46 protein-coding genes (1 of these 46 running past the window's edge) are annotated in these 57,671 nt (G+C 69.0%); 17 read left to right on the top strand and 29 right to left on the bottom strand.

Going from position 1 to position 57,671, the window contains the following annotated elements; all coding sequences use genetic code 11:
• The 3 genes in view from rnc to recO are tightly spaced (at most 4 nt apart) and all read left to right on the top strand, a layout consistent with a single transcriptional unit that may run on beyond the window.
• Positions 1-361: the 3' portion of a ribonuclease III gene (rnc, locus tag Q0654_RS08320; RefSeq protein ID WP_298852634.1), read on the top strand. The gene continues 317 nt to the left of window position 1, outside the view; 361 of the gene's 678 nt are visible here — the last part of the coding sequence; its start codon lies beyond the left edge, outside the window; its stop codon occupies positions 359-361.
• Positions 358-1,272 (top strand): GTPase Era, encoded by a 915-nt coding sequence (gene era / locus Q0654_RS08315; protein WP_298852632.1) that lies wholly within the window; start codon positions 358-360, stop codon positions 1,270-1,272. Before rnc ends, era begins: the two co-directional genes overlap by 4 nt.
• A gap of 4 nt (positions 1,273-1,276) precedes the next feature.
• Complete coding sequence (recO, locus tag Q0654_RS08310; protein WP_298852630.1) at positions 1,277-2,008, top strand: DNA repair protein RecO; 732 nt, start codon at positions 1,277-1,279, stop codon at positions 2,006-2,008.
• 136 nt (positions 2,009-2,144) lie between these two features.
• Here the strand turns inward: recO and Q0654_RS08305 are convergent, their stop codons facing one another.
• Positions 2,145-2,867 carry a response regulator gene (locus Q0654_RS08305; protein WP_298852627.1) on the bottom strand — a complete coding sequence of 241 codons (723 nt, stop codon included), beginning with the start codon at positions 2,865-2,867 and terminating at the stop codon, positions 2,145-2,147.
• A gap of 44 nt (positions 2,868-2,911) precedes the next feature.
• On the opposite strand from Q0654_RS08305, the gene Q0654_RS08300 reads away from it, so the two are divergent.
• Complete coding sequence (locus Q0654_RS08300; RefSeq protein WP_298852625.1) at positions 2,912-4,966, top strand: hypothetical protein; 2,055 nt, start codon at positions 2,912-2,914, stop codon at positions 4,964-4,966.
• 41 nt (positions 4,967-5,007) lie between these two features.
• Complete coding sequence (locus Q0654_RS08295; protein WP_298852624.1) at positions 5,008-5,760, top strand: SDR family NAD(P)-dependent oxidoreductase; 753 nt, start codon at positions 5,008-5,010, stop codon at positions 5,758-5,760.
• Between the two features lie 6 nt (positions 5,761-5,766).
• Here Q0654_RS08295 and Q0654_RS08290 read toward each other — a convergent pair whose 3' ends face one another.
• Positions 5,767-6,450 (bottom strand): superoxide dismutase, encoded by a 684-nt coding sequence (locus Q0654_RS08290; RefSeq protein WP_298852623.1) that lies wholly within the window; start codon positions 6,448-6,450, stop codon positions 5,767-5,769.
• A gap of 248 nt (positions 6,451-6,698) precedes the next feature.
• On the opposite strand from Q0654_RS08290, the gene Q0654_RS08285 reads away from it, so the two are divergent.
• Entirely contained in the window at positions 6,699-9,197 is a 2,499-nt protein-coding gene (locus tag Q0654_RS08285; protein WP_298852621.1) for a TonB-dependent receptor, read from the top strand.
• 118 nt (positions 9,198-9,315) lie between these two features.
• Here the strand turns inward: Q0654_RS08285 and Q0654_RS08280 are convergent, their stop codons facing one another.
• Entirely contained in the window at positions 9,316-10,527 is a 1,212-nt protein-coding gene (locus tag Q0654_RS08280) for a serine hydrolase domain-containing protein (protein WP_298852619.1), read from the bottom strand.
• A 120-nt stretch (positions 10,528-10,647) separates the two neighbouring features.
• Positions 10,648-12,324 carry an AMP-binding protein gene (locus tag Q0654_RS08275; protein ID WP_298852616.1) on the bottom strand — a complete coding sequence of 559 codons (1,677 nt, stop codon included), beginning with the start codon at positions 12,322-12,324 and terminating at the stop codon, positions 10,648-10,650.
• Positions 12,325-12,514: 190 nt separating this feature from the next.
• Between Q0654_RS08275 and Q0654_RS08270 the strand changes: the two genes are divergently transcribed.
• A complete protein-coding gene (locus Q0654_RS08270) occupies positions 12,515-12,970 on the top strand; it encodes a nuclear transport factor 2 family protein (protein WP_298852613.1) in 456 nt (151 codons plus the stop codon).
• 66 nt (positions 12,971-13,036) lie between these two features.
• Here Q0654_RS08270 and Q0654_RS08265 read toward each other — a convergent pair whose 3' ends face one another.
• Positions 13,037-14,902 carry a monovalent cation:proton antiporter-2 (CPA2) family protein gene (locus Q0654_RS08265; protein ID WP_298852610.1) on the bottom strand — a complete coding sequence of 622 codons (1,866 nt, stop codon included), beginning with the start codon at positions 14,900-14,902 and terminating at the stop codon, positions 13,037-13,039.
• Positions 14,903-15,170: 268 nt separating this feature from the next.
• Between Q0654_RS08265 and serS the strand changes: the two genes are divergently transcribed.
• Complete coding sequence (serS, locus tag Q0654_RS08260) at positions 15,171-16,496, top strand: serine--tRNA ligase (protein ID WP_298852608.1); 1,326 nt, start codon at positions 15,171-15,173, stop codon at positions 16,494-16,496.
• Between the two features lie 258 nt (positions 16,497-16,754).
• Here serS and Q0654_RS08255 read toward each other — a convergent pair whose 3' ends face one another.
• Positions 16,755-17,807, bottom strand: coding sequence for an ornithine cyclodeaminase (locus tag Q0654_RS08255; protein WP_298852606.1), 1,053 nt, complete (start codon positions 17,805-17,807; stop codon positions 16,755-16,757).
• 127 nt (positions 17,808-17,934) lie between these two features.
• On the opposite strand from Q0654_RS08255, the gene Q0654_RS08250 reads away from it, so the two are divergent.
• Positions 17,935-18,354 carry an Lrp/AsnC family transcriptional regulator gene (locus tag Q0654_RS08250; protein WP_298852603.1) on the top strand — a complete coding sequence of 140 codons (420 nt, stop codon included), beginning with the start codon at positions 17,935-17,937 and terminating at the stop codon, positions 18,352-18,354.
• A gap of 317 nt (positions 18,355-18,671) precedes the next feature.
• The gene (locus Q0654_RS08245) at positions 18,672-19,718 is read left to right on the top strand and encodes a methyltransferase domain-containing protein (protein WP_298852601.1); all 1,047 of its coding nucleotides are present in this window, start codon (positions 18,672-18,674) and stop codon (positions 19,716-19,718) included.
• Positions 19,719-19,770: 52 nt separating this feature from the next.
• Here the strand turns inward: Q0654_RS08245 and Q0654_RS08240 are convergent, their stop codons facing one another.
• On the bottom strand, positions 19,771-20,670 hold the full coding sequence (locus Q0654_RS08240) for a DMT family transporter (RefSeq protein ID WP_298852599.1): 900 nt from the start codon (positions 20,668-20,670) through the stop codon (positions 19,771-19,773).
• 193 nt (positions 20,671-20,863) lie between these two features.
• Here Q0654_RS08240 and Q0654_RS08235 point away from each other — a divergent pair, with 193 nt between their 5' ends.
• Positions 20,864-21,754, top strand: coding sequence for a LysR substrate-binding domain-containing protein (locus Q0654_RS08235; RefSeq protein ID WP_298852597.1), 891 nt, complete (start codon positions 20,864-20,866; stop codon positions 21,752-21,754).
• Between the two features lie 333 nt (positions 21,755-22,087).
• On the opposite strand, the gene Q0654_RS08230 is transcribed toward Q0654_RS08235, so the two are convergent.
• The 14 genes from Q0654_RS08230 to Q0654_RS08165 all read right to left on the bottom strand — a co-directional run bounded on the left by Q0654_RS08230 (position 22,088) and on the right by Q0654_RS08165 (position 40,661).
• Entirely contained in the window at positions 22,088-25,213 is a 3,126-nt protein-coding gene (locus Q0654_RS08230; RefSeq protein WP_298852594.1) for an efflux RND transporter permease subunit, read from the bottom strand.
• Positions 25,210-26,265, bottom strand: a complete 1,056-nt coding sequence (locus tag Q0654_RS08225) for an efflux RND transporter periplasmic adaptor subunit (protein ID WP_298852591.1) — start codon at positions 26,263-26,265, stop codon at positions 25,210-25,212. The genes Q0654_RS08230 and Q0654_RS08225 overlap by 4 nt, the downstream gene beginning before the upstream one ends.
• Positions 26,266-26,504: 239 nt before the next feature.
• Positions 26,505-27,908: a DUF3526 domain-containing protein gene (locus tag Q0654_RS08220; protein WP_298852589.1), complete on the bottom strand. Its 1,404-nt coding sequence runs from the start codon at positions 27,906-27,908 to the stop codon at positions 26,505-26,507.
• On the bottom strand, positions 27,905-29,365 hold the full coding sequence (locus Q0654_RS08215; protein WP_298852585.1) for a DUF3526 domain-containing protein: 1,461 nt from the start codon (positions 29,363-29,365) through the stop codon (positions 27,905-27,907). The genes Q0654_RS08220 and Q0654_RS08215 overlap by 4 nt, the downstream gene beginning before the upstream one ends.
• Entirely contained in the window at positions 29,362-30,096 is a 735-nt protein-coding gene (locus Q0654_RS08210) for an ABC transporter ATP-binding protein (protein WP_298852583.1), read from the bottom strand. The genes Q0654_RS08215 and Q0654_RS08210 overlap by 4 nt, the downstream gene beginning before the upstream one ends.
• 1 nt (position 30,097) lies before the next feature.
• Positions 30,098-32,251 carry a TonB-dependent siderophore receptor gene (locus tag Q0654_RS08205; protein WP_298852582.1) on the bottom strand — a complete coding sequence of 718 codons (2,154 nt, stop codon included), beginning with the start codon at positions 32,249-32,251 and terminating at the stop codon, positions 30,098-30,100.
• 84 nt (positions 32,252-32,335) lie between these two features.
• Entirely contained in the window at positions 32,336-33,772 is a 1,437-nt protein-coding gene (locus Q0654_RS08200; protein WP_298852580.1) for an aldehyde dehydrogenase family protein, read from the bottom strand.
• 294 nt (positions 33,773-34,066) lie between these two features.
• Positions 34,067-35,155, bottom strand: coding sequence for a hypothetical protein (locus Q0654_RS08195; RefSeq protein WP_298852578.1), 1,089 nt, complete (start codon positions 35,153-35,155; stop codon positions 34,067-34,069).
• Between the two features lie 326 nt (positions 35,156-35,481).
• A complete protein-coding gene (locus Q0654_RS08190) occupies positions 35,482-36,099 on the bottom strand; it encodes an ABC-type transport auxiliary lipoprotein family protein (RefSeq protein ID WP_298852576.1) in 618 nt (205 codons plus the stop codon).
• A complete protein-coding gene (locus Q0654_RS08185) occupies positions 36,096-37,061 on the bottom strand; it encodes an MlaD family protein (RefSeq protein WP_298852571.1) in 966 nt (321 codons plus the stop codon). Before Q0654_RS08185 ends, Q0654_RS08190 begins: the two co-directional genes overlap by 4 nt.
• Positions 37,062-37,066: 5 nt before the next feature.
• Positions 37,067-37,852, bottom strand: a complete 786-nt coding sequence (locus Q0654_RS08180) for an ABC transporter ATP-binding protein (RefSeq protein ID WP_298852569.1) — start codon at positions 37,850-37,852, stop codon at positions 37,067-37,069.
• A complete protein-coding gene (locus Q0654_RS08175) occupies positions 37,849-38,976 on the bottom strand; it encodes an ABC transporter permease (protein ID WP_298852562.1) in 1,128 nt (375 codons plus the stop codon). Before Q0654_RS08175 ends, Q0654_RS08180 begins: the two co-directional genes overlap by 4 nt.
• A 366-nt stretch (positions 38,977-39,342) precedes the next feature.
• Entirely contained in the window at positions 39,343-39,999 is a 657-nt protein-coding gene (gene pcp, locus Q0654_RS08170) for a pyroglutamyl-peptidase I (RefSeq protein ID WP_298852560.1), read from the bottom strand.
• Entirely contained in the window at positions 39,999-40,661 is a 663-nt protein-coding gene (locus Q0654_RS08165; RefSeq protein WP_298852558.1) for a hemolysin III family protein, read from the bottom strand. The genes pcp and Q0654_RS08165 overlap by 1 nt, the downstream gene beginning before the upstream one ends.
• Positions 40,662-40,775: 114 nt before the next feature.
• Between Q0654_RS08165 and Q0654_RS08160 the strand changes: the two genes are divergently transcribed.
• Positions 40,776-41,627: an alpha/beta fold hydrolase gene (locus Q0654_RS08160; protein ID WP_298852556.1), complete on the top strand. Its 852-nt coding sequence runs from the start codon at positions 40,776-40,778 to the stop codon at positions 41,625-41,627.
• Positions 41,628-41,796: 169 nt separating this feature from the next.
• Here Q0654_RS08160 and sbcB read toward each other — a convergent pair whose 3' ends face one another.
• Together sbcB and Q0654_RS08150 are read right to left on the bottom strand one after the other, a co-directional pair.
• Positions 41,797-43,233 (bottom strand): exodeoxyribonuclease I, encoded by a 1,437-nt coding sequence (gene sbcB / locus Q0654_RS08155; protein ID WP_298852554.1) that lies wholly within the window; start codon positions 43,231-43,233, stop codon positions 41,797-41,799.
• A gap of 133 nt (positions 43,234-43,366) precedes the next feature.
• Positions 43,367-43,864: a DUF456 domain-containing protein gene (locus Q0654_RS08150; protein WP_298852552.1), complete on the bottom strand. Its 498-nt coding sequence runs from the start codon at positions 43,862-43,864 to the stop codon at positions 43,367-43,369.
• Between the two features lie 141 nt (positions 43,865-44,005).
• On the opposite strand from Q0654_RS08150, the gene Q0654_RS08145 reads away from it, so the two are divergent.
• The 4 genes from Q0654_RS08145 (at position 44,006) to Q0654_RS08130 (ending at position 47,946) form a co-directional block, all read left to right on the top strand.
• A complete protein-coding gene (locus tag Q0654_RS08145) occupies positions 44,006-44,521 on the top strand; it encodes an RDD family protein (protein ID WP_298852550.1) in 516 nt (171 codons plus the stop codon).
• A gap of 236 nt (positions 44,522-44,757) precedes the next feature.
• Entirely contained in the window at positions 44,758-46,188 is a 1,431-nt protein-coding gene (locus Q0654_RS08140) for a circularly permuted type 2 ATP-grasp protein (protein WP_298852548.1), read from the top strand.
• On the top strand, positions 46,188-47,156 hold the full coding sequence (locus Q0654_RS08135; RefSeq protein WP_298852546.1) for an alpha-E domain-containing protein: 969 nt from the start codon (positions 46,188-46,190) through the stop codon (positions 47,154-47,156). Before Q0654_RS08140 ends, Q0654_RS08135 begins: the two co-directional genes overlap by 1 nt.
• 52 nt (positions 47,157-47,208) lie before the next feature.
• Positions 47,209-47,946 carry a proteasome-type protease gene (locus Q0654_RS08130; RefSeq protein ID WP_298852543.1) on the top strand — a complete coding sequence of 246 codons (738 nt, stop codon included), beginning with the start codon at positions 47,209-47,211 and terminating at the stop codon, positions 47,944-47,946.
• A gap of 42 nt (positions 47,947-47,988) precedes the next feature.
• Here the strand turns inward: Q0654_RS08130 and lnt are convergent, their stop codons facing one another.
• The 6 genes from lnt to Q0654_RS08100 form a co-directional block, all read right to left on the bottom strand.
• Entirely contained in the window at positions 47,989-50,544 is a 2,556-nt protein-coding gene (gene lnt / locus Q0654_RS08125) for an apolipoprotein N-acyltransferase (protein WP_298852540.1), read from the bottom strand.
• 442 nt (positions 50,545-50,986) lie between these two features.
• Positions 50,987-51,457 carry a hypothetical protein gene (locus Q0654_RS08120; protein WP_298852538.1) on the bottom strand — a complete coding sequence of 157 codons (471 nt, stop codon included), beginning with the start codon at positions 51,455-51,457 and terminating at the stop codon, positions 50,987-50,989.
• 292 nt (positions 51,458-51,749) lie between these two features.
• Positions 51,750-52,841, bottom strand: a complete 1,092-nt coding sequence (locus tag Q0654_RS08115; protein WP_298852536.1) for a hypothetical protein — start codon at positions 52,839-52,841, stop codon at positions 51,750-51,752.
• Positions 52,842-53,436: 595 nt separating this feature from the next.
• Entirely contained in the window at positions 53,437-54,141 is a 705-nt protein-coding gene (locus Q0654_RS08110; protein WP_298852535.1) for a response regulator transcription factor, read from the bottom strand.
• Positions 54,138-55,709: a HAMP domain-containing sensor histidine kinase gene (locus Q0654_RS08105; RefSeq protein ID WP_298852533.1), complete on the bottom strand. Its 1,572-nt coding sequence runs from the start codon at positions 55,707-55,709 to the stop codon at positions 54,138-54,140. Before Q0654_RS08105 ends, Q0654_RS08110 begins: the two co-directional genes overlap by 4 nt.
• Positions 55,710-55,895: 186 nt before the next feature.
• Entirely contained in the window at positions 55,896-56,447 is a 552-nt protein-coding gene (locus tag Q0654_RS08100) for a hypothetical protein (RefSeq protein ID WP_298852531.1), read from the bottom strand.
• Between the two features lie 311 nt (positions 56,448-56,758).
• Between Q0654_RS08100 and Q0654_RS08095 the strand changes: the two genes are divergently transcribed.
• Positions 56,759-57,235: a GNAT family N-acetyltransferase gene (locus Q0654_RS08095; protein ID WP_298852529.1), complete on the top strand. Its 477-nt coding sequence runs from the start codon at positions 56,759-56,761 to the stop codon at positions 57,233-57,235.
• Positions 57,236-57,671: the final 436 nt, after the last annotated feature.

Raw genomic sequence — 57,671 nt, 5'->3', positions numbered from 1 at the left:
TGCCGTTGAGGCGATCATCGGTGCCATTCATCTCGATGCCGGCTTCGAGGTGTGCCGGGCGCGCGTGTTGGCTCTGTTCGAGCCGCTGATCGCCGCCCTGCCGCCTGGTCTCAAGGCCGAGAAGGACCCCAAGACCCGCCTGCAGGAATGGCTGCAGGCGCGTCAGCTGGGCCTGCCCGAGTACCGCCTGCTCGAAGCCCGCGGCGATGACCACGACAAGCAGTTCGAGGTCGTCTGCCGCGTCGACAGCCACGCCATCGAAGCCCGCGCCATCGCCGGTGCGCGCCGCGAAGCCGAACAGCAGGCCGCCGCCGAGGTGCTGGCCGCCCTGCTTGCCGCATCCACCAAGGAATCCGCATGAACACCCCTGACAGCCCCGCCGCCGGCGGCTTCCGCGTCGGCCACGTGGCCGTGGTCGGCCGGCCGAACGTCGGCAAGTCCACCCTGATCAACGCGCTCGTGGGCTTCCGCGTCAGCATCGTCTCGCGCCGGCCGCAGACCACCCGCCACCGCATCCTCGGCATCAGCACGGTCGAGGGCGGGCAGATCGTCTACGTCGATACGCCCGGCCTGCACGGAAAGGAGTCGCGCGCGATCAACCGCTACATGAACCGTGCCGCCCGCGGTGCCTTGGCCGATGTGCAGGTCGGCGTGCTGGTCATCGAAGCCGGCGCCTGGCGCGAGGACGACGAGCGCGCCTACAGGGCGCTGGTCGAGGCCGGCGTGCCGCGCGTGCTGGTGATCAACAAGGTCGACAGGCTGAAGGACAAGGGCGCCCTGCTGCCCTTCATCCAGCAGGTCATGAAGGACCACGATTTCCTTGAAGTGGTGCCGCTGTCGGCGCAGAAGCGCAAGGGCCTGGAGGTGCTGCAGAAGGTTCTGCTGAAACACCTGCCCGAGGGCGAGCCGCTGTTCGAGGAAGACCAGGTCACCGACCGCAGCGAACGCTTCCTCTGCGCCGAACTGATCCGCGAGCAGCTGATGCGCAAGCTGGGTGACGAGCTGCCCTATGCCACCAGCGTCGAGATCGAGAACTGGGAAGAGGACGGGCGCATGGCGCGGATCGCGGCGGTGATCTGGGTCGAGCGCGAGGGCCAGAAGGCCATCGTGATCGGCGCCGGCGGCGAGCAGCTGCGGCAGATCGGCATGGACGCGCGCATCGCCATGGAGCGACTGCTCGACCGAAAAGTCTTCCTGCAGCTGTGGTGCAAGGTCCGCGAGGGCTGGAGCGACGACGAGCAGGTGCTGCAGCGCTTCGGCTACACCGAGTAATCGCGTGTCGCGCAGCGGCAGCCCCGGCCCGCGCGTCGAAGGCGAGCCCGCCTACGTGCTGCATGCGCGGCCGTTCCGCGAGACCAGCCAGCTGCTGGAAGTGTTCAGTGCCGGCCATGGCCGCATGGGCCTGTTGGCGCGCGGCGCCAAGGGCGGCAAGGGCGGCGGTCGCGCGGCCCTGCTGCAGCCGTTCACGCCCCTGATCGTCGCCTGGCAGGGCCGCGGCGAGCTGCCGCAGCTGCTTGAGGTCGAGCCGGCGGGGCTTGCGCCGCGCCTGCAGGGCGACGCGCTGATGGCCGGGTTCTACGCCAACGAATTGCTGGTGCAACTCCTGAACCGAGGAGAGGCCCAATCCGCTCTGTTCGCGCGCTACGCGCTGCTGCTCTCGCAGCTGGCGGTGGGTGATCTGGCCTGGCCATTGCGCTGCTTCGAGCGCGATCTGCTCACGGCGATCGGCTTCGAGCTGTCGCTGGATGCCGACCACGCCGGCCAGCCGATCGAGCCTGCAGCGCGCTACCGCTGGCTGGGCGAGGCTGGCGCGCTGCGTCTCGGCATTGCCGAGCAGGCCGGCATCGAAGGCGCCGCGCTGCTGGCGCTACGCAGCGAGCAGGCGCCGGCCGAAGCCTTGCTGCCGCCGCTGCGCCGGCTGTTGCGCGAGGAGTTGAAGCGGCATCTGCACGGGCGCAGCCTGCGCAGCTGGGGCCTGCTGGCGGAGTTCGAGCAGCTGCGCGGCTGAGCGCCTGGCGGGCGGTGTGCCGGGTCGCGGGCGCCGAGCAGTGCACGCCGAGCATTTCATCCCTAAACGAAACCAGCCCCAGCGAAGCCGGGCAGACGCGATCACGCTTGCCTGCTCGATTCGAATTGCTGCGCGATCAGTCGACTACCGATTCCAGCGGGCGCGCATCCTGCAGCAGCCTATCGATCTCGGCATCCAGCTCAGCCAGCGCCCGCGGCAGCGCGTATGCCGCTGCCTCCGCCTGCAGGGCCGCGCGCGCGCCGTCGATATGCGCCGCCAGCGCTGCCGCGCCGGTGAGTCGGGCCGAGCCCAGCATGCGATGCAGAAGCGCATCCAGCGGGCCTGGATCGACCTTGGCCTCGTTGCCGGCCAGCGCCAGCGCCGCGCGCTGCGCGGGCAGCTCGGCCAGCATCAGGCTGCGCAGGGACTGGGCGATCGAGAGGCGGCCATTGGCGCAGGCCAGCGCTCGGGCTTCATCCCAGTGCGGCGGCGAGAGTGCGAGGCGGCGCAGGGCGTCGAGCAGGGTGCCCGGCTGCACCGGCTTGCGCAGGCAGGCATCGAAGCCCTGCACTACCAGCGAGTGCTCCGTGGCTTCATCGAGATCGGCACTGAGCGCCAGCGCGCGGCCCGCTGCGCCGCGCGAGCGCAAGGCGTGGAGGAGGGCGCCACCTTCACCGTCCGGCAGGCGCTGATCGAGCAGGAGACCGTCGAAGTGCGCCAGATCGCCATGCGCGAGCGCCTGCGTGCAGTCGAGCGCGTGTTCGACCGCCAAGCCCCAGCTGCGCAGGGTGTGCAGCAGCCATTCGGCGCCGATCGGGTCGTCTTCCACCAGCAGCAGTCGGGATACAGGTGCAGACATGCGGGCGCCGCCTCCATGGGAATGCTTCCGTTATCCTGCCGAGCATGCGTGTCCTGACAAGCCTGCTCAAGCCCGCCTTGCGTGTGGCGCTGCCTTCTGCCCTGCTGGCCCTGGGTCTGCTGCCGATCAGCGGCGGTGCCGCCGCGCGCGAGCTGGTCGCGCGTGCCGAGCATGCCCAACAGGGGGAGCTCGGCGTACATGGCATCGAGCTGCGCCTGCGCGAGCCGGCGCAGCCCGGCGCTGGCCTGGGTCTGCACCTGAGCCTGCAGCGTCTGGAGCATCCGGGCTTCGGCTATAGCCTTGCGGATCTCGAGTGGCGCTGCGAACTGCGGCCTCGCGATGTCGGCGTGTGGCGCTGCGCCGGGCCGCTGCGCAGTCGCGGTCAAGCCGCCGGCGAGCTCACCCTCGACCTCGATCGCGGTGCCGCGGAGCTGTCCCTGCAGCGCGGTCGCATGCGTCTGCAGGCTTCGATGCCGGCGGAGGAGGGCGCGATCGGGCTGCAGGCCGAGCGCCTGCCCGCGGAGTGGCTGCAGCCGATGCTGGCCGGCCTGTGGTCGCAGGCCCGCCTGACCGGCGGCCTGCTGGCCGCGGATCTGGAGCTCGACCTCGCACTCGATGCTCCGCGGCTTGAGGGCAGCGTACGCGCCGAGGGCCTCGGGATCGATACCGTGGACGGCCAGGTCGCCGCGGCCGATCTCGAGCTGCGCGGCCGCGTCGGGCTGGACCTGGGCGAACGCACACGCCTGGGCCTGGAGCTGGCCTTCAGCGGCGGTGAGCTGCTGGGCGGTCCGGTCTATGTGGCGCTGCCGGCGCGGCCGGTGCAGCTGCAGCTGGCCGCGGTCGGTGCGGCTTCGCGCTGGAGCGTGGAGCGTCTGGCCTGGAACGACCCCGAGGCGCTGCAGCTGGAGGGCAGCGCCGAGCTGGATTTCTCGGCACCCAGCGTGATCACCCGGGCACAGCTGCAGGCGTCGAGCGCGCGCGCGGGACTGCTGGTATCGCGCTATCTGGAGAGCCTGCTTGCGACCCTGGGCTTGCCTGGCCTCGGCGCTGAAGGCGGCTTCAAGCTGAGCGCGGAGCTGGCGGACGGCGGCCTGGGCAGGCTCAGCCTCACGCCCGAGCAGCTGGCCCTGGTGGATGCGCAGCAGCGTTTCGAGCTGCGCGGGCTGAGCGGTGGCCTCGGGTTCTCTCGCAGCAGTGCTGCGATCTCGAACCGCCTGTCCTTCGATGGCTTGCGCCTGTACGGCATCGAGTTCCAGCCCGCGATGCTGGAGTGGGCCAGCTCGGATGGCGAAGTCCGTCTGCAGCGACCGGCACGACTCGGCCTGCTGGGTGGCGCCCTGCAGATCGAGCGCTTCCGCTGGAGCGTCGCCAGCGGCGCCGAGGGCGAGGATCGCTTCGCTGCCGCGGCGTCCCTGCAGGGGCTCGATCTCGGCCAGCTGTCCACGGCGCTGGCGTGGCCACCCTTTGTGGGCGAGCTGTCCGGCGAGATCCCGGGCATGCGCTTCGAAGGCGGCGTACTCGCGCTGGACGGCACGCTGCGCATGCGCGTGTTCGACGGCGCCGTCGATGTGGGTGGGCTGTCGATCGAGCGACCGTTCGGGGTGGCGCCGACCCTCTCGGCCGATGTCGAGCTGCGCAGCCTTGATCTTCAGCCCCTGACTGCTGCCTTCGGCTTCGGCGAGATCACCGGTCGCATGAACGGCTACATCCGCGCGCTGCGACTGGTCGACTGGTCACCGGTGGCATTCGACGCCCGCTTCGAGACCGACGAGCAGGCGAAGGGCGCTCGCAGGATCAGCCAGCGCGCGGTGCGTGATCTCTCCTCGGTGGGCGGCATGGGGCCGGCGGCGGCGCTGCAGCAGGGCGTGCTGCGCGCGTTCGAGAACTTCAGCTACGCCCGCATCGGGATCGGCTGCCGCCTGCGCAACCACGTCTGCACCATGGACGGCGTCAGCCGGACCGCGCGTGGCTATACCCTGGTGGAAGGCTCCGGGCTGCCGCGGATCAGCGTCAACGGCATCCAGCGCGAGGTCGACTGGCCGGTGCTGGTGGAGCGCTTGCGCGCAGTCACCGAAGGCCAGCGGCCACAGATCGATTGATCCATCGTCAGCCCTCCCCAAGACCCAACCGAGGACGAATCATGGCCACGCTCTGCATCCTGACTGGCGCCAGCCGTGGGCTCGGCAACGCACTCGCGCGCGGCCTGCTGGCGCGCGGCGTCGAGCTGCTGTGTCTGTCGCGCGGTCGCGATGAAGGCCTCCAGCAGGCCGCAGCCAGCGCCGGCATCGCGCTGCAGCAGTGGCAGGTCGATCTGGTCGTGGCTGCACCGGTGGCGGCGCGGCTGTCGGATCATCTGGGCGCACGCGGCCCCTCCGGGCTGCGGCAGCTGCTGCTGATCAACAACGCGGCGATGCTGGAGCGCCCCGGCGCGTTCGAGACCCAGGCTGCAGAGGACGTCCAGGCTGCGCTGCGGGTCGGCCTGGAAGCACCGCTGCTGCTCAGTGCAGCGGTGCTGCAGGTCAGCCGCGACTGGCCGGTGGAGCGTCGCATCCTGAACATATCCTCCGGGCTTGGCCGACGTCCGCTGGCGGGCGTCAGCACCTACTGTGCGATCAAGGCGGGCCTGGATCACTTCAGCCGCAGCCTGGCCGAGGAGCAGGTGGGCGCGTCCAATCCTGCGCGGGTTTGCGCACTCGCCCCCGGCATCATCGATACCGGCATGCAGGTGCAGCTGCGTGGTGCCGACAGCGCGCGCTTCGCCGCGCAGCAGGTGTTTGCGGGCTTCCACGGCAGCGGCGCGCTGGACTCACCGGAGCGGGCCGCCGCCAAGGTGCTGGACTGCCTGTTCGCCGCCGACTTCGGCGATCCGCCGGTTGCCGACGTGCGCGACTGACCCGGCTCAGCCGGATTCGGCGAAGCGCCGGTTGACCTCGTTCCAGTTCACCACCGGCCACCAGCCGCGCGCATAGTCGGCGCGGACGTTCTGGTACTTCAGGTAGTAGGCGTGTTCCCACACGTCGATCGCCAGCAGCGGCTCGCCGTTGGGGCTGACCACGTCCATCAGCGGGTTGTCCTGGTTGGGCGTCGTGCTGATGACGAGTTCTCCGGTCTCAGTGCGAATCAGCCATGCCCAGCCCGAGCCGAACACCGACAGCGCCGCAGTCTCGAAGGCGCGCTTGAAGGCGTCCAGCGAGCCGAACTGGGTGTTGATTGCGGCGAGCAGTTCGGGGCTGGGCTCGCCGCCTGTGCCCACCGGCGCGAGCAGGCTCCAGAACAGGCTGTGGTTGTAGTGGCCGCCACCGTTGTTGCGCACCGCGGCTGAGTACTGCGAGATGCCGCGCTGGATCTGTTCAAGGGTCATGCCCTCGAGTCGCGCGTCCTGCTGCACCGCTGCGTTGAGGTTGTTGACGTAAGCCTGGTGATGGCGGCCGTGATGGATTTCCATCGTCCTGGCATCGATATGCGGCTCCAGCGCGTCGACCGTGTAGGGCAGCGCGGGCAGGCTGAAGGACTCCGCCGCGGCGGAGAGCGGCGAGCCAGCAATCAACAGGGCGAGCAGGCAGGAGGGCAGGCTTCGCGACATCGTGGGGTGCTCCAGTGATGTGGGGCTGGCGAGACTAGAGCAGGCGATGTGCGCGGGGGGTATCGGCCGGGCGCGCCTGCTGCGACTGTGCAGGTGGCGTGATGGCCGTGCAGCGCAGTCGATGTCCGTGCATTGACGCGTACGCGGCAACCGGTCTAGCGTTGCGAAAGCGTTAAGCCAGTGCCCTCGGTTGGCGTTCGTGCCAGGCAGGGCCCCCGTAGCACTCACGCCGCAGGAGACAGATGCCCATGCCCGCACTGAAGCGCACGCCACTCGCCCTCACCATCGCCCTCGTCCTGGCTGCTCCCGCGCCTGTGCTCGCGCAGACGGAAGCCACGCAGGACGAAGCCCGCGAACTCGACCGCGTGGTCGTCACGGGCACCCGCGTGGCGGGCCGTTCGGCCACCGATACGGCCGCGCCGCTCGACGTCGTCGGCGTACAGGCCCTGGAGCGTACCGGCTCACCTGAACTGAACCAGGCGCTGTCCGTGGCCCTGCCGTCCTTCAACTTCCCGCGGCCGGGCCTCACCGATGGCACCGACACCGTGCGCCCGGCAACCCTGCGCGGTCTCTCGCCCGACCAGTCGCTGGTGCTGGTCAACTCCAAGCGCCGTCATTCTTCGGCCCTGGTCAATGTCAATGGCTCGGTGGGCCGAGGTGCCGCCGCCGTCGACCTGAACACGATCCCGACGGCGGCCGTGCAGAGCATCGAGGTGCTGCGCGACGGTGCCTCCGCGCAGTACGGCTCGGACGCCATCGCCGGCGTGCTCAACGTGCTGCTGCGCGCCGCCAGCGAAGGCGGCAATGCCAGCGTGTCCTACGGCGTGCGCGAGACCAGCTACACCACGCCGGTCACTCCAGGCCCGGCCGGCGCGAACTGGCCCACGCCGTCGACCATCACCCGCGACCGTACCGACGGCGACACCGTCACCGTGTCGGGTTGGAAGGGCTTTGGCCTCGGCGAGGATGGCTACGTCACCCTTTCGGCCGAGTACAAGGACCAGCAGCGCACCGAGCGCGGCGGCTACGACTTCCGCCAGCAGTACCCGCTGATCAACGGCCAGTTCGATCCGCGCGAAGCCGGCATCGATCGCTTCAACGCCTGGTACGGCGAGCCCGACCTGGAGCAGCTGACCCTGTTCGGCAACGCCGGCGTCAATCTCTCCAGCGGCGGCAAGCTCTATGCATGGGCCAGCTACCAGGGGAGAGAGGCCGACTCGGCCGGCTTCTTCCGCCGTGCGCTCGACGATCGCAACGTCATCCAGATCTATCCCGACGGCTTCCTGCCGATCATTTCGCCCAGCGTTGACGACTACAGCTTCGCGCTTGGCTACGAATGGACCACCGGCGAATGGGACATGGACGCCTCGGTTGGCTGGGGCCGCAACGAGATGGCCTTCACCATCAACAACACACTCAACCGTTCGCTTGGCCCGTCGAGCAAGACATCCTTCGACGCTGGTGGCTTCGACTATGACCAGCTGGTCTTGAACCTGTCGGGCGTGCGTTCGGTGGATGTCGCCGCGTTCTCGTCGCCGCTCAACGTCGCGGTGGGCGCCGAGGCCCGCCGCGAGAGCTATTCGATCTTCGCCGGCGAGCCGGACTCCTACCGCAACGGCGGCATCCTGCTGCCCAACGGCACGCCCACCGCATCGGGCGCGCAGGTCTTCCCCGGTTTCCGCCCGTCGAACGAAGTGGACGAAGACCGCCAGGCCGTTGGTCTGTATGTCGATCTCGAAGCCAACCTCACCGACAAGCTGCTCGGCTCGGCAGCGGTGCGCATGGAGAACTACTCCGACTTCGGCTTCAACAGCACCGGCAAGCTGGCCCTGCGCTACGACTTCACCGAGGCCTTCGCCCTGCGTGGTTCGGCACAGACCGGCTTCCGCGCGCCCAGCGTGCAGCAGCAGTACTTCACCGCGACTTCGACCAACTTCATCAACGGCATCCCCTTCGACATCACTACCTTCCCGGTCAACTCGCCCGAGGCGATCGCGCTCGGCGCGCGTGAGCTCGATCCGGAAGAATCGGTCAACTTCTCGCTGGGTGCGGTGTTCAACATCGGCAGCGTCTCGCTGACCGTCGACGCCTACCGCATCGACATCGACGACCGCATCGTGCTGAGCGAGAACCTCACCGCCGCCAACGTCCGCCAGTACCTGGAGTCGCGCGGCTTCATCGGCATCGGCGGCGGCCGCTTCTTCATCAACGGCGTCGACACGGAAACCAAGGGCGTCGACGTGGTGCTGAACTGGCCGCTGGAGACCGATGGCGCCGGCAGCTTCGACTTCACCCTGCTCGGCAACTACAACGAGACGACGGTGACCCGAGTGCCGGTGACCGCCGAGCTTGCCGCCCTCAACCCGGCGCCGGTGCTGTTCGGCCGCGTCAACGTGCTGACCTTCGAGCGCGGCACGCCCAAGGACAAGTACGCCGCCATCGTCGACTGGAGCATGGACCGCTTCGGCGCCACCTTCCGGGCGACCCGCTACGGCGAGGTGCTGACCCCCGGCACGACGGCAGCCACCGACTTCGTGCTGAGTCCGAAGGTGCTGCTTGACCTCGAAGCCCGCGTCAGCCTGGGCGAACAGTGGCGGATCGCCGTGGGTGCAGAGAACCTCACCGACGAGTATCCCGACGCCTTTACCGTCAACCTGAATACCACCGGCAACACCCCGTACTCGAACTACTCGCCCTTCGGCCGCAGCGGCCGCCTGCTGTATGCGCGCCTGAGCTACGACTTCTGACGCTGGCTGGTGGACCTGATGAAAGCACGCAGGCCGCGCGTGGGCGGCCTGCGTGCTTTCAGATGTGGCCGTTGACGAGACGGTCACCTTCTGCGGCCGCGCTGGCGCCAGAGCGGGCTCAGGGCAACAGGATCGGTGGCCCCGAGCCTTCGAAGGTGTCAGAGAACACCGCATCAAAGCGCTCGAACTCAACGCAGCCCGGCGCCTCTGCCGCGGCGCGCAGTTCAACCAGCAGGGCCTCGTACTCCGGCAGCAGGCGGGTATTGATGCCGGGCAGGCCGCGCAGCATGAACACGCCGAACAGGCCGGCCTCGAAGTCGACCCAGGGCATGAAGCCGAAGGCGCCCAGGCTGTGGATCAGCGGCGGACGTCCGGCCGGGCGCTGCGGGGCGAACCAGCTGCCGAGGCCATAGCGCACGGGAGGCTCGGCGGTGGGCGGCGGGTCGATGACCGGCAGCGCGCCAATGCGGTCGCGCCAGAGTTCGAAGACGCTGTCGCGGGACAGCAGGCGTCGGCCCGAGCCCGCGAGGCCTTCGTTCAGCAGCAGATGCAGCACGGCCCCGTAGTCGCGCAGGTCCGAGCGCGCGCCGCCGGCGATCATGTAGTTGGTGGTCGGCCCGAAGGCCTGCCAGTCGATGCTGTCGATGCCCAGCGGCGCGCCCAGCGCCTGCTGCCAGCCCAGCTGCCAGTCCTGGGCCGTTGCCACTTCAGCGACGCGTCCGCCGATATGCATCGAGACACCGCCATAGGCGAACTGGCCGCCCACCGTGTACCCGGTCGGGAAGTCACGGCAGCAGGCGATCTGCTGCACGGCTTCGGCAAGGCTGATGCTGCGGTCGGTGATTTCCGGCGCGGCCGAATCATTGCCGTAGCCCGAGGTGTGCGAGAACAGCTGATCCAGCGTCATGCCGGCCTTCTCACCGGTGAACTCCGGCAGCTGTGCGCCGACCGGCGCATCCAGATCGAGAACGCCGCGGTCTGCCAGCTGCAGGATGCGGACGGCGCTCAGCAGCTTGCTGGCGGACGCGATGGCGACGGTCGTTTCCGGGCCATAGCTGCCGCCGTAGTGCTCAAGCAGCAGCCCCTGCCGCGTGCCCAGCAGCATCGCGCCGCCGGGCAGCGACTCGCGCAGGCGCAGCGCCTCGAAGCGCTGGATGCTGGCGTCGAAGACGCAGGTGGAGTCGGCGTGCGTTGTCGCAGCAAGGCCGGACGCTGCGAACCCCAGCAGCAACAGGCAGGCGAACAGGCGCAGCGGCGTGGGTACGCGAGCCTGCGAGGCAGTGCTCTCGCTGCCGTATGGGGCGAATGCGGTAGGGGCGTCGAGCGACATGGGCGGCTCCGGGCTGGGTGAGTCCGTGCTCACACGCACCAACCCGGACAATCCGTCGCGACCGATGCCCGGCGGAGTCATCGCGCCAGGGCCCGTCCGCGCCCCGCCGCGATGTCCAATTCACGCGCTGGCGCTGTCCCTCAGCTCGCGGCGCAGGATCTTGCCGACATTGGTCTTCGGCAGCTCGGTGCGGAATTCCACGAAGCGCGGCTGCTTGTAGCCGGTGAGTTCGTGCCTGCAGTGGTTCTTGATGTCCTCGGCGCTGAGGTTCGGATCCTTCTTGACGATCACGACCTTGACCGCCTCACCCGACTTCTCGTCCGGCACGCCGACGGCAGCGACCTCCAGTACGCCCGGATGGGTGGCGATCACGTCCTCGATCTCGTTCGGGTACACGTTGAAGCCAGAGACCAGGATCATGTCCTTCTTGCGATCGACGATGTAGCAATAGCCCTGCGCGTCCATCTTGGCCATGTCGCCGGTCTTCAGCCAGCCGTCGGCGGTGAGCACCTTGGCGGTCTCTTCCGGGCGCTGCCAGTAGCCGGCCATGACCTGCGGTCCGCGGATGCACAGCTCGCCAACGTCGCCGATCGGCAGGATCTTGCCTTCCTCGTCCTGCACGCAGGCCTCGGTGCTGGGCACCGGCAGGCCGATCGCACCGTTGAAGTCCTTCAGGTCCATCGGATTGATGCAGGCGGCGGGCGAGGTTTCGGTGAGACCGTAGGCTTCGACCAGGGTGACGCCGGTGACCTTCTTCCAGCGCTCGGCCACGGCGCGCTGCACGGCCATGCCGCCGCCCAGGGTCAGATGCAGGCGGGAGAAATCCAGCTTGTCGAAGCCAGGGGTGTTGAGCAGGCCGTTGAACAGGGTGTTGACACCGGTGATCGCGGTGAAGCGGATGCCCGACAGCGTCTTGACGAAGCCGGGCATGTCGCGCGGGTTGGTGATCAGATGGTTCAAGCCGCCGAACTTGATGAAGACCAGACAGTTCGCCGTCAGAGCGAAGATGTGGTACAGCGGGAGCGCGGTGATGATCTCTTCTTCACCGAGCTTGACGTTGGTGCCCAGCCAGGCCGAGGACTGCTGCATGTTCGCCACCAGGTTGCGGTGGGTCAGCATGGCGCCCTTGGACACGCCCGTGGTGCCGCCGGTGTACTGCAGGAAGGCGATGTCGGAGGGCGCGATGTCGATCGTCGGCAGCTTCTTGCCGGCGCCCGCGTTGACGGCGTCGACGAAGCTGACGGCGCCCGGCAGGCTGTAGTCAGGCACCGCCTTGCGCAGGTACTTGAGCACGAAGTTGACGATCAGCCGCTTGGGGAAGCCCAGCATGTCGCCCACGGCCGTGGTGAAGACGTGCTTGACCGGCGTGTCCTTGATGACTTCCTGGACGACGTTGGCGAAGTTCTCGACCACCACGATGGCGACCGCGCCGGAGTCGTTGAGCTGGTGCTTCAGCTCGCGCGCGGTGTACAGCGGATTGGTGTTGACCACCGTGAGCCCCGCGCGCAGCACGCCGAAGATGGCGACCGGGTACTGCAGCAGGTTGGGCATCATGATGGCGACCCGGTCGCCCTTCTTGAGCTTCAGGTCCAGCAGCAGGTGGCAGGCGAACTGGTAGCTCAGGCGATCCAGCTCGTCATAGCTGATCACCTTGCCCATGTTCTCGAAGGCCGGCTTGCTGCGGTACTTGTCGCAGCTGTCCTCCAGCACCGAGACGATGTTGCGGTACTGCTCCAGGTCGATCTCGGCGGGGACGCCCTTCGGATACTGGGCCAGCCACGGGCGCGATGCGCTCATTCGGTTCTTCCTCCCTGTCGCACCTGTGCCGGTGCGGTTCGTATGCGCCGCTGGAGCCCGTATGCTGCCGACCGTGCCCCGCGGTATGTTTCACCCGATTGGAGCATAGGCCCCTTGGGCAGGCAAGGCGGTTCAATGGCTGCAGGCCTGTCCGGAAAATGCCCTCGCCACAGCAGGTGTGCAAAGCGTGATGACAAAGCTCCCCCAGCCCAGCCGAAGCCTGCCGTCCGCCATGCTCCAGGCCGCCGGCCTGCTGCTGTTGATGGCGCTCGCCGGATGTGTCCGTGCGCCCGCCGAGCAGCGACTGCTGGAGGCGATGGAGGCACTGCAGTCGGCCATTGAAGCCCGCGAGGTCGGCTCTGCCGTCGACTACCTCGCCGAGGATTTCACCGCCACCGGTGGCCTGGATCGCGAAGGGGCGCGCAACCTGATGCGGGTGATGGTGCTGCGCCACCAGCGCCTCGGCCTCAGCCTGGGGCCGATCGAGGTGGCCATGTTCGACCAGCGCGCCACCCTGCGCTTCACCGCGGTGGCGACGGGCGGGCAGGGCAGCCTGCTGCCGGAGTCCGCGCGGGTCTGGCAGGTCGAGACCGCCTGGCGCGAAGAGGACGGCGACTGGCGGATGATCTCGGCGCAGTGGCAGTGAGGTCCCCAGCTCGGGCGCGATGTAGGGCTTGATCCGGCACAGGCCAAGGCAAGGTGGACGGAAGCCTCAGTGCGCTTCGCCGGGCGTGTTGGCCGCCTGCGGCAGCGCTTCCGGATTCAGCACCGTGCCCTCGCGCTGCGGCTTCAGCAGCGGCGTCGGCAGCATGCGTTCGCCGGCGGGCGCGGCCCCCGGCACATTGCCGAACAGCAGCCCGCGCCCGGCCTGGGCCGAGCCTGAGGCCACTTCCAGGGCGAAGCGTTCGGCGTCGCGAGCGCGCACCTCGGCGCTGATTTCGCGGGCCTCGTCCGCTGCGATCCCGAGCGACAGCAGGGCCTGCTCGCCGAAGCGCAGGGCGGATTCAAAGGTTTCGCGCACCTGCACGTCCACGCCCGCAGCGACCAGCTTGCGCGCATGTTCGCGGTCATACGCACGCACCAGCAGCTTGGCCTGGGGGAAGGCGTCACGCGCCAGCTCGACCACGCGGTCGGCGGCCTCGCGGCTGTCGGTGCAGACGGCGATGGCGCGTGCGGTGCCGGCGCCCGAGGCATGCAGCACATCGAGCCGGCAGGCATCGCCGTAGTAGACCTTGAAGCCGAACTTCTCGGCGCTGGTGATCATGTCGATGTCGCGGTCGATGATGCTCACTTCCACCCCGCGTGCCAGCAGCGCCTGGCTGACCACCTGCCCGAAGCGGCCGAAGCCGATGATCAGCACGCTGCCGCTGAGGCCGTTCGCCGCTTCCACCGCCTCGGTGTTCATGGCGACCGCCGGCGTGAGCCGCTTCAGCACGATCATCGCCAGCGGCGTCAGCGCCATCGAAAGCACCACGATCGCCGTCAGGTTGGCATTGACGCCGGCGTCGATCAGGCCGGCGTTGGCGGCTGCTGCGTACAGCACGAAGGCGAACTCGCCGCCCTGGGCCATCAGCACGGCCCGGTCCACGGCTTCGCCGTGGGGGCTGCGGGTGAGTCGGGCGACGCCGTAGATGCACAGCGCCTTGGTCAGCATCAGGGCGGGCACCGCAGCGGCGATCAGCGCCCAGTTGGCGGCGACCACCGCGAGATCGAGCGACATGCCCACGGCCAGGAAGAACAGGCCCAGCAGCAGGCCGCGGAAGGGCTCGATGTCGGCTTCCAGCTGATGCCGGAAGGTCGACTCCGACAGCAGCACCCCGGCCATGAAGGCGCCCATCGCCATCGACAGGCCGCCGGCCTGCAGCAGCAGGGCTGAGCCCAGCACCACCAGCAGCGCCGCCGCCGTCATCACCTCGCGCGCGCCGGCCCGGGCGAGCAGGCGGAACAGCGGATTCAGCAGCCACAGGCCGGCGACGAGCAGGCCGGCCAGCGCCGCCGAGCCGAGCAGCACGCTCTGCCAGACCGGTGCGGCATCGGCCCCGGGCGCGGCCACCGGCGCGAGAAACGCCACCAGGGCCAGCAGGGGCACGATCAGCAGATCCTCGAACAGCAGCACCGAGACCATCTTCTGCCCGGGCGGCAGGGCGATGTCGCCGCGCTCGGCCAGCAGCTGCATCACGATGGCGGTCGAGGTCAACACGAAGCCGGCGGCGGCGATGAAGGCAATCGTCAGACTGAAACCCAAGGCCATGCCGACGCCGGTGAGCGCACATGCCGCCAGCCCGACCTGCAGCGCGCCCAGCCCGAAGATCTGGCGGCGCAGATGCCAGAGGTGCGAGGGCCGCATCTCCAGTCCGATGATGAAGAGAAACATCACGACGCCGAGCTCGGCGGTGTGCAGGATCGCTTCGGGCTGGGTGAAGAGCTTGAAGCCGTAGGGGCCGACCACCAGCCCGGCGGCGAGATAGCCCAGCACCGAGCCGAGACCGAGGCGGCGGAACAGCGGCACCGCCACCACGGCGGCGCCCAGCAGGGCGACCACGCCGGTCAGCGAAATGGACGAAGCGTCAGCGGCCATGGAAAGGTCTCGTAGCAGACTGGGAAGGATGCGCGCAGGGCGGCGCCCGCAGCTTAGCGGCCCGAGCGCAGTCTGGCTTCGCCGATTTGCCAGAACATCGACATCCGAGCGCGACGAGGTCCGCTCCGCTGCTCGCAGGCAAGGTTCGGCGCGACCGCGGACCGCGCGCCCGCCCGATCACCTGATCGACGGCTGCTGCATTGCGGCAGCGCGCCCGGCACGCGGATAATCGCGGGTCTTCCATCGTGCCTGACCCGCGGGAACTCCCATGCTCGACCCCCAGCTGCTGCGCGCCCACCTGCTCGACACTGCCGAGCGCCTGAAGAGCACCCGCGGCTTCGAGCTCGACGTCGAGCGCCTGCAGGCCCTGGAGGCCGAGCGCAAGCAGATCCAGACGCGCACGCAGGAGCTGCAGAGCCTGCGCAATTCGAAGTCGAAGGAGATCGGCGCGCTGATGGGGCAGATCGCGCGTCTCGGCGCCAGCGATGCCGCGCAGGCCGAGTCGGGCAAGGCCAAGGTCGAAGTGCTCAAGGCTGAGGTCGCGTCTTTCGCCGAAGAACTGACGGGCAGTGAACAGCGCCTGGAGCAGATCCGCCTGTCGATCGACATGATCAGCCTGGGCGTGCCCAACCTGCCGGGCGAGGACGTGCCGCTGGGCGGCGGCGAGGCCGACAACGTCGAGCAGCACCGCTGGGGCACGCCGCGCGCCTTCGACTTCGCGGTCAAGGACCATGTCGAGCTGGGCGCCCACAAGGGCTGGCTGGACGGCGACATCGCCGCCAAGCTCTCGGGCGCGCGCTTCACCGTGCTGCGAGGCGAGCTGGCCCGCCTGCACCGCGCGCTGGCCCAGTACATGCTCGACCTGCATACCGGACAGCACGGCTATCTGGAATGCAACGTGCCGCTGCTGGTCAATGCCGACACCCTGCAGGGCACCGGCCAGCTGCCGAAGTTCGAGGAAGACCTGTTCAAGACCGCGGTGGGCGAACACCCGCGCTACCTGATCCCGACCTCGGAAGTGCCGCTGACCAACCTGGTCCGCGACAGCATCGTCGAGGACGCCGAGCTGCCGATGAAGCTCACCGCCCACTCGATGTGCTTTCGCGCCGAGGCCGGCAGTTACGGCCGCGACGTGCGCGGCATGATCCGCCAGCACCAGTTCGAGAAGGTCGAGCTGGTCGCCATCGCCCGCCCGCATGAAAGCGAGGAGGTCCACCAGGCGATGGTGCGCCATGCCGAGATCGTGCTGGAGACGTTGGAGCTGCCCTATCGCAAGGTGCTGCTGTGCACCGGCGACATGGGTTTCGGCGCACGCAAGACCTACGACCTCGAGGTCTGGCTGCCAGCGCAGAACGCCTATCGCGAGATCAGCTCGATCAGCAACTGCGGCGACTTCCAGGCCCGCCGCATGCAGGCCCGCTGGCGCAACCCCGAGACCGGCAAGCCCGAGCCCGTTCACACCCTGAATGGCTCCGGCGTCGCGGTCGGACGTGCGCTGATCGCAGTGATGGAGAACTACCAGAACGCCGACGGCTCGATCACCGTGCCGGAGGTGCTGCGGCGCTACATGGGTGGTGTTGAGCGGATCGCCTGAGCGAAGCCTGTTGGGCGGCGCAGCGCTTGGCCCAGCCTGCATCAAACGCAACGTCTCATAGGGTGGGCCCCGGCCCACCATGCGCTCCACGCTCGCCCCGGTCACCGCCTGCGGCGACGCGTCGGGGCGCGGATCGCGCCAAGGCACAGGCTTGGATCTGGGCGAAAGCACACCCTACGGTGGGCCAGGGCCTACCCTATGCGACGCTCGCGATAGATACTCCTCGCGAATGGCGTCCAAAGGCCGCGCTCGCCGGCTTCACGCCGCGCGACGCGCACCCGAGGCTGCCGCGGCCTCGCCCATCAAGTGCCCATACAGATCCTTGGGATCCGCAAGCCCCGGAATCAGGCCGATGGTCTCGCCAAGGCCCAGCTCGGCGGCGCGATCGCGCAGCAGGCGCAGGGCGCTGTAGTCCTCCAGCGCGAAGCCGACCGAATCGAACACGGTGATCTCGGAGTCGCTGCGGCGGCCTTGCGCATCGGCGCACAGCACGCGCCACAGTTCGGTGACGCCGAAGTCCGCCGGCATCTGCTGCAGGTCGCCTTCGATGCGGGTCTGCGGCTCGAACTCGACGAAGACAGAAGCGCGTCGCAGTACGTCGGCGGCCAGTTCGGTCTTGCCGGGGCAGTCGCCACCCACGCCGTTGATGTGCATGCCGGGCTCCAGCATGTCGCCGCTCAGGATGATCGCGTTGGTCTTGTCGGCGGTGACCGTGGTGACGATATCGGCGCCGCGCACCGCTTCGCGCGTATCGGCACAGACCACCACGCGCAGGCCGCTGACCGGCTTGAGATGGGCCATCAGCTTGGCGGTGGCAGCGGGGTCGACGTCGAACAGGCGAATCTCTTCGATCCCCAGCAAGTAGTGGAAGGCCAGCGCCTGGAACTCGCTCTGCGCGCCGTTGCCGATCAGGGCCATCACCTTTGAGCCCTTGCGCGCCAAGTGCTTCGCGGCCATCACCGAGGTCGCCGCGGTGCGCATCGCGGTGGTCAGGGTCAGCTCCGACAGCAGGGTCGGGCGGCCGGTGTCGACGTCGGCCAGCACGCCGAAGGCCATCACCGTGGGCAGGCCTTCGCGCGTGTTCTTCGGATGCCCGTTGACGTACTTGAAGCTGTACTCGCGAGCGTCGCAGACCGGCATCAGCTCGATCACGCCGACCTCCGAATGCGAGGCGAGACGCGCGCACTTCTCGAAGTCGTTCCAGCGGCGGAAGTCGGCCTCCAGGTACTCGACCATCTGCGCCAGCAGCTGCGGCAGGCCGAGGCGGGCGACCAGGCGGGACACGTCGAGGGTGGTGAGCAGGGTGGTCATGGCGGGCTCCAGCGGGGTTCAGTGGATAGGCATTGTCCGGAGACAGGCGATAGCGCGAAACGGCAAGATTGTCAGCATTTCGACAATTGGATGGCAAAGTGACAGGGGTTGGTGGCAATCTGCGCGAATGGACGACCTCGACCAGCAGCTCATCGCGCGCCTGCGCGCCAATGCCCGCGCCCCCGTCGCGGAACTCGCGACGGCACTGAAGGTGTCGCGCGGCACCGTCACCAACCGCATGGCGAGGCTGGAGCGCGAGGGCGTGATCAGCGGCTACACCCTGCGCCTGCGCCCGGATGCCGCCCGCGAGGAAGTACGGGCCTGGACCTCGATCGCGGTCGAAGGCAACCAGCTCAAGGTGGTGCACGCCCTGCTCGGTGAGCCCGGCGTCGCTGCCCTGCACGACACCAATGGGCGATGGGACCTGCTGGCCGAACTGCGCGTGCGCGATCTCACAGAACTCTCTGCCGCGCTGGAGCGCATCCGCGCGATGCCGGGTGTGAGCGCGACCGAGACCAGTCTGCATCTGAAGAGCTGGAGGGCTTGAGAGCTTCGCAGCGTGGCGTCGCCGTGCAGGTGTTCTCGAAGCAAGATGGGTTCGTCATCCCCGCGAAGAGCCTGTCCTCGCGAAGGCGGGGACGGGGATCCAGAACTCTTGCGACTGGGGTGGGCTCTCTGGGCCCCCGCATGCGCGGGGGCGACGGCAACAGGTGTGGGGGCGAGCGTTCTGCTTCTTGAGAGCCGGGATTGGGGATTCGGGATTCGGGATTCGGGATTCGTAGCAGCCTCGGCAATCGCACGACACGATTCGAACTCCTTACGTCGTAGAGTTCGCCCCGTTCTTCCTCCGACTGCAGAAGCCCCATGACCGACACTTCCGTGCATGCCGATGTGCGCCGCTACTACGGCGAGGTGCTGCAGAGCAGCCGCGATCTGAAGACCGGCGCCTGCTGCCCGGCCGAGGCCATGCCGGCCTGGCTGCGGCCGCTGCTGGCCGATCTGCATCCCGAGATCCATGAGCGCTTCTACGGCTGCGGGTCGCCGCTGCCGCCGGCGCTGGAGGGCTGCACGGTGCTCGACCTCGGCTGCGGCACCGGCCGCGATGCCTACCTGCTGTCGCGACTGGTGGGCGAGGGCGGTCAGGTGATTGGGGTCGACATGACGCCGGAGCAGCTCGAGGTCGCGCGCCGGCACCAGGCCTGGCAGGCCGCGCGCTACGGCCATGCGCGCAGCAATGTGCGCTTTGTTGAAGGCTACATCGAGGACCTCGCCGCCTGTGGCATCACCGACGCCAGCGTCGACGTGGTGGTCTCGAACTGCGTGCTGAATCTCGCACCCGACAAGGCGCGCGTGTTCGCCGAGATCTTCCGCGTGCTGAAGCCCGGCGGCGAGCTCTACTTCAGCGATGTCTTCGCCGACCGTCGCATTCCCACTGCGCTGCGCAGCGATCCGGTGCTGCTGGGCGAGTGTCTCGGCGGCGCGCTCTACGTCGAGGACTTCCGCCGCGTGATGGCCGCGGTGGGCTGCGCGGACGCGCGCGTGGTGAGCCGCGCGCCGATTCCCCTGCTCGACCCGGCCATTGAAGCCAAGCTCGGGATGGTCCGCTTCGAATCGATCACCATGCGCGCCTTCAAGCTCGACCTGGAAGACCGCTGCGAAGACTACGGCCAGCTCGCCACCTACCGCGGCAGCCTGACGCAGGCGCCGCATGCGTTCGATCTGGACGAACACCACCGTTTCGAGAGCGGCCGGCCGCTGCGGGTGTGCGGCAACACGTTCGACATGCTGGCCTTGACGCGCTACGCGAACCATTTCGAGCTGATCGGCGACCAGCGCACGCACTTCGGCCTGTTCGACTGTGCGCCCGCAGCGACCGCCGCGGCGGCCGCTCAAGGCGGAAGCTGCTGCTGAACCGCTGCGCCCGGAGCCGCCGCTCGTCGAGCACAGGCGGAACGGTGTGGCCTCAGCGCGCCGCGCGCTGGCTGACCGCGACGCTGCCGAGGATCAGCGCGCCGGCCAGCAGCATCGGTAGGGTCACCGGCTCGTCCAGCAGCCACCAGGCCCAGCTCACCGCGAACAGCGGGATCAGGTAGGTCACCGTCGAAGCGCGGCTGGCACCCACCCGCGCAATCAGCCGGTAGTACATGACCATGGCGATGCCGGTGCACAGCACGCCCAGGCCCAGCGCCGAGCCCCAGGCCAGCAGCGGTGGATTGACCGCTGGCCAGTAGGCGATGGCGAAGGGCAGCACCAGCAGCGAGGAGCAGAGCAGGTTGGCCGCGGCCACGGCACCCGCTGGCAGATGTGAGAGGTGCCTGCGCACCAGATTGATGCCGATGCCGTAGAGGAAAGCCGCCAGCGTGCCGGCTGCCGCGGCAAGCCCCACGCTGGCACCGGCGCTGCGGCCGCTGGCCAGCACGACCACGCCGACGAAGCCGATCGCCAGCGCCATCGCCCGCCGCTGGCCGATCTTCTCGCCGAAGAACAGAAAGCCCACCAGGGCGGTGAAGGGCACGGTCATCGCATTGGTGATCGCGCCGATGCCTGCTGGCGCGCGCTCGGCGGCCCAAGCGAACAGGGTGAAGGGCACGGCTGAGTTGATCGCCGCCACCAGCACCAGCAGCGGCCACAGCCGCCACGGGAACTGCGCGCGGGCCAGCCACAGGAAGGGCAGCAGGATCAGCGCGCCGAAGGCCAGCCGCAGCTCGACCAGGGGCAGGGCGCCGAAATGCGGGGCAGCGACGCGCATGAACAGGAAGGAGGCCCCCCAGATCGCGCCGAGCACGGCGAGTTCGACCGGCGTGAGCCAGCGCGCGGCGAGGCCGGGCTGCGGAAGGGGAAGCGCGGAAGCGGGTGCGGACATGGGGCGAACTCGTAGGGGAGGGAGAGCCGCGAATCTGCTGCGAGGCGCAAGTCTGGACATCCGCTGACACCGGCGCTGGCCGTTTCCGGACCGCGCAGATCAAAGTCCCGCAGCGCAGCGAATTGTCCGCGCAGGCGCCGCCTTCACAAGCGACTTATGCTTGCGCGAGCCACAAACCTCATTTGAGTCGAGCATGGCCCTGCACAGCGACTGGCTCTCCGCCCTGGCCGCCTTCGAGGCCGCCGCGCGCCATCAGAACTTCGCCCACGCCGGCGAGGAGCTGCATCTCACCGCCAGCGCGGTCAGCCACCACGTGCGCCGGCTGGAGGCGCGGCTCGGTCTGCCGCTGTTCCGTCGCCACGCGCGCGGCGTGCAGCTCACCGCCGAAGGTCGCCTGCTGGCGGATGCGGCGTCCGGCGCCATTGCCGACATCGACGCGGTGATGCGCGGCCTGCGCGGCAGCCGCGAGCGCGAGCCGCCGGTGCGCATCACCACCCTGCATTCCTTCGCCTCGAGCTGGCTGATCCCGCGGCTGCCGGACTTCGCGCGCGCGCATCCGCAGATCCGCCTGAATGTCGATACCGGCAGCGCGCTGACGCGCTTCGACGACAGCGGGCCGGATCTGGGCATTCGTTATGGGCCAGGACGATGGCCGGGCTTGAGTGCCGCGCCTCTGCTGGAGGACCGATTGTTCGCTGTCGCCGCGCCCAAGCTGGCGCGCGGCATCCGCACGTCCGAGCAGGTGCTGCAGCTGCCGCTGATCGCCGACCTCGCGGTGCAGGGCTGGCGCGACTGGTGCCGCATGGCCGGGCTGCGGGTGGGCGTGCCCGACGAGCGCTATGTGTTCAGCGACAGCACCGACATGCTGGCCGCGGCCGAGCAGGGTCTCGGTGCTGCGCTGGCACGCTCCTCGATCGTGCAGCCCTGGCTGGACGCGGGCACCCTGGACCGGCTGCCGGGCCCCGAACTGCCGGGGCGCTACAGCTACCACGTGGTCTGGCCCGAGCACCGGCGCCTGAAGCCGGCTGCGCGCAGCGTGGTGGACTGGCTGCTGGCGCAGGTGGGGCAGGCGGGATCCGCGTGAAAGCCCCACGGGACTACGGCGGCTCAGCTCTCACGGTGGGCCAGAGCTCACCCTACGCGCGACGGCAGTCGCAGCAAGGGCGATCGAAGGCATGGTCCTCAGCCCGCTGCAAATCAAGCAGCGCGACAGGATCGCCCTTGAATAGGGTGGGCCCTGGCCCACCGCAGCCTGCAGATCGCGACATCGCACACCTGCGCCGACCTGTTGCAAATTTGACCGCGTAGCGCGAGCCAAGCGTGCGCTGCGCGAGAGCCCGGGCAGAAGGGCCCGTGCCAATGAGCGCGCGCCTTCCTGCCCGGGCGATCCACATGTCTGGCGCGTTCCTCCGGCCTTTCAGGCCGGCGCGGCTCCGCGGTGCAGCCGACCCGGTGGCCTGCCCTTCATGAACTGCCGATACAGCACTGGCACCACGAACAGGGTCAGCACGCTGGAGAAGGCCAGGCCCCAGACGATGGCCGAGGCCACCGGGCCCCACAGCAGGCTTTCGCCGGCGAAGCCCATGGCCAGCGAGAACAGGCCGGCGATGGTGGTGCCGGTGGTCATGGCGATGGCGATCACGCGGCGGCGCGCCGCATAGATGGCGGCGTGAAGGGTGCGCATGCCGGCGGCGCGGCGCTGGTTGGCGGCGTCGATCAGCACGATCGCACCGTTCACCGAGATGCCGATCAGGGCGATCGCACCGTACATCGTGTACAGCGAGACCGGGTTGCCGGAGACGACCACGCCGAGCGTCACGCCCACCAGCGCCAGCGGCACGGTGACCAGGATCAGGAAGGGCTGCCAGTAGCTGCGGAACTGCGCGGCCAGGATCAGATAGATCAGGCCGATGCCCAGCAGGCTCAGCGGCCCCATGGCCGCCAGCGATTCGTTGATGTCGTCGAGCTGGCCGGAGAAGTCGAGATCGGCGTTCGGATAGGCCGCACGCACGGTTTCCCACTGCTCGCGCAGGGTCTGCGCCGCCGCCACCGCATTGTTCACGTCGAGATCGAGATCGGCCTCGACGGTGATCGCGCGGCGGAAGTTCCAGTGCTTGATCAGGTCGGCGCTGATGCGCGTCTCATGCGTCACCAGGGCGCCGAGCACCGTGGTGCCGCCGCCGGGCAGGGCCACCGGCTGCGCCAGCAGTGCCTCCACACGATCCAGCCGCTGCGGACGCGCCTGCACGCGCAGCTCGACCTTCTCGCCGCGGTCGCGCAGGTCGGCCACTACCTCGCCATCGACGTGCAGGCGCACCAGACGCGCGACCGCGGACGGGTCAAGCCCTGCCTCGCGCGCGGCCGCCACGTCGACTTCCAGCTTGAGCTCGCTGCGGCCGGGGCTGGAGTCGTCGCTGATGTCGCGCGCGCCTTCAATGCCGCCGATGATCCGCTTGACCGCCTCGGCGGCGGCTGCGAGTTCGGCGGGATCGTCCGCGCGCACCTTGACGCTGATCGCCTTGCCGGTGGGCGGGCCGCCGCTCAGCTTGAAAAAGGACATCTGCGCCGGCACCGGCGCGTTCTCGATGTCTGCGCGCATGCCCTCGATGATCTCGTCGATCAGCCGCGAGTCGTCGGTGGCGGGGTTCAGGGACACGGCGATCTGGCCGTAGCGATCGCCATAGACGGGCTCGACATCAGTGAACTTGATGCCGGCCATCGACACCACCGAGCGCGCCTCGCCCTCGCGCAGATGCCGTCGCACGATCTGCTCCACGGTCAAGGTGTGGGCGATGCTCTCCTCGATCGGCGTGGTCGGCGGCAGATCGACGTTGACGTAGAACAGCCGGATCGGATCGAAGGCGAAGAAGTTGAAGCGCACCGGGCCGCTGTTGAAGGCCGCGCCCAGCACGATCAGGCCCAGCGTTCCGAGGAACAGGGCGAAGGCGCCACTCAGGTACCGCGCCGGACGGCGCATGACGTGGATCAGCGCGCGCGTGTACTTGACCCGCAGCGCATGCGTCCAGCGCTCGCGCCAGGCCTGGCTGCGCGAGCGGCTGAGCGCCTTGCTGCCCATCGCGGTGACGTGCGCGGGCAGCATCCAGAAGGCCTCGATCAGGCTCACCGCCAGGCCCACCGTGACCACGAAGGGAATGACGAACATGAACTTGCCGAGGATGCCCGGCAGCAGCATCAGCGGCAGGAAGGCGGCCATGGTGGTCGACACGGCCGCCAGCACCGGCAGGCCGACCTCGCGCAGGCTTTCCACAGCCGCCTGCACGGCTTCGGTGCCGCGCTGCATGCGGTAGTACATGGCCTCGACCACCACTACCGCGTCATCCACCAGCATGCCCAGCACGATCACGATGCCGAGCAGCACCGAGACGTTGAGCGAGTTGCCGGTGATGTCCAGCAGGATGAAGGTGCCGGCGATCGAGAACACCACGCCCAGCGCCACCATGGTCGAGATGCGCGAGCCGAGGAACAGCCAGCACACGCCGAGCACCAGGATCAGGCCGACCAGGGCGTTGTCCTGCATGATCGCCAGCGCGTCGCGGGTGGGGATGGACTGGTCGTCGCTCAGCACCAGCGACAGGCCGGTGCCGGCGAGCACCGCGTTCTTGCGCTCGACGTAGTCACGCAGGCGGTCGACCAGTTCCAAGGTGTTGCTGCCGCCGATCTTGGTGACCGACAGCAGCACGGCCGGCTGGCCATCGGTGCCGACCAACTGGCGCGGCCGCTGGCTGATCCGCCGCACCTCGGCCAGCGTGTCCAGCCGCACCGCGGCGCCGTTCGCCAGCGGCAGCTCGAAGCCGGCCAGACGCTCGACGTCGGGCACCGCGCCGGCCACGCGCACCAGCCATTCGGCGTCACTCGCATCCTGCTTGCCCGCGAAGACGTCGCGGAACCAGCCGCGCAGCGCATCCGACAGCTGTACCGCGTTGATTCCGCGCGCGGCCAGCTGCTGAGGGTCGAATTCGACGCGCAGCTCGGGGTCGCGGAAGCCCAGTGCCAGCACGCGGTCGACGCCGCTGATGCGCTCGATGTCCTCGCGCACGCTGCGCGCGGCGAAGCGCAGGTGCTCGTCATCGGCCTGGCCGCGGAGCACCACCATCGCGGTGGGAAAGCCGTTGGCCGTGGTGATCTCGAGGATGTCCGGGTCGAGCGCCTCCACCGGCAGCTCGGCATTGGCCTTGTTCTGGATCTCGCGGCGCACGTCGTTGACGCGCTTGTCGAAGGTGCGCTCGTCGATCTCGCGGAAGCGCACCAGGATATTGCTGACGCCCTCGCGCGAGGAGCTGATCACCCAGCGCACGTCCTGCACGTTGCGCAGGGCGTCTTCCAGCGGATTGGTGATCTTGGCTTCGACGTCCTCGGCCGACGCGCCGGGCAGGGCGGTGCTGACGTTCAGCCAGTTGAAGTTGATCTCCGGGTCCTGCTCGCGCGGCATCGTCGCGTAGGCGATCGCACCCATCACCAGCACCACCGCAAACGCGATGTTGGCCAGCGGATGGTGGGTGATGAAGCGTTCCAGCAGTCTCATGGCGCGGACACCGGCAGCGCGTCACCTTCGTTCAGGCCCTGCTGGCCGTGGCTGACGACGCGGGTGCCGGCGGGCACCTCAAGGCGGAACGGCCGACCTTCCTGGGCATCCGGGGCTGGCACGAAGCGGGCGGCCCCCGCCTGGTCGATGAAGGCGCCGAGCTGTCCGCCGCGCTTGACCATCAGCTCGGCCGGCAGCAGCAGGGCGGCCGTCGTCCACTCGATCTGTCCGGTGCTGCCGGCAGGCGCGGCCTCGCCGGTGAAGGCGAAGCGCGCGAGCCGGGTGCGGGCACTGCGCTCCAGCAGGGGCGACAGCGCTTCCAGCTGCAGCGCATAGCGTCGGCCTGTCGACACGAAGGCGAAGTCGCGCCCTTCTTCGAGCCGGTTCGCGGCCTCGGGTGCAAGCTGGGCCTCGACCTCGGGCGCGGCGGTGGAGACCAGACGCAGCAGTGGCGTGCCCGGCGCTGCCAGCGCACCCACCTGGGCCTGGCGCTCCAGCACCACTCCCGCGAATGGCGCGCGGACGCGGCATTTCTCCAGCTGTCTCGCCGCCGCATCGCGCGCGGCGCGCGCCAGATCGACGTCGGCCTTTGCGGCATCGAGGCCCGTCTCCAGCGCCAGCAGTTCGTCCTCGCTGATATGGCGCTCGGCGCGCAGGCTGCGCCCGCGCTCGGCGCGCTGGGTCGCCAGGGTCAGTCGCGCCTGCGCCGCCTTGAGCTGGGCTTCGGCCTGCTGCAGCCCCAGCCGCGCGTCGCGCTCGTCCAGGCTGATCAGCAGGGCGCCCGTTTCGACCTCGCGGCCGGCCTCCACATGCACCGTGGCCACGGCCGCGGCGACTTCGGCGGCGATCAGCGCATCGTTCGGAGCCAGCACGGTCGCACTGGCGCTCTGGCGATCGGGCAGGGCCAGGGCTTCGATGGGCTGCAGCTCGATGCGGTTGGAGGCGGGAATTGCCGCTGTCGTCGCCTCGGGCTGGGCATCCGAGGAAAGAGGAATGCCCAGGGCGACAAAGGTGCAGAAAAGCAGGGCAGCAGATCGGGCTGGACGGTGCATGGGACTTCCTGTCAGGTGTGCACGCTTCATGCGGGTGGGTAGGCGTCTCAACGCGGCATTTCAGCACAGGAGCATGACATCGGGTGCGCATCCCTGGCGCCCGTCTGTACGGCTCTTCTCCATGGCCGCCCTCTTGGAACTCCATGCTGCTCGATCAGCCGGCGGCAATGGAAGTCTGTGGAAGGGCGAATGTTCCGCGAGGCGCCACCGCAAGAGGTGGATCAGACCGACCGCGCGGCTCAGGTGACCGCACGCGACAGTCGATGCCGGGCGAGCCGGGCGAGCAGCAGTGCCTGCAGCAGGAGGATTGCCTGCAGCCGCAGGGGCGGAGGCGCCGTGGGTGCTGCTTCGACGAACTGCGGAACCTGCGCTTCGTCTGCGGTCGTCCACGGGCGCTCCTCGAAGACGTAGGGGTAGAGGTGGATGCGCAGGGCGCGATGCAGGGTGCGCACTTCATCGAGAAAGGCGAGGTGGGCGTCCAGATCGCTGTCGGCAAGACGATGCAGGGCGGCCTGCGCGGCGACGTTGGGCAGGGCAAGGGCGAGCTGGCGGGTCGAGGTCTCGCGCAGCCCGAGCTGGCGTTGGTAGTCCTCGCTGGCCTCGCGCACGGCCATGTCGCCCGCGTGCTGCAGGGCGTAGTACCACTTCCAGTGGAAGCGCGTTTCCACCGGCGGCGTGTCCTGCCACTCGGGGTGATCCTCGAAGAAGCGCTCGAAGGTCTCCGGCTTGGGGCGATCCCAGCCGGCGTGCACCTCTTCGCGCTGGGCCAGCATCAGGTCCATGCCGCTGTCGATCGGCTGGAAGCGCTGCAGGGCGGCGTTGCCAAGACTGGGCAGGACAAGACACAGCAGCAGCCACAGCCCGACCAGACGGGCCGCGTTCGCACCCGAACTGCTGGCCGCACTGGCCAGACAGACGCAAAGCGCGCCCCAGAACAGGAGGTAGAGCAGGCAGATGCCGAGCAGGGCCGCGATCGACAAGGCCGGGGCGGCGCTGGACACAGCGAAGGGCAGCAGCGGCAAACACAGGGCCAGGCCGGTGAGCCCAATGCGCAGGCCGACGCGCCGCCACCACAGGCCGTGCGTGGACGCCAGCGTGCGCAGCAGGCGCAGGCGCCCGGCTTCGCGTTCGGCGCTGACCAGATCGTGCAGCAAGGCGATCAACACCAGCGGAGCGAGGTAGACGAGCACAAAGGCGAAGTCGAAGCGGCCAGCCAGGGCCAGCGCCGGGTTGGCGTGCTCACCCTCGTAGAGTTGCGCCTCCAGCCCCAGCGCCCGCACGCGCATCAGCCAGGGCGCGATGTCGCGCTGGCCGATCGCGACGAAACCCAGTGGCGCGGGCGAATCCCAGGCCAGCACGAAGCGGTGGTAGGCGAGGATGCCTGCGTCGCCGCCGGCGCCGTAGCGGGCCTGCACCAGCCCGCTGCTCTCCGCCTGCAGGGTCTGGGCTTCGGCGATGCGCTCGCGCTGAGCATCCATCTGCCGCGCGCCATTCCAGCTGGCGGCGAGACTCAATGCCGCCAGCACCAGAAGCGCGAGCACGGCCATGCGTGAGCGCAGCAGCAGGCGCAGCTCGCGGTGCAGCAGGGAGAATGGGCGTGGGCGCGGCGCCGTCCCCGGCTGCGCGTGGGGCAGGGCGTTCATGGCCGTGCCTCCGCGCGCACGGCGGACAGCGGCAGGGCAATGGCCAGCAGCAGGACCCACAGCAGGAGCACGCCGAGCGCACGCAGCAGCTCCACGCTGGGGCTCAGCGCCGGCGGCACGAACTCGAAGCGCGGCAGCGTGGCCCAGGTGTCACGCGAGAGCTTCTGCGCGCGGTCGTCGACCTGCGCGATCTCTTCGGCGTGCAGGGTATTGAGCGCCTGTACGAAGGCGAAACGGTGCTCTTCGGCCTGCGCGAGAAACGCGTGGTGGGTGCCGGCATCGGTGCCGCTCAACTGCATGGAGGCGGGACGCAGGGCCAGCAGCGGCGACAGCCAGCCGAGCGCGGAGAGCGCCTCCGTTTGCGAGGCCTCGATTGCCTGCAGGGCCTGCATCTGCTGCTGGAACAGCTCACTGGTGAGCCGCTCGCCCTCCAGCATGACCAGGCCACCGTAGTTGACCGGCAGGTCTTCGATGCGCTGCACGCCGTAGCGCTCCAGCACCTGCTGGCGGAACGCGCTGAAATAGGAGTCGTTGGGGTTGTGGCTGTCGCCGATCGCCGCCAGCGCTTTCTGCACGCCGATGTCGGTGGCGACCCGCGTGGGCAGGGGTTGGTTGCGCTGCAAGTGGTCAGCGGCGATGCGCGGCAGGGCCACGCACAGCACCACCCACAGCGACAGCGCCGCCAGCAGGGCCTCGCGCGGTCGCGGCGCGAACAGCGAGATCAGCAGGGCCAGCAATACCCACAGCAGGCTATGCAGCAGGTATAGCGCGGACAGCAGCGCCGCGGGCAGCAGCCGGCCGTGCGCGCCTGCGACCGTGAGCACGGCGATCAGCGCCGGCGCGCTGAGTGCCATCGCCACGCTGGCCTGGGCGAGCAGCTTGCCGGCGACGATCTGCGCGACGGGCACGCCCTGCACCCGCAGCAGCCGCAGGCTGCCGCTGGCGCGTTCACGGGCGATGGCGGCGTGCGCCAGCAGAACGATCAACAGCGGCAGCAGCAGCTGCAGGACAAAGGCCGGGCTGAGCTGGCCGAAGCGCAGCAGCAGGGACGACTGCCGCGCATCGCCGAAGTTGGCGCTGTTCTGGCGATGGCCTTCGAGATAGATCAGATGCCCGGTGTAGGCGTCCACGCCGAAGTCGAAGAAGGCCAGCGGGCCCAGCGGGCGCAGCGCGAACTGGCCGTAGTGCACGACCCGATGCGGGTGGCGATCCGGTTGATCGAGAAAGGCCTGGTCGCTGCTGGCCTGGGCGCGCGCGCGCGCCGAGTCGGCGCGGGTGCGCTGATCCAGCGCAGCGACCGTGGCCGCCAGCATCAGGATCAGCATCAGCACCGCCGCGGTGCGGCTTAGCCCGTGGCGCAGCAGCCAGCGCAGCTCTTCGCGGGCGATCCGCAGCACATCGCGGCGGCGCGGCCTGAGCATCCCGCCTGTGCCCGTGATCGCAGCGACCGGACTCACGCGGCGGCCTCGGCGAAGCGACGGTGCAGCGCATTGAGGTCGAAGCGATCCTGACCCTGCGCCCGCCATTCCTCGACGATGCGGCCGTCGGCGAGAAAGCCGATGCGGTCTGCGGTGTCGGCGGCCGAAAGCAGGTCGTGGGTGACCATCAGCACCGCGACCCGGTCCGTCTTCAATGCCTGCAGCAGGGCGTTGAGCTCGGCGGTGGCGCGCGGATCGAGGCCGGAGCCGGGCTCATCAAGGATCAGCACCGGCGTGCGTCGCGCCAGCGCGAGGGCGATGGCGACCTTCTGACGCATGCCTTTGGAGTAGCCGGACAGCGGGCGCGACCAGGCCTCTCGAGGCAGGGCGACACGCAGCAGGGCGGGTTCGATCACGTCGGCGGGGTCGGGATCGATGCCCGCCAGAGCGAGCAGATAGTCGAGATTCTCGAACGCGGACAGGTGCTCGTAGAGGGCGATGCTCTCGGCGACGTAGGCGAGCTGCGCGCGCGCATCCTGCACATGGGTGCGCACATTGATGCCGGCGATCCGCAGTTCCCCGGCCTCCGGCTTGATCAGGCCCAGCAGGGCCGCGACCGTCGTCGATTTGCCGGCGCCATTGCCGCCGAGCAGGGCGTAGACCTCGCCGGCGCGCACCTGCAGGTCGAGCCCGCGAAGTACCTGCTGCTCGCCATAGCGGTGATGCAGCCCGCGCACTTCGATACGCACATCTTCATTCAGCCAGCTCATGTCAGAACCTCAGCTGCGCGCCGACCGTGATGCGGCGCTTCTCGCCCGGCGTGACCCAGGCGCGCATCACCGAGCTGACGTAATGCTCGCGGTCGAACAGGTTGTCGACATCCAGCGAGAGGCTGAAGCGATCGCTGGGCTGCCAGTAGGCGACCAGCTTGGCGGTGGCGTAGGACGGCAGACGGAACAGGACGAGGCCGCTGGCGGCTTCGGCGCGGGTGCGGGTTTCGCCGGCACGCTCGCCGACATAGGTCACGCCGCCGCCGAGGCCGATGAGGCCGCTGCCGAGGCCGCGCTCATGCACGGCCAGCAGGCTGCCGTTGCGGCGCGGCACGTTGATCAGGGCGCTGCCGGCTTCGAGCACGTTGTCGCGTGTGACCTCGGCATCGAGCTGCACCCAGGCGGCGTTGAGTCGCCAGTGCTCGCCGATGCGACCCGAGGCATCGAACTCGAGGCCGCGGCTGCGTACTTCGCCGGCCGCGATCGAAAAGCCGGCGTTGGCGGGGTCACCGGTCAGCACGTTGCGCTTGTCGATCTGGAAGGCGGTGAGCGTGGCGCCGAGGCCGCCGTCGCGGTGCTCCCACTTGGCGCCGACTTCCAGCGCGCGGCCCGATTCGGGATCGAAGGCAGCGCCGTTGACGTCGCTGCCGGCATTCGGCCGGAACGACTGGCCGACGTTCGCGAACAGGGTGTATCCAGCGCCGCCGAGCCAGGACAGGCCCAGGCGCGGCACCCACTCGGTCGGGTCCTGCGCGCTGCGGCTGCCGCTGCGGCGGTTCTCGAAGTCCTGCTGGAAGCGCTCGCCGCGCACGGCAGCAACGACGCGCCAGCGCTCGCCCAGGCTGATCGAGTCCTGCAGGTAAAGCGCCGTGCTGCGCTGGCGTTCGAAGGTGTCGGTGTTCGCCAGCGGGGTCGGCTGCGGCTGACCATAGACCGGGTTGAACAGGTCGATGGCATAGGGCGCGGCTGCGCTCGGATTGATGCGCAGCATCCGTTGGCTCAGCTCGAACTCGTAGCGCTCGATGCCGATCAGCAGCTCGTGTTCGACGGCGTCGCCCTGCAGGCGGCCAACGGCTTCGACCTGCAGCGCGGTGTCGTCCGACGCGTAGTCGCGGAAGCGACGCTGGCGGCGCAGGGTGCGGCCATCGGCCTCGACCAGCGAGGGCTCGGTAGAGAAGCCGCGCAGGCTGCCGTCCTTCCGCGACAGCGCGCCGCGCAGGCTCCAGACCTCGCTCAGCGCGTGGTCGATGCTCAGCTGGTGCTGGGCGTTCTGCAGGCGCACGCGGCCGTCGGCGGGTTCACCGTTGAAGCGCTCGACCGGCACGATGCCGAGCTGTCCATTGATGGCGGGCACGCCGCGGTCGAGCACGGCTTCATGGCGCAGCCACTGGCCCACATAGTTCAGCTCGGTATCCAGCCCGAGCTTCCAGGTGAACGCCGGTGCCAGCAGTCGACGCTGCTGGTTGACGACATCGCGGAAGCTGTCGCGGTCCTCCATCGCCGCATTGAGTCGCCAGGCGAAGCTCTCGCCCACGGGCGCGGTGCTGTCGAAGGCGGCCCGTCGGAAAGCGTGGCTGCCGCCGTAGAGTTCGATCGACGAGGCCGGCTGCCACAGCGGCCGCTTGCTGACCAGGTTGACCGTGCCGCCGGGCTCGCTGCTGCCGTACAGCGCCGAGGCTGGCCCCTTCAGGAACTCGAAGCGTTCGACGTCGGCGGTATCGCGCGGCGCGTTGAAGCCGCGGTTGGCCGAAAAGCCGTTCAGCAACAGGGCGCTGCCGGTGTTCTCGTTCCCGGGCAGGCCGCGCAGCGCGAGGTTGTCCCACAGGCCGCCGAAGTTGTTCTGGCGCGAGACGCCGCCGACGTAGTCGACCGTATCGGACAGCCGCAGGGCGCCAAGGTCGTCGATGGCCTGGCGTGAAAGCACCCGCACTGACTGCGGCAGCTCGCGCAGCGGCAGGGCCGACTTCGCGCCGGCCGCCTCGTCCGCGTAGTAGGTCCCGGAGACGCTGCGTCCGACCACTTCAATGGCGTCCAGGCGCTCGGCGGTGCTGTCCTCGGGCTGCGCGAAGCTGTGGGTAGGCGCAACAGCGAGCAGGGCGAGAGAAACAGCACGGCTCAGAGACAGGGTGCGGGGTGTACAGGCGGCAGTAGGCATGGGGAGAGGCGAGGGGAACAGAATGCAACACTATAACGTCGCAATGTGTACCCGCGAAGTAGGCCGAAGGGCAGGGATGGGTTCTCAGCCCTGCCAGTCCTTCAGCACCAGCAGCCGCGTTTCGCTCATGTCCTCAATGGCCCAGCGCACGCCCTCGCGACCCAGGCCGCTGGCCTTGATGCCGCCGTAGGGCATGTTGTCCATGCGGAAGCTCGGCACATCGCCGACCACCACGCCGCCGACTTCGAGCTTCTCCCAGGCGTGCAGGGCGCGCTGGAGGTCGCGGGTGAACACACCCGCCTGCAGCCCGTAGCGCGAGGCGTTGACGCGCTGGAGCGCTGCATCGAAGTCGCTGAAGGGTTCGAGGTAGGCGACCGGGCCAAAGGCTTCCTCACGGGCCAGGCGGCAGTCGGCCGGCACGTTTTGCAGTAGCGTCGCGGCATGCAGATTGCCGCGGCGCTCGCCGCCCGCCAGAACGCGCGCGCCGCCGGCCTTGGCTTCATTGATCCAGTCCTCGATGCGCTCGGCGGCGGCGTGGTCGATCAGCGGGCCGATGAAGGTGTCCTCGTCGCGCGGATCGCCCATCTTGAGCTGCTCGACGCGGGTGATCAGCTTCTCGCGCAGCGCGGCATAAAGGCTGTCATGGACCAGGATGCGCTGCACGCTGATGCAGCTCTGGCCGCTCTGGTAGTAGGCGCCGAAGACGAGCCGATCGACCACCTGCTCCAGCGCCACGCCGGGCTCGGCATCGACGATGCAGGCGGCATCACCGCCGAGTTCCAGCGTGACCTTCTTGCGCCCGGCGCGAGCCTTGAAGTCCCAGCCGATCGCGCCGCCGGTGAACGACAGCAGCTTGAAGCGTTCGTCTTCGACCAGTGGGGCCGCATCTTCGTTGCTGCAGCAGACAATGGAGAAGGCGCCTTCTGGCAGCTCGGTCTCGGCGAGGATCTCGCCGAGGATCAAGGCGCCGATCGGCGTGCGCGGCGCGGGCTTGAGGACAAAGGGACAGCCGGCGGCGATGGCCGGCGCGACCTTGTGCGCCACCAGGTTGAGCGGAAAGTTGAAGGGCGTGATGAAGCTGCAGGGGCCGATGGGCGCGTGGCGGGTGAAGCCGCGGTAGCCGTTGCCGCGCGCGGAGATCTCGAGGTTCAGCGTCTCGCCGCCGATGCGCACCGATCCCTCGGCGGCGATTCGGAAAGTGTCGATCAGGCGGGTGACCTCGCCGCGCGAATCCTTGATCGGTTTGCCGGCCTCGATGCACAGGGCGAGCGCGAGCTCATCGGCGCGCTCTCGGAAGCGACGCACGCAGTGCTCCAGCACGGCCTGGCGCTGCCAGGGCTTGAAGGCGGCCATCGCGGGCGCTGCAGCGCTGGCCGCTGCGATCGCTCGCTCGACGTCCGCGGCAGAGGCCAGCGGCACGCAGGCCGCGACCTCGCCGCTGAACTTCTCGAGTACCTGGAGATCGGCGTTCGGTGATTCGGCGCGGCCGCCGATGTAGTGCGGATAGTTCGGCTTCAGCATGGTAGACCCCGGTCAGCTTCGAGCCGAGTGTAGTGGCCGGAGGTCGCCGAGGCGAACGCGGCCGCCCAGGCTGCGGCGCGAGCCTCCGCGCTTGTGCCTGAGGACAGCGGGGTGGTTCACGCCTTCCTGAAGCGATCTCAGCGCCCGGCGTGGCATCACCCTCTCCTCAAGCAGTCTTCCGTCGCCTACGCGAGGGCGGGGGACAGTCCGCTTCCCGCAAGCGTCTTTGCTGCGTTTGCTGCCATGCGCCATCCGGGGGCGATCCGTATGCCACTTCGTGGTTCATGGCGTGCGTCAGCCCGGCAGCGCCTGGGCCAGCGCCAGCACATCGCTGAACACCCCGGCTGCGGTGACTTCCGCGCCCGCGCCGGGGCCGCGCAGGGTCAGCGGCGGCTGCTGCTGCAGGTCGGTGCGGATTTCCAGCACGTTCTCGCGAGGCCGCGCGCTGGCCAGCACGTCGTCCGCGCGCAGCGACGCCACGCCGACGCGGCCGCCGCGGGCGTCTACCTCGCCGACCACGACCAGGCGCTCGCCGCGTTTCTGCGCACCGCTGATGCGCCTGCGCCAGCTCGCGTCGTCGGCCCGCAGCGCACGCAGCAGGGCTTCGCCCTGGACGCCGCGCGCCTCGCTCAAGGGCTGCACGGTGATCTGGGCGGGCTCCAGTGCGAAGCCGGCTTCGCGGCCGAGGATCAGCAGCTTGCGGGCGACGTCCTGGCCACCCAGGTCTTCCAGCGGATCCGGCTCGGTGTAGCCGAGCTCACGCGCCTCGATCACGGCCTCGGAGAAGGCCACGCCCTCGTGCAGTCGCGAAAGCAGATAGGACAGCGAGCCCGACAGCAGGCCGCGAATGCCGAGCACGCGTTCGCCGCGCAGGCGCAGGTCGCGCAGCGGGCCGAGCACGGGAATGGCCGCGCCGACCGTGGTCTCGTAGCGCCAGGGCGTGCGCTGGGCCTGCGCCTGCAGGTCGCGATAGAAGTCCAAGGGACGTGTGCCGGCGTGTTTGTTGGCGGCGGCGATGGCGATGCCGCGGGCCAGCAGCTGCGGGTAGTCGGCGGCGACCTCGTCGCTTGCGGTGCAGTCCACGGCCACCGTGCCGCAGGCCTGGCCGAGGCGAGTCCAGAGCTGGCCGACATCGCCTTCGCGGCGGGGTGCGAGCAGGGCGTCCACGCCGATCGGATCGAGGCCATGCGCGCATTCGGCCAGACCGCGGCGGTCATAGGCCGCGCGCAGGCGCAGGTCGATGCCCAGCCCAGCCTTGAGGATCTCGCTGCGCGCCGCGAGGCGCGCCCGGAACGCGCTGCCGACGCGGCCGCGGGCGCCGATCAGGACGATGTCGATGCGTTTGGGGCTTGAGCAAGGGATGCAGGCAGGCAGGGCGGACATGGCGGGCAAGGGCGGTCGGGGCGGGTGCCGAATGAAACCACACATCCATCGCGATGAAAAGATATGTTTTGTCCCATGCCGGTCCGTACGCTGGCGTGGAGTCGAGGCCACGGTGGGCCGGGGCCCACCCTAAACATGAGGATCAATCGCGTTGGTGGGGGGCCACCCTATGCATAGGCTTGGTAGGGTGGGCCCTGGCCCACCATGAGCTGGACGCTCGCCTCGGTCCGATGGCACTCATGCCTCGGCCCGCCGGTGTCTGAAGCCCGGACCGATCCGAGTACTACCGCGCAAGGCGCCGGTTCAACGGGCCGCGCGCTCGAGCCTCAAGGCCGTTCCGTCGCCAGCCACTCGATCACTTCGGACAACACCGCCGCGCTCGCGCTGTTGAAGGCTGCGACAACATCCGCGGCATCACTCCCGCGTACCTCGGCCGAAGCCTCGAACCCATGTTCCGCCACGATGCGCTGCTGCCGATCCACGCGCTTGGCATGGAAGTGGATGCGCACCTCCTGCGCTTCGCGCGCGTACTCGAAGGCACGCATCTCGCCGATCAGACGCTCGTCACCCGCCAGCACGTCGCGCTCGCGGCCGACACGCAGGCGGCCGTCGTCCTCGATGGCGCGGATCATCAGGCCCTGCCAGAGCTGGGGCAGGGGCGCAGTCCAGCGCGCGCCGCGCAGCAGGCCGAGCTCGCTGGCGCCGGCGCGCACCACGATGCGCTCCGAGTCGAGCAGGCCGGCGGCCGAGGGCGCATCGACCAGCAGCTGCCGACCCGTGCTCGGACCTTCGTTTGCGGCGATGTCGACACCGAGCGCGAACACCCGCGTCTCTCCCTCGCGCGCCTGCGGCAGTGCACAGGCACCGAGCGCGCTGATCACCAGCACCGCACCCCATCGCGAAAGCAGGCGCAACGGCAAACGCATACACGGGAAGTCGCTCATCGCGGCTCGTACTCCTTTGGCTGGTCGCGGCCCAGCAGCAGGCCGGAGGCGTCGCGTTCGATGCGCTGGCTGAGCGCGGACAGTCGCGCGAGGGTTTCGCGCAGCTCGGCGAGGGTGGGAGCCAGCTGCGGCAGGCCCTGCTCGCCGAAGCGGTCGATCGCCGCGCGATTGTGCTCGACCAGCTGCTGGGTGCTGTCGGCCAGCCGCCGTGTGGCTTCCAGGGTTTCGTGCAGTCTGTGCAGGATCGGCTCGGCATCGCTGGCCAGCAGGCCATCGGCGCGCGCGGCGATCGAATCCAGCCGCTGCAGCAGCTGTTCGGCCTGGGCCAGCGAGGTGCGCAGTGACTGGCCGGCAGCCGAGAGATCCTCCAGCGCCTGGCCGACCGCATCGCCGTGTTCAGCCAAGGTCGCGCTGAGCGATTCGATATGCGCCAGCGTGGCGCTGACCTTGCCGACGTTGTCCTCGCTGAGCAGGCTGGACGCACGCGCCATCAGCTGGTTGACGTTGAGCACCACGTCCTCGCCCGAGGCGAACAGCTTGGCCAGAGCCGAGTCCTCGGCAATGATTCGTGGCACCTCGTCTGCGGCCGCTTCCAGACGCGGGGCTTCAGCGCTGCCGCCGCCGAGCTGGATGATCGCCACACCGGTCAGCCCGGTGAAGGTCAGCTTGGCCGTGGTGTCGGTCTTGACTGGCGTGTCACCGCCGACGCGGATGCGCGCGATCACCTGGCTGGGGTCTTCCGGCGCCAGCTGCAGTCGCCGCACCTCGCCGACCTGGATGCCGTTGTACTGCACCGCCGAGCCGACGGTGAGGCCGGTGACGGCCTCGGCGAACAGCACGTCGTAGTAGGCCCATTCGCGGTCCAGCGAGAGCTTGCCCAGCCACAGCACGAACAGGAAGGCGAGCACGAGCACGGCCAGCGCGAAGCTGCCGATCAGCACGTGGTTGGCGCGGGTTTCCATGGGCCTCAGCTCCTCATCGTCTGCGCATGTGCGCTGCGGCCGCGCGGGCCGGTGAAGCATTCGCGGATCCACGGATGCGGATGCGCTTCCACCACCTCGACCGTATCCGCGACCTGCACGCGGCCATCCGCCAGTACGGCGACGCGGTCGCAGATCGCGTACAGGCTGTCCATGTCGTGGGTGACCAGAAAAACACTGAAACCCAGCGCCGCGCTGAGCGTGCGGATCAGCTCGTCGAAGTCGGCCGCGCCGATGGGGTCGAGGCCCGAGGTCGGCTCGTCCAGAAACAGGATCTCGGGGTCCAGCGCCAGCGCGCGCGCCAGGCCGGCACGCTTGCGCATGCCGCCCGAGAGCTGGCTCGGGTACTTGTGCGCGGCCTCGGCAGGCAGGCCGGTGAGGCGGATCTTCAGCAGGGCGAGTTCGTCGAGCAGGTCCGCGGGCAGGTCGTAGTACTCCAGCAGCGGCACCTTGACGTTCTCGATCACGGTCAGCGAGGAAAACAATGCACCGTCCTGGAACAGCAGGCCGAAGCGCCGCTCGTAGGGCCGGCGGGCCTCTTCGTCCAGATGGGTGGTGTCGTCGCCGAACAATCGCACCGAGCCGCCGTCGGGCTGCTTCAGGCCGACGATCGAGCGCAGCAGCACCGACTTGCCCGCGCCCGAGCCGCCGATCACGCCGAGCACCTCGCCGCGGTAGAGGTCCAGATCGACGCCGTCGTGCACGCGCTGCGCGCCGAACTGCGAGATCAGCCCGCGCACCTCGATCACTGCTTCACGCGCTGGCGCACTCATACGCCGAGCTCCATGAAGAACATCGCGAACAGCGCATCGAACAGGATCACCAGGAAGATCGACTGCACCACCGACGAGGTGGTGTGGCGACCCACCGATTCGGCGCTGCCGGCGACCTTCATGCCTTCGAGGCAGCCGACCACGGCGATCAGGAAGGCGAACACCGGCGCCTTGATCATGCCGACCCAGAAGTGGCGGATCTCGGTCATTTCGTAGAGCCGGCTGATGAACATCCCGGGGCTGATGTCGAGCGCGGCCGAGCCGACAAGGGCACCGCCCAGAAGGCCGCTCATCATGCCGATGAAGGTCAGCAGCGGCAGCATGATCAGCAACGCGAGAAGCCGAGGCAGCACCAGCAGCTCGACCGCATCGAGGCCGAGCGCGCGGATGGCGTCGAGCTCCTCGCGGCTCTTCATCGAGCCGATCTGCGCGGTGAAGGCGCTGCCCGAGCGCCCGGCCAGCAGGATGGCGGTGAGGAGCACGCCGAACTCGCGCAGGAAGGAATAGGCCACCAGTTCAACGGTGAAGATCGATGCCCCGAAGTCGCGCAACACGGTGGCGCCGAGAAAGGCCACCACGGCACCCACCAGGAAGGTCAGCAGGGCGACGATCGGCACGGCATCCAAGCCGGTCTGCTCCATGTGGAAGACCGTCGAGGTCAGGCGCAGGCGGCGGCGTCCGACCAGCACCTTGGCGAGCGTCACCAGGGTCAGGCCGACGAAGCCCAGCAGCTGGCGTGTGTCGATCCAGAAGCTCTCCAAGGCTGCGCCCATGCGCGCCAGCAGGGCGATGAAGCCGTGTGCGCGCGTCTTCGGCTCAGCCGGCGCGCTGCGGCGCTCGATCAACAGACGCAGCATCGCGGCATCGGCCGGACGCAGTCCCTGCAGGTGTTCGTTCGTATCGGCGTGTCCGCGACGCGCCAGCAGGCGCAGCAGGATCAGTGCGCCGCAGGTGTCGAGGCGATGCAGGCCGGTGCAGTCGAAGTCCGCATCCGCCTCGATGCGTCCGAGCGCCGACGCCAACTCCGCCAGCGGCCGCGCATGCGCCAACGTCCAGTCGCCGCTGAGCGTGAGGCCACGCGGCGTGCGCTCGATGCGGGCGGGCAGGGTGGGCGTATCGGACATGCGGCGGAACATAGCATCGCCGCGGCGGGGCCGGACTTGGCTTCGCTCAAGTCAGGCAGGGCGTGTTGAAAACCCGTGCGCAGACCAGGGCCGGTGCTTGCTCCCCTCTCCCCTTGTGGGAGAGGGGCCGGGGGAGAGGGGGCGCGCTCGCGCGACACTTCAGCCCCTCTCCCCAACCCCTCTCCCACCAGGGGGGAGGGGCTTGGAGTTCCGCTTGCTCAGCAGCGCTGAGACCGGGGTCGGACGAGCCGGCGCACGTGTTCACGCCAAGCGTGGCGTTGAACCGTGCGGCGATTGGCTAAGGCGACTTGCCTAGTCAGCGTTGCTGATGCGAGCTGCGGACTTGAGGTCGAAGCCTCACGGCATTCAACACTCCACACCCCCCGCGACCACCAGATCGCTCGGCGTCTCCAGTGCCGTTCCGATGGCGATGCCCAGACCCTTGGCCAGCGTCGCCAGCGACATGCTCGGTGCGCCGGGATGCCGGCAGGCCTGCTCGGGCAGGTAAGGGATGTGGATGAAGCCTCCGCGCACTTCAGGACGGCGTGTGCTCAGGTGATGCATCAGGGCGAAGAACACCGCATTGCAGACATAGGTGCCGGCGGACAGCGAGAGCTCGGCCGGCACGCCGTGCTGGTTCAGGCTGGCGTGCAGCGCCTTGACCGGCAGGGTGGAGAAATACGCGTTCGGCGCGCCTTCGATCAGCGCGCGGTCGATCGGCTGGGCGCCGGCATTGTCGGCGATGCGGGCATCGGCGAGGTTCAAGGCGACGCGCTCGAGCGATAGTCGCGCGCGCCCGCCGGCCTGACCAACGCAGACCACCAGCGCGGGCCCGACGCGTTCGATCGCCTCGATCAGCGCGCGCGGGCCGTCGGTAAAGCAGACCGGCAGGGCTGCAGGTTCGACCCGATGCCCGGCGATGCGCTCGCCGGAGAGTTCGTGCAGCACTTCCAAGGCGGGATTGACCGGCTCGCCGCCGAAGGGTTCGAAACCCGTCAGCAGCACCCGCGGCAGGCCTGCCATCAGTAGTTCGAGGCCAGCACCTGGGTGCTGACGGCGACGAAGTGGAAGCTGCTGCCGGCCAACACGAACAGATGCCAGATCGCGTGCGCGTAGGGCAGGGTGTCGCGGTGGTAGAACAGGGTGCCGAGGGTGTAGGCCACGCCGCCGGCCAGCAGCCAGGCGATGGTGGCGGTCGAGAGCTCCTCGACCATCGGCCCGAACGCGATCACGATCAGCCAGCCCATGGCGATGTACATCATCGTCGACAGGCGCGGAAAGCGTCCGGTGAAGAACAGCTTGAACACCACGCCGAGCACGGCCAGCACCCAGATGATGCCGAACAGGGTCCAGCCCCAGCTGTCGCGCAGACCGAGCAGTGTGAAGGGCGTATAGGTGCCGGCGATCAGCAGGAAGATCGCGCAATGGTCGAGGATCTTCAGGCGCTCCTTCAGGCGCTCGTGGCGGGCCGCGTGGTACAGCGTGGAGGCGATGTAGAGCAGGGACAGCGTCACCACGAAGACGATCGCGGTGCCGAGCTGCCAGGCATCGCCCCAGAGTGCGGCAAGCGTGATCAGAACGGCGCCGGCCGCAGCGCTGGCGAAGGCGCCGACGCCGTGGGTCAACGCGTTGAACAATTCTTCCCGGTGGAGCGGGCTGGCGAAGTGCATGTCGTTCCTGTGCATGGTCGGCCCTGCGGCTTGGATGACAGAGGGCGCGCGCTCGCGCGACGTGCCGAGTGTGGCATGCCCGGGCGGCGGGTTAGCATACCGGTCGGTTCATTAATTCCGCATTCGCCCATGATCCCGATGCAGCCGGCATTCACCACCCTGCGCGTGCGCAGCCCCGATGGCGCCGAGGCCGACCTGCGTCTGGCGATGCCGCCGGAGCCGATTGCCGGCCTCTACCTGCTGCCGGCGCTGGGCGTGGGCATCCGCCCCAACGAGGCGTTCGCTGCGGCCCTGGCCGAGAACGGCGTGGCGGTGGCGATCCATGAATGGCGCGGCCTGGGCGCCAGCAGCCTGCGCGCATCGAGGCGCTGCGACTGGGGCTATCGCGAGCTGCTGGAGCAGGACATTCCGGCGGGGCTCGTCGCCGCGCAGTCGGCCCTGCCGGGCCTCGACTGGTCGATTGCCGGACACAGTCTCGGCGGCCAGCTGGCCCTGATCTCGGCGGCGCTGCAGCCGGAGCGTTTCAGGCGCGTGCACGTGCTGGCCAGCGGTCTGCCGGACTGGCGTGCGTATCCACGCCTGCGCGGCCTCGGCATCATGGCGGCCCTGCACTTCATGCCCTTGTCGGCGATCCTGCTCGGACATTACCCGGGTGAACGTCTGGGCTTCGCAGGGCGCGAAGCCCGCGGGCTGATCCGCGACTGGTCCTACAGCGGCCGCAGCGCGCGCTACCGCATCCGTGGCGGCAGCGTCGATCCCGAACAGGCCCTGCGCGAGTTCGGTGGCGAGGTGCAGGCCCTGCATCTCGCCTCCGACTGGCTGTGCCCGCGGCCGGCGCTGGAAGCGCTGGCGGCCAAGACCCCGCAGGCGCGCTGGCAGATCGAAACCCTGCACGACCCCGAGTTCACGCCGCGCCGCGCCGATCACTTCGGCTGGCTGAAGCAGCCGGGGCCGGTGGTGCGGCGGATGCTGGCGGTGTGAGTCCGGCAGCGCCGAGGCCGCGCTCTTCCTCGGGTGGGCCCTGGCCCACCATGGGCTCGATCACGCTGCGTGGCTTGGATAAGCGCAGTCCCTTGCGCTTGCAGCATCGGAGCTCGCCACCTCACGTTGTGTCGCGAGCGTGTGCGGTTGCGGTGGGCCAGGGCCCACCCTATAGCTGGTGCTGGACCTCGCGATGCCAGTCGGCCAGCGCATCGAACAGGGCGAGGGCTTGCGGATCGGCGGCATGCTGGGCCCTCAGCTGCGCGAGCAGGGCGGGGTAGCTGTCGAGGTCGTACTCCGACAGCCCGGACTCTGGCGCCAGCCGCCGCTGCAGGTAGTCGCGCCAGCGCGCTTGTTCGTCCAATGACAGCGTTTGCGGCCAGTTGCGTGCGCGGTAGCGGAACAGCAGCTCCTTGAGGCGCGGATCGCGCAGGCGTGGCTCGAAGGCGGCCAGCTGCTCCGGGCGGCTGCGGCGCAGGGCTTCGAACTGGGCGCGATCGGCATCCGGCAGGAAGCCCGCGTACAGCGCGCCATCGGCGTCCTCGCTGTCAAAGCTGCGCCCGCGTGCGAACACCGCGCGCACTTTCTCGGCGAGGCCTGGCGTCTGTCGCAAGAGAGCCTGAGTCCGCAGCGCGCGCTCGCGGTCGAGCTTGAGCCGCGCGAGCTCGGCGTCGCTGACGTGGCGCAGCTCGATCAGGGCCGGGCAGCGGTTGGGGTGGATCTCCTTCAGCGCGACGCGCTGCTCGCCTTCAGGCAGGTCGGCTTGAGCCACGTAAAGGCGATCAGCGATCTCATCGGGTTCAAGGTCGAGCAGCGACTGCGGGTCCGTGCCCAGATCGAAGGCGATGATCCGCCCCGGCACCACCGGATGTTCGGCGATGGGCGCCACGATCGCCGCACAGCCGTGCTCGGCGCTGAACATGCCCGACACGTGCAGCACCGGCGTCATGTTCGCCACGTCGAGCAGGCCGAGCGCGCGCGGCTTCTTGCGGAAGCCGTAGTAGTACTCCCACATCCGCGGCTGGGCACGGCGGAACACTCTCGCGAGGTCGATCAGCGCCTCGACATCGGACAGCGCGTCATGCGCGCGGCTGTGGCCGCAGCCGTTGGCGCGGGCGAGGTGCTCCAGCTTGAAGCTGGGCAGGCCGTCCTCGCGCCTGGGCCACTCGATGCCATCGGGGCGCAGCGCGTACAGCAGCCGTGCGAGATCGAGCAGGTCCCAGCGCGAGTTTCCGCGGGCATATTCGCGCTGGTAGGGGTCGAAGAAGTTGCGGTACAGGGCGTGGCGCAGATGTTCGTCGTCGAAGCGCAGGCTGTTGTAGCCGACCGCGCAGGTGCCCGGCTGGGCCAGGGCCTCGTGCACGCGGGCAAGGAACTCGGGCTCGATCAGACCTTCGCTGCGCGCGCGCTGTGGGGTGATGCCGGTGATCAGCGTGGCCTCGGGCGAAGGCAGAAGGTCGAGCGCCGGCTGGCAGTAGAGCATCAGCGGCGCTGCGACGACCTCGAGTTCGGCGTTCGTGCGGATGCCCGCGAACTGCGCGATGCGGCTGGTGCGCGGGCTGCGGCCGAATGTTTCGAGGTCGAACCAGAGGAAGGTGTCGGTCATTGAGCGATGGGATTCGGGATTGGGGATTCGGGATTCGCGGAGCGCTTCGCTGATCTGCCGTTCGGGCCTTCATCCCCTGTCCTTTCTCGACTGGGAGCGGAGCGCCTTCGATGGCGGACGACCCATCGGTTGGCTAGAAGATCCACGCGAACGCGAACAGGCCGATCATCATGAAGGCGATGGCGACCTTGAGCACGGCGCCGACGACGAAGCCGACCCAGGCGCCGACCCCGACATGCGCGGCGCGCTTGAGCGTGCTGCCGGCAATCAGCTCGCCGAGCAGGGCGCCCAGGAAGGGGCCGAGCAGCAGTCCGAAGATGCCGAAGAAGAGACCCGCTATCGTGCCTACCGCCGCGCCGACCAGGGCCCAGACGCTGGCGCCGACGCGCTTGGCGCCGAGCAGCCCGGCGACGAAGTCGGCGAGCAGGGCGAGGCCCGTCAATACGGCCAGCGCTGCGATCCAGCCCCAGCCCACCTGTTCGAAGTCGCCCGCCCAGGCCGACAGGATCATGCCGCCCAGCATCAGCGGGATACCCGGCAGCGCCGGCAGGATCGTGCCGGCAAGCCCGATCAGGATCAGCAGCACGGCTAGCACGTGCAGGGCGACCGGCAGCCAGTTCGAGTAGTCCATGCGGCACGTTCCCAGTCAGGTGAGAGCGGAAGGATGGGTGCGCATGCCGCGCGTGACAACGCTTGTCGCCGACCAGTGGTCTTCACACGCCTGTTACACTTCGTCACCGCCGGGGGTGCCGGCTTCTACTGGAGTACACGCATGGATCCGAACCAGAACCCACCGCCCAACCCCTACGCCGCGCCGCAGGCCCCTGTGTCGGACGCATCGGCCGTCGCTGGTGAGCTGGCTTCGCCGTGGCTGCGCCTGGGGGGCGCGATCATCGACGGATTGATCCTGATGATCCTCGTCCTGCCGGTGTATTTCATTCTGTTCTGGGGCGCCATCGCCGCGGGTCAGCAACCGGGTCTGTTGGCCAATATCGGCTTCACGATCTTCGGCTTCATCGTGTTTGTGGCGGTGCAGGGCTACTTCCTGAACCAGTCCGGTCAGACCATCGCCAAGAAGCTGCTGAAGATGAAGATCGTTGACGAGAACGGCAACAAGCCGGAGTTCGTCAAGCTCATCGGCCTTCGCTACGCGGTCGTACAGTTCGCCCAGCTCGTTCCGTTTATCGGGTTCGTCTACTTCCTCGTCGATGCGCTCTTCATCTTCCGCGAAGACCGCCGCCGCATCTCCGACCTGCTGGCCGGCACCCGCGTGGTGATGGCCGAGTAAGCCCGGCGCGCCAGCGGCAACACTACGGAAGGCGGCGTCCAGTGGGCGCCGCCTTCTGCATTTCCAGTCCGGGGCGAGGCGGTCTGCGATCCGTCGGCAGCGGGCCACGCTTGATCTTCCGCCCTGCCTGTGCCTTATTGCATCGCAGCATGCGCGGTTCGGCTCGGGGGAGCCGCGGCGCATGCCGGGCGGGACATAGAAGTCGATGCCCGTCGAGCCTTGAGGGGGCGCGTCGCGTGACAGCTTCGTTCTTTGACGAGATGCATCTTCAGGCCGGACAGCCCGAGGCAGTCAGGCCGCACTACCGACCCTTCCACGACTGGCTGCAGGGGACGCCGGAGCCGCGCATCGCGCAGAAGCGCCGCGAGGCCGAGCTGGCCTTCCACCGGGTCGGCATCACCTTCACCGTCTACGGCGAGAAGTCCGGCACCGAGCGGCTGATCCCGTTCGACCTGATTCCGCGGATCATCCCGGCGCACGAGTTGGCCACCCTGGATGCAGGCCTGCGCCAGCGTGTGCTTGCGCTGAACGCGTTCCTGGCCGATGTCTACGGCGCGCAGCGCATCGTCGAGACCGGGGTGATCCCGCGCGAGCTGGTGCTGTTCAACACCCAGTACCGGCCGGAGATGCGCGGGCTGACCCTGCCCGGCGGCATCTACGCGCACATCGCCGGCATCGACGTGGTGCGTGCCGGCGACGGCGAGTACTACGTGCTGGAGGACAACCTGCGCGTGCCCTCGGGCGTGTCCTACATGCTCGAGAACCGCAAGATGATGATGCGGCTGTTTCCCGAGCTGTTCGCGCGGCAGAGCGTGGCGCCGGTCGACGACTATCCCGACGCCCTGCTCGACATCCTGCGCTCGGTGGCACCGGCCGGCAGCGAGGAGCCCACCGTCGCCGTGCTGACGCCGGGCGCCTACAACTCGGCCTACTACGAGCATGCTTTCCTCGCCCAGCAGATGGGCGTGGAGCTGGTCGAGGGCCAGGACCTGATCGTGCGCGACGACACGGTCTACATGCGCACCACCCGCGGGCCGCAGCGCGTGCACGTGCTGTATCGGCGCATCGACGACGACTTCCTCGACCCTGAAGTGTTCCGCGCCGATTCGATGCTCGGCGTGCCCGGCCTGATGCGCGCCTACCGCGCTGGCCGGGTCAACCTCGCCAACGCCATCGGTACGGGCGTGGCCGACGACAAGTCGATCTATCCCTACGTGCCGGACATGATCCGCTTCTATCTGGACGAGGCGCCGATCCTCAACAACGTGCCGACCTGGAAGCTGCGCGAGTCGGAAGCGCTGAAGTACGCGCTGGATCATCTCGACGAGCTGGTGGTCAAGGAGACCCAGGGCGCAGGCGGCTACGGCATGCTGATCGGCCCGGCCTCGACGCGCGCGGAGATCGAGGACTTCCGCCAGCGCATCCTCGCCAACCCGGCCGGCTATATCGCCCAACCGACGCTGGCGCTGTCGACGTGTCCGACTTTCGTCGCCGCCGGCATCGCCCCGCGCCACGTCGACCTGCGGCCCTATGTGCTGTCGGGCGAAGAGGTGCGGATCGTGCCCGGCGGCCTCACCCGCGTCGCCCTGCGCGAGGGCTCGCTGGTGGTCAACAGCTCGCAGGGCGGCGGCACCAAGGACACCTGGGTGCTGGAGGAGGACGCCTGATGCTGTGCCGGACCGCAAGTGACCTGCTGTGGATGGCGCGCCACATCGAGCGCGTGGACAACTGCGCCCGCCTGATCGACTACGCGCACCGTGTCGCCCTGCTGCCGGACCGTCTGGAAAAGGGCAGGGCCCTGACCGAATCCTGGGGTGCGGCCTTGAGCGCACTGGGGCTCGAAGAGGACTACGCGCGCCGGCTCGGCCGCCTGGACGAGCACTCGGTGCTGCAGTACCTGATTTTCGATGCGGAGAACCCGAGCTCGATCTATGCCTGCCTGCATGCCGCTCGTGAGTCCGGCCGCGCCCAGCGCGGCGCGATCAGCGCGGAGATGTACGAGGACTTGAACTCCAGCTGGATGCGCGTCCGCGATCTCGACTGGGACCAGCTCAACAGCGAGGGGCTGTCGCAGTTCCTCGACTGGGTGAAGCGGCGTTCGGCGGCCTTCCGCGGCATCACCCTCGGCACGCTCGTACGCGACGAGGCCTACACCTTCCTGCAGCTTGGCACCTTCCTGGAGCGCGCTGACAACAGCCTGCGCCTGCTCGACATGTACTTCGGCGAGACCCGCCAGCGGCCTGAGCAGGAAGCGCGCAGCGCAGTCGAGTACTACCGCCTCTCCGCCCTGCTGCAGGCGATCTCCGCCTTCGAGACCTACCGCAAGATCTACCGCGACACCGTCACCCCGGCGCGCGTCGCCGAGCTCTTGGTGCTGCGTGCCGACATGCCGCGCTCGCTGGCGGCGTGCACGGCGGCGATCCACCGCAGCGTCGAAAGCCTGGCCGGTGGCCGCCGGCTGGAGGTGCTGCGCCAGTGTGGCGCGCTGGCCTCCGAGCTGCGCTATGCGCGCATGGAGTCCCTGCTGGCGCCGGGCACCAGCGCGTTCCTGAAGTCGGTGATGGCGCGGCTGTACGCGATCTCCGACGGCATCTTCCGCGAGTTCATGCTGTCCACCGACGTGGTGTCGGCATGACCCCATACGTCCCTGCAGCTATCCTCATGCGCCCCGCTGTGCGCTCCACGACATGACCTATTGCCTCGGCATGAATCTCGACGCTGGCCTGGTGCTGGTGTCCGACTCGCGCACCAATGCCGGCGTCGACAACGTCGGCCGCTTCGAGAAGATGCGTGTATTCGCCCGTGAGGGCGACCGCGTGGTGGTGACGCTGTCGGCGGGCAACCTGTCGGTCACCCAGAACGTGCTGAGCCTGATGGAGCAGCGCGCCCGCGGCGGCGGCGAACACAGCCTGTGGATGGCGGAGTCGATGTACGACATCGCCTGCCTGCTCGGCGAGGCCATGCGCGAAGTCCAGCGCCGCGACGGCGACTACCTGCGCAAACACAACATCGAGGCTTCGGCCAGCTTCATCCTCGCCGGGCAGATCCGCGGCGAGTCGCCACGCATGTTTCTGGTCTACACCGAAGGCAACTTCATCGAGACCTCGCACGACACGCCCTTTTTCCAGATCGGCGAGATCAAGTACGGCAAGCCCATTCTCGACCGCGTCATCGAGCCCTCGACCGCGCTCGAAGACGCGGTGAAATGCGCGCTGATCTCTTTCGACAGCACCATGCGCAGCAACATCTCGGTTGGCCCGCCGCTGGACGTGCTGGTCTACGAGCGCGACAGCCTGAAGCTCGGCCTGCAGAAGCGGCTGGACGAAGGCGACCCCTACCTGCAGCGCATCCGCCAGCAGTGGGGTGAGGGGCTGCGGCGGGTGTTCGTCGAGCTTGAAGGCCCGGAGTGGGGCGATCCGCCGTGAGCGGCCTCGTCCGTCACTAACCCGCTGCCATTGCCCGCCGGCTCAAAGCACCCGCCAAAGCAGCCAGAGCGGCACACCGAGGTAGTGGATGGCGCGCAGGCTCCATTCGACGACATTGCGCAGCGCGGACAGCTGAATGTCTTCGCTGCAGGCGGGCACCGCCTGTGCTCCATGTCTGCGCAGCCCGCGCTTCAGCGCCAGCAGCGCGATCGCGCCGAGCTCGACCATCGTCCTCAGCGTTGCCGCGAAGAGCGTCAGGCCCACGATCCAGGACGCCCACCACAGCAGCAGGCCGCGCAGCCAGGCGTTGAAGCCGAAGGTCAGCCACTCGCCGAAGGGCCCGCCGAAGGCGATCACCTGATGCAGGTGGAAGGCGATCAGCGCGGGCAGCAGTGGGAACAGACCGAGCTTCAGCCAGGCGGCATCCAGCCAGGGGTGGCGGCCGCGCAGCCGCCGTTCGGCCCAGGTCGAAAGCAGCGGTGCGCGCTCGCTGGGCAGCTGCAGCGGGCTGCCGGGCAGCGCGTGCGCCAGCGCGGCCTGCAGCGCCGCAGGCTGCGCCAGCGCGAGTGCGATCGACTCACCGGCCAGGGTTCGCAGCCGCAGCCCCGGAGCAGGTGCGGGCAGCCGCCACGGGTCGACGCTGGCCAGTGCAGCCAGTGGCAGCTCGAAGGCGCGCGCGGACGTCTGCACACGCAGCTGATCCGACAGCAGCCAGGCCCGGCCGGCGAAGGCGCGCAGCAGCGCCCAGGCAGCGATGGCCGGGGCGCTGACAGTGATGGCAAAGCGCTCGATCTGCGCCAGCGAGTTCACCTGCAGTCCGTCGATCATCAGCATGCGCAGTCCGATCCAGGCCAGGCCGGCGGCAGCGCAGGCCTGCAGTGCGACCGCGGCGATGCGCGCGGCGGGCGGCAGCACGCGCACCGGCAGGCCGGCAGCGCCTTCCGCAAGCTGCGCCGCGGGTGACGCGCGCGTTGACTGCGGCCAGCGTGCGGCGAGTGCCTGCCACAGGGCGTGCAGCGCCAGCGCCAGCAGGAACAGCAGGGACGCGCGACCCACCCAGTCGCCCAGCCGCAGCATCAGGGTGGGTGGCGGGTCGTGTGCGGCGATCTCGCCGACCAGCAGCGCCGCTTCGCTCATCGAAGTGCGGGCGAGGACCTCGCCTTGCGCATCGATCACCGCGCTGATGCCGTTGGTGGTGACCCGCAGCTGCGGCAGTCGCGTCTCGACGCTGCGGAAGCTCGCCACCGCCAGATGCAGCTCGGCGCCCTGCGGCCACTGGGTGAACCAGGCATCGTTCGACAGGCCGAGGATGGCCTGTGCGCCGAGTCGCGCGCCGTCGATGGCCAGCTGTGGGTGCACGGCATCGAGGCAGATCATCGGCAGCACGTTGACCTCGCGGCCGTCCGGCGTGCGCAGCGGCATTACCCGCGGGCCGTGGCCGGGCTGCCAGGTGCCGGCCCAGGGCAGGGCGCGGCGCAGGCCGTCGCTGTCCAGCCAGGGCGGCACGTGCTCGGTCAGCGGAAAGGGATGGGTCTTGCGGTAGTAGCCCAGCAGCCCGCGCACGGGATCGAGGAAGGCCGCGGCGTTGTATTCGCCGGCGCCATCGACGTCGTAGGTGCCGAACACCAGCGGCACGCCGCGGCTGCGTGCGAAGGCTTCGATCTCGCCATCCAGCTCGGCGCCGTCGGCGCTGCGCGGGTGCCCGAACGGCGTGGGGTAGACCGTCTCCGACCACAGCAGCGCGTCCGCGCCCTGCGTGTCGATGGCCTGGTCGGAGAGCGCGAAGTGGGTGTCCAGCACGCGCCGCACCACGGCATAGGCACCCAGTTCGCGGCGCAGCTCCTCATAGCCGACGATGTTCGACTGCACCAGGGCGACGCGCAGGCGCGCGGCTTCGGGGGCAGGCTGCAGCGCGGCATCGTTGACACGCCACAGACCATAGGCGGCGATGGCGAGCGGCAGGCTGAGTGCGAAGGCCAGCGGCGCGCGCCAGCTCTGCGCGGGCTGGCGGCCACGCAGCGCCAGCGCGACCGCCAGCAGGGCTTCGTTGACGAGCAGCAGCACGAAGGTGAGACCAGCCGCGCCCCACAGGTCGGCGGACTGCCTGAGCAGGCTGGCCGCGTGCAGGCCGTGGCCCAGGGTGTCGCCCAGCAGCTTCGGCAGCAGGCTTTCGCAGCCGAGCCAGGCCGCAGCCGCCGTCAGCGCCGCGAGCGCGTGCCCGTAGCGCCTGCGCGCCAGTACGCGCACGCCGGCATAGGCGAGGAACTGGGGCTGCAGCAGCGGTGCGGCGATCGCCAGCAGGGCCAGCGCGCCGAGCGTGCCTGCGCCGGTGTAGCTGGCGATGGCGGCGGCGAACCAGTGCAGCACCGCCAGCACGAAGCCCGCCGACATCAGCGCGGCGAGCAGCAGCGCGCGGCCGAGTGAGTGGCCGTGGTGCAGGGCCCAGAGCCAGGGCAGCAGGGCGACAAAGCCCAGCGGCCAGGCCAGTTCGCCGCGCGCGTACAAGCCGAGGAGCAGGGCACTCAGGGCGAGCGCTGCGAGGATCTTCAGGGCAGGTGGCTGCTCGGGCGCGGAGCGTGAATCCGATGTGTCAGTCATCGGAGCGGGCAAGCCTTGAGTGCGGAGTCGACGCGAAGTGGGGCATCAATGGGGCGCGAGGCGGGAGCGTGGTGGGTGCGCTGCGCTTACCCACCCTGCGCGGCCTTTCGCTGCGTGAGGGTCGGAGGCATTGCGTCCTTCGCGGGGGTTGGCGAACAGGGCTAGTTGGCTTCGATGGAGGCATTGCGTCCTTCGTGCTTCGACGATGGCTCGCTTCGCGTTGTTTTCTGAGGCTGGCGAACAGGCCTTGTTGGCTTCGATTGAGGCACTGCGTCCTTCGGAGTTATAGGGCGGATAAGCGCAGCGCATCCGCCATCGTCCCGCTCCGGTGGTGAGCCGCCCAGGCTTCGGCTGCGGCCATCGCCGTTGCTGATGCGCGTGGGCAAGAAAGGTCGAGAGAGTGCCACCATCCCGCGGCCCCGCGACAGCCGACAACTCGCCCTCAACCCTGCGGCGGCTCGGGCAGCTGGATCGGTTCGATCGGCAGGCCGGGCGGGGCCATCTCGGGCGGCACCAGTCGATCATCCGGCAGGGCGATCGGCTGTCCGTCGGCGTCGAACCACGGGTGATCCGGCGAGAACATCAGCACCGCCGGCAGCATCTCGCCCTCGTCGGTGACCTGATAGTGCCGCACATAGCCCAGTGGCAGTGCGAAGTCTTCCGGCACCGCAAGGCCCGGCATCAGCGGCACCGTGCCTGGCGGGTTGAACGCTCCCAGGCCCTCGCGGATGCCCGCCTCATGCAGGCCGCGGATCACCTCGGCCATGGTTGGCTCGGGGTCGCCGGGGCGGAAATGCGCGGCCAGATCGTTCGGGTCCAGGCTGGGCAGCTCGAAGTCGGCGCGCTCGGCCACGGTCGGCGGCGTGTCGTTCTGCCTCGCCGGCAGCGCACTGGCGACTGGCGTCGGCTTCACCGGCAGAGGCTCTGCGTCGGCAGATCGCGCTGCGAGTGAAGGCGCAGGCGGCGCGACACCAGCATCGGCGCTGCCCGCGCCGCGGGGCGAGGCAGGCAGCAGCTGATAAACCACTGCGGACAGGCTGAGGAGCCCAGCAGCCAACAGCCATAGCCGCTGTCGGCGAGCGCCGGCAGGCGCCCGCTCGACCACGCGCAGTCCGCAGGGGGGCTGCCCCTGCGGCTGCGCGTGCTGTCCTTCGGGCGTGTGCGAGGACATGCGCTTGCGTGCGATCGGTCAGACCTTTGGACGGTCAGTTCGGCGTGGCCGGATTGAACTCGGACAGGGCCCAGCCCATGCGCTCGTGGCCCAGCTGGTTCCAGATCGGGCTGCGGCCATTGGTGAAGCTGGTGTAGCGCGCCGCGCCCGTGCCGGTGCTGCCGCCCCACAGGCCGGCGCTGACGGTGCCGCCGGTGTAGGTCGGATGCACGTCGTCCGACTGGATGTAGTCGTAGCTGGTCTGCGCCGACACGAAGTGGGTGTTGGCGTCGCGCAGGGTTGAACGCAGGGTCACCGCGATGCGGTTGACGTAGGCCGATTCGGTATCGCCCGGCACATAGCGCAGGGCCTGCGAATCGATGATGCCGTCGCCATTGCTGTCGTAGTCCGCGCCCATGTACTGGGCGAAGCTGTCCGCGCACTGGAAGCCCTTCTGGCGGGCGTACTCGCACATCCAGTAGTTCATGCGGGCGATGGCCGGCAGGAAGCGGTCGCGCATGTTGACAGTCTGCCCTGTGCTGGCGTCGCGGCAGCTGCTCTGCACGTTGTCGGCGTTGTAGCCGGGGTAGTACAGGTTGCTGATCACCTTCAGGCGGGTGTTCGGATGCGCGTTGGCGTTGATGTAGTCCATCGCCGCGGCCACGTAGGTCTTGCATGAGTTGACCGCCGCTTCCAGCCCGCTGTAGTTGCAGGTGCCGGTCTGCGACTTGAAGGCCGAGCGCGCCTGCAGGCCGTCGTTGCCGCACATCTCGAAGGTCACCACCCGCGTCGAGGCCGCCTGCATGTAGCTGCGCTCGGCGACGATCTTGTTCTCGTACACATCGCGCGCTACCGCGCCGGACTTGGTGCGGCGGATGTTCTCGATGTCGGCATTCCAGCGCGCCGCCAGGTACTCGGATTCGACGGTCGGCGCGGCATAGCGCGCGGCGTTGCTGATCGAGCCGTTGTAGCCGGCGTAGATGGAATCGCCGTAGGCCACCACGCGGTACTTCGCGGTGGTACCTGAGCGGTCCACTGTCCAGGACACGTTCTGGTTCAGGGTGCTGGCGTGCAGGCCGGCGCTGCAGGCGAGCAGGGCAAGGCCGGGCAGCCAGCGACGCGCGGTGCTGCGGATGCGGATCTTCATGGTGTTCCCCTCGGATGATGGTGTGCGACGCAGGGGTACGAAGCCCCTGCATGTGTTCACTCGACCAACAGTTGGCATGGCGCCCGTTGCAGGCGTTCCCCCCGATGCCGGGCCGTACGCTAGCGTCGGGTTGCGAATAACGTCAACGAATTCCCATGATGCAGCGCACAGTGTTTCGCCCCGCGCCATGCGTGCTGCGCTGCGGTGTGTACTGCAACGCCGCAGATCCATGGGTTGCTCCACTAAAGCAGCCAATGATTGCGCGCTCGTTGCGAACCAGCCGCCGCTTTGCGCTGCAGCAGATCGGCCTTCGCGATGCTGCGAGTCGATGGCGCGTGCAATGCGCCTCTGCGCCGTGCGGCGGGGACGTGTGCGCGGAGTTGCGCAAAATGCTTGCGCGGGTACGCTCAGGCTCCGCCCTTGAAGAGAGCTGCACGATCGCGCGCTCGCCAGAGGCCGTGAGCTTCGGCCAGCCACCCCTCTTCTGCGCAGGACGCCTCTGCTCGGCGCTGGCGAAGCGCACCGGGATCCCGCGGCGAGGGCTCCGCCTGGCGTGCAGGCGCTGGGGCAGGAGCGCTGGGGCTATCCCATGCTTTCAGCTGGGCTGCGCGCCGTCGGCCACCGCATCCAGCCGGTAGCCGAGGCCGCGCACGGTGGTGATGCGCGAGGCTTGCCCTGCGATGTCCAGCTTCGCGCGCAGGCGGCGGATGTACACGTCGACCACATTGGTCAGTGGGTCGGAATCCAGGCCCCAGACGTTGGACAGGATGCGCTCGCGGCTGAACAAGCGGCCGGGAGCGTCCATCAGCAGCTCCAGCAGGGCGAGTTCCTTCGCAGTGAGGGCCAGTTGGACGCCGCCGCGCCGCACCTCCATGCGCCTGCGGTCGAAGACCAGGTCGCCGACCACCAGCTCGGAGGCGCGCTCGATCCACTGTGGAGGCCGCCGCAGCAGGGCTTCGATGCGCGCCAGCAGTTCATCGAAGGCGAAAGGCTTGGTCAGGTAGTCGTCGGCGCCGCAGCGCAGCCCGGCCACGCGCTCCTGCACGCTGCCCATGGCGGTGAGCATCAGTACCGGCAAGACCAGGCACTCGGCGCGGATCTGCTGGCAGAGCTCCATTCCCGACAGGCCGGGCAGCATCACGTCGAACACGGCGAGGTCGAATCCGCCACGCCGCAGCAGCGGCAAGGCGTCCTCGGCGCTGCCGGCGGCGGTTGGCGTGTAGCCCTCGGCGCGGAGGCCGCGCAGCAGGAAATCAGCGACGCGGATGTCGTCCTCGACGATCAGCAGGGTCTTGCTCATGCCTTGCCTTCAACCGGGCTGATGGGGAGCGCAATGCTGGCACGCAGTCCGCCCGCTTCCCGGTTGGACAGTTCGATGCTGCCGCCGAGAGCCTGGACGATGCGCAGTGCGATGGCGAGGCCAAGCCCCTGCCCGGTGGGCGCATGCTGCAGACCGGCGGCGCCGCGGTAGTGTGGCTCGAAAGCCCTTTCCAGCGTGCCCGAGGCCATGCCTGAGCCCTCGTCGTCGATGTGGACGAGCCAGTGCTCGCTGTCGACGTCCATGCCTACGGTCACGCGCGTTCCTCTTGGCGAGTAGCGCAGCGCGTTGTCCAGCAGGATGACCAGGGCCTGCTGCAGGCGTTCGCGATCGGCGTGCACCAGACAGTCATGCGGCGCGGCGCCGGTGTCGAAGTCCAGCCGCAGGTTGCGATGCTCGGCGACCGCCTGCATCTGCCGAACTGCGGCGTCGACGATCTCGCGCAGCGGCTCCGCGCGGATGTTCAGCGCATAGTCCAGCGGGCCACCCCTGGCGGCGTCGAGGAGGTCCTGGATGCGCCCTCCCAGCTCGCTGGTGGCATCGATGATGCGTGCCAGTGCTTCGCACTGCGCATTGGGGTCAGCAGGGCTGCGCAGCGCCACCTCGGCTTCGCCACGGATGACGGTGGCGGGCGTGCGCAGCTCATGGCTGAGCTCGGCGAAGAACTGGCGGCGGCGGGCCTCGATCACGAGCAGGGTTTCGTACGCGTGGCTGAGCGCGCGCGTACGTTCGGCGACCAGCTCCTCGAGCTGCTGCTGCAGCTGCTGGCTGCGCGCCTGGGCAGTAGCCAGGCACTCGGCCATCGAGTCGAGAAGGGAGCCGATCCGCGCGAATTCGTTGCGACCGCTGATCCGGCTGCGCGCGCCAAAATCCCCGGCTGCCAGCGCCTCGCTCAGGCGCGCGAGATCGGCGAAAGGTCGATCGAGGCGGCGCACGAAGTAGGCGACGGAGGCAAAAGCCAGAGCACACACGCTCAGCGCGAGCAGCAATTCGTACCGGCGAACCTGTGCCAGCGCCAGCGACAGTTCGGCGGACGCCTCGAGGCTCGCGTTCTCCTGGCGATCCACGGCCTCGCGCAGCAGCATGCGCATGTCGCGCCCGGCCAGCTCATCGAAGGCGAGCAGCGTTGTACGCCATTGTTCCGCAGGAGGCAGCTCGGCGCCGGGCCGTTCGGCCGCCTCGATCGCTGCATCCATGGTGGCGATGTTCAGTGCCACCATTTCGACTTCCCGCTGCTCCATGTCGCGCGCTTCAAGCGGCGCCGCCGCAGCGAGTTGGCGCAGGGCTTCGAGGCTGGACAGCATGGAGCCCATGAGCGCATCGCGCACCTCGGGGGCTGGGTCGTTGGCGAGCATGCGCTGGGCGAACCACACCTTGAGCCGCTGCTTGTTGCCGGAGATCTCGAGATACTCCGCCAGCATCCGTGTCGCATTGACGCTGCGTTCGGCATGGTGGGCGGCCGTCGAGGCCGCCCACCAGGCGAACAGTGACTGCACCAGCGCAAGCAGGGCAAGGGCGGAGAACGCGATGGCGAGCCGGGTGCGGATCATGGAGACCTGGTTCTGTCAGCGCCCGGACGGCCAGGCGCAGTGACTCGCACTCGATGAACGGAGGAACTGCGGGGGACCCGCGGGCGACGCTGCCCTATCGCAGCCTTCAGGCGAAGGGGCCTTGCGTCAGCCGCAGCGCATGGGCGCCGCTGTGCGTTCGATCAGGTGCGTTCACTGCGCCAGCGCTCAGGAGGCGGTGTAGGGCAGCGAGCTGTGGTGCACGACGATGCGCAGTGTGCCCTGATCGTCCTTCTTGAACTTCCAGGTTTTGTCGACGGTGGTGGTGCTGCCGTCCTTGTTGGTGATGATCACGTTGCCCATGGTGGTGGCAACGTCGCCGTTGATGTGCACGGCGGCATTTTCCGCACGGCAGGCCGTCCAGCCCTTCAGGGCGAAGCCGGAGTCGTTGGCAAAGTTCGAATCGCCGCCGACGAAGTAGGCCAGCGCGCCCTCGCGGGTGGTGCGGAAGGTCTGCGGCGCCACGGTCAGGGTCGGCTTGAACAGCACGGGGCCCAGGTTGTAGCCGTAGGCGGCATCGATGACCTCACCGGCCAGCTTCCGGGCGGCGGCCTGGCCCTGCTGCTCGCCGGTGGTGCTGATCGAAACCAGCGCATTGCACCAGGCGGTTTGGGCGGCCAGCACTTCGGCTTCGGTGACGTTGGCGTTGTAGACGGGCGCATTGGCCGACGCGCCGGCGGCCAGGGACAGAGCGAGCAGAGCGAAGCTGGAACGGTACATGGCGGACCTCTGGGGGTAAGGAGCGGGGTGCCCCTCGAAGCTGCCATTGGAGCCCCGCCGCCATGACGGGCGCGTCCGTCGCGCATGAATGGCGCTCGCCATTGGCATTACAGAACGATGAACAGGCCGCATGGACTGCTGCGGCGGGCTTGCCCATCTGTCTGCCCACACCGCGGCGCGCCTGCCCACCGACGACCGTCGCGCGTCGCCCGCCGGCGCGGCCTGACGTGCCCGCGAGGCACAGCGCAGCGGCACGCGCCGAGCCGATCGCAACTCTGGTCAATGAAGGCCGCAGGCTTCAGCCTGTGGCGATGCGCCCCCACGCACCGCCGCAGTCGATGCGCACCCCGCCGACCTTCGTCCTGCGCCCGATCCAGGCCGATCACAGCGAGCTCGCCTACGCGATCACCCGCGAGGCCATGCGCGCGTACGTCGAACAGACCTGGGGCCCGTGGATCGAAGCCGACCAACGCGAACGCCACGCGCAGGCGTTCCGCCCCGGCACGCAGGACTTCATCGTCGTGCGCGACGAGGTGCTGGGCCTGCGCCACATCGAATGGCGGCAGACCCACCTCTACCTCGCCCGCCTCTACCTGCGCCCCGCAGCCCAGGGCCGCGGCCTCGGCTCGGCCGTTCTTCGCGACCTGCAGCAGCAGGCCCGCGCCGTGGGCCGCAGCATCGAACTGCAGGTGCTGAAGGTGAACACCGGCGCGCAGCGTTTCTACGCGAGGCACGGATTCCAGCAGGTGGGCGAAGGCGAGCGGCATTGGCTGCTGCGTGGCGTTTGAAGGGTGGTCGTCGCTCGAAAATCACCGAGCGCTGCCCGAGCGCCGCGCCAACCGTAGGAGTCGAGCCCGACACGATAGCCGGGCTGGCGCTTGAGCTGCCGAGGGCAGGCGAGCTGCTTGATACGGCTTGAACATCCGGATAACCGATGCCACGATCGCGCAGGCCGACGCACAGGCTGCCAGATTAGGCCGACGTGATAGGCGGATAGGTCGGCGTAAGTGGTTGATTTTGAGGGCCTATTTTCGAAGCCCGCCCGCGTTGCTCCAGATTATGCGGCGGTGTTATCACGACGGTTTTCGTCTAATAGTAGTTGGGCGTCATAACATGGCTTCCGCAGACTCTGACACCGCGATTGAGAGCTTCCTTGAGCTAGAGAGGAGGGGGCGGTCTCAAGAATCAAGCGCAACACGTTTAGCGAACTCGGCCATCTCCTTG

This window comes from uncultured Aquimonas sp. (assembly GCF_937888285.1).
GTDB lineage: Bacteria > Pseudomonadota > Gammaproteobacteria > Xanthomonadales > Xanthomonadaceae > Aquimonas.
This window is presented reverse-complemented; position numbering and strand designations above follow the sequence as displayed.

Coding starts and splice junctions, on each gene's coding strand:
- Q0654_RS08240 (WP_298852599.1), bottom strand. CDS start 20,670: ATGTCCGCACCCGCTTCCGCGCTTCCCCTTCCGCAGCCCGGCCTCGCC.
- Q0654_RS08190 (WP_298852576.1), bottom strand. CDS start 36,099: ATGAGCGACTTCCCGTGTATGCGTTTGCCGTTGCGCCTGCTTTCGCGA.
- Q0654_RS08110 (WP_298852535.1), bottom strand. CDS start 54,141: ATGAGCAAGACCCTGCTGATCGTCGAGGACGACATCCGCGTCGCTGAT.
- Q0654_RS08270 (WP_298852613.1), top strand. CDS start 12,515: ATGACAAAGCTCCCCCAGCCCAGCCGAAGCCTGCCGTCCGCCATGCTC.
- Q0654_RS08185 (WP_298852571.1), bottom strand. CDS start 37,061: ATGGAAACCCGCGCCAACCACGTGCTGATCGGCAGCTTCGCGCTGGCC.
- Q0654_RS08160 (WP_298852556.1), top strand. CDS start 40,776: ATGATCCCGATGCAGCCGGCATTCACCACCCTGCGCGTGCGCAGCCCC.
- Q0654_RS08175 (WP_298852562.1), bottom strand. CDS start 38,976: ATGTCCGATACGCCCACCCTGCCCGCCCGCATCGAGCGCACGCCGCGT.
- Q0654_RS08180 (WP_298852569.1), bottom strand. CDS start 37,852: ATGAGTGCGCCAGCGCGTGAAGCAGTGATCGAGGTGCGCGGGCTGATC.
- Q0654_RS08280 (WP_298852619.1), bottom strand. CDS start 10,527: ATGTCGCTCGACGCCCCTACCGCATTCGCCCCATACGGCAGCGAGAGC.
- Q0654_RS08225 (WP_298852591.1), bottom strand. CDS start 26,265: ATGCACCGTCCAGCCCGATCTGCTGCCCTGCTTTTCTGCACCTTTGTC.
- Q0654_RS08165 (WP_298852558.1), bottom strand. CDS start 40,661: ATGCACAGGAACGACATGCACTTCGCCAGCCCGCTCCACCGGGAAGAA.
- pcp (WP_298852560.1), bottom strand. CDS start 39,999: ATGGCAGGCCTGCCGCGGGTGCTGCTGACGGGTTTCGAACCCTTCGGC.
- Q0654_RS08105 (WP_298852533.1), bottom strand. CDS start 55,709: ATGATCCGCACCCGGCTCGCCATCGCGTTCTCCGCCCTTGCCCTGCTT.
- Q0654_RS08230 (WP_298852594.1), bottom strand. CDS start 25,213: ATGAGACTGCTGGAACGCTTCATCACCCACCATCCGCTGGCCAACATC.
- Q0654_RS08205 (WP_298852582.1), bottom strand. CDS start 32,251: ATGCCTACTGCCGCCTGTACACCCCGCACCCTGTCTCTGAGCCGTGCT.
- Q0654_RS08130 (WP_298852543.1), top strand. CDS start 47,209: ATGACCTATTGCCTCGGCATGAATCTCGACGCTGGCCTGGTGCTGGTG.
- Q0654_RS08275 (WP_298852616.1), bottom strand. CDS start 12,324: ATGAGCGCATCGCGCCCGTGGCTGGCCCAGTATCCGAAGGGCGTCCCC.
- Q0654_RS08095 (WP_298852529.1), top strand. CDS start 56,759: ATGCGCCCCCACGCACCGCCGCAGTCGATGCGCACCCCGCCGACCTTC.
- Q0654_RS08295 (WP_298852624.1), top strand. CDS start 5,008: ATGGCCACGCTCTGCATCCTGACTGGCGCCAGCCGTGGGCTCGGCAAC.
- lnt (WP_298852540.1), bottom strand. CDS start 50,544: ATGACTGACACATCGGATTCACGCTCCGCGCCCGAGCAGCCACCTGCC.
- Q0654_RS08100 (WP_298852531.1), bottom strand. CDS start 56,447: ATGTACCGTTCCAGCTTCGCTCTGCTCGCTCTGTCCCTGGCCGCCGGC.
- Q0654_RS08150 (WP_298852552.1), bottom strand. CDS start 43,864: ATGGACTACTCGAACTGGCTGCCGGTCGCCCTGCACGTGCTAGCCGTG.
- Q0654_RS08265 (WP_298852610.1), bottom strand. CDS start 14,902: ATGGCCGCTGACGCTTCGTCCATTTCGCTGACCGGCGTGGTCGCCCTG.
- Q0654_RS08220 (WP_298852589.1), bottom strand. CDS start 27,908: ATGAACGCCCTGCCCCACGCGCAGCCGGGGACGGCGCCGCGCCCACGC.
- Q0654_RS08305 (WP_298852627.1), bottom strand. CDS start 2,867: ATGTCTGCACCTGTATCCCGACTGCTGCTGGTGGAAGACGACCCGATC.
- serS (WP_298852608.1), top strand. CDS start 15,171: ATGCTCGACCCCCAGCTGCTGCGCGCCCACCTGCTCGACACTGCCGAG.
- Q0654_RS08135 (WP_298852546.1), top strand. CDS start 46,188: ATGCTGTGCCGGACCGCAAGTGACCTGCTGTGGATGGCGCGCCACATC.
- Q0654_RS08245 (WP_298852601.1), top strand. CDS start 18,672: ATGACCGACACTTCCGTGCATGCCGATGTGCGCCGCTACTACGGCGAG.
- Q0654_RS08210 (WP_298852583.1), bottom strand. CDS start 30,096: ATGAGCTGGCTGAATGAAGATGTGCGTATCGAAGTGCGCGGGCTGCAT.
- Q0654_RS08195 (WP_298852578.1), bottom strand. CDS start 35,155: ATGTCCGCCCTGCCTGCCTGCATCCCTTGCTCAAGCCCCAAACGCATC.
- Q0654_RS08250 (WP_298852603.1), top strand. CDS start 17,935: ATGGACGACCTCGACCAGCAGCTCATCGCGCGCCTGCGCGCCAATGCC.
- sbcB (WP_298852554.1), bottom strand. CDS start 43,233: ATGACCGACACCTTCCTCTGGTTCGACCTCGAAACATTCGGCCGCAGC.
- Q0654_RS08200 (WP_298852580.1), bottom strand. CDS start 33,772: ATGCTGAAGCCGAACTATCCGCACTACATCGGCGGCCGCGCCGAATCA.
- Q0654_RS08300 (WP_298852625.1), top strand. CDS start 2,912: ATGCGTGTCCTGACAAGCCTGCTCAAGCCCGCCTTGCGTGTGGCGCTG.
- Q0654_RS08115 (WP_298852536.1), bottom strand. CDS start 52,841: ATGAAGATCCGCATCCGCAGCACCGCGCGTCGCTGGCTGCCCGGCCTT.
- era (WP_298852632.1), top strand. CDS start 358: ATGAACACCCCTGACAGCCCCGCCGCCGGCGGCTTCCGCGTCGGCCAC.
- Q0654_RS08285 (WP_298852621.1), top strand. CDS start 6,699: ATGCCCGCACTGAAGCGCACGCCACTCGCCCTCACCATCGCCCTCGTC.
- Q0654_RS08290 (WP_298852623.1), bottom strand. CDS start 6,450: ATGTCGCGAAGCCTGCCCTCCTGCCTGCTCGCCCTGTTGATTGCTGGC.
- Q0654_RS08255 (WP_298852606.1), bottom strand. CDS start 17,807: ATGACCACCCTGCTCACCACCCTCGACGTGTCCCGCCTGGTCGCCCGC.
- Q0654_RS08235 (WP_298852597.1), top strand. CDS start 20,864: ATGGCCCTGCACAGCGACTGGCTCTCCGCCCTGGCCGCCTTCGAGGCC.
- Q0654_RS08145 (WP_298852550.1), top strand. CDS start 44,006: ATGGATCCGAACCAGAACCCACCGCCCAACCCCTACGCCGCGCCGCAG.